The organism is Paracoccus laeviglucosivorans (assembly GCF_900182695.1).
In the GTDB taxonomy this organism is placed as follows: Bacteria; Pseudomonadota; Alphaproteobacteria; order Rhodobacterales; family Rhodobacteraceae; genus Paracoccus; species Paracoccus laeviglucosivorans.
In genome coordinates, this window is record NZ_FXTK01000018.1 from 1 (window position 1) to 56661 (window position 56661).

General features: G+C 64.0%; 54 protein-coding genes and 1 riboswitch (1 of these 55 only partly in view). Of the genes, 30 read left to right on the forward strand and 24 right to left on the reverse strand.

What is annotated here, in order from left to right; genetic code table 11:
- Positions 1-248: 248 nt before the first annotated feature.
- From FN835_RS16065 to FN835_RS16075, 3 genes are read left to right on the forward strand one after another with little or no spacing between them, the layout of a single operon-like run.
- Entirely contained in the window at positions 249-998 is a 750-nt protein-coding gene (locus FN835_RS16065) for an NAD kinase (protein ID WP_142664248.1), read from the forward strand.
- Positions 999-1030: 32 nt separating this feature from the next.
- Entirely contained in the window at positions 1031-2626 is a 1596-nt protein-coding gene (locus FN835_RS16070; RefSeq protein ID WP_142664249.1) for a peptide chain release factor 3, read from the forward strand.
- Complete coding sequence (locus FN835_RS16075) at positions 2623-3225, forward strand: hypothetical protein (RefSeq protein ID WP_142664250.1); 603 nt, start codon at positions 2623-2625, stop codon at positions 3223-3225. Before FN835_RS16070 ends, FN835_RS16075 begins: the two co-directional genes overlap by 4 nt.
- Here FN835_RS16075 and FN835_RS16080 read toward each other — a convergent pair.
- Complete coding sequence (locus FN835_RS16080; RefSeq protein ID WP_142664251.1) at positions 3222-3644, reverse strand: OsmC family protein; 423 nt, start codon at positions 3642-3644, stop codon at positions 3222-3224. The genes FN835_RS16075 and FN835_RS16080 overlap by 4 nt on opposite strands.
- Positions 3645-3747: 103 nt before the next feature.
- Between FN835_RS16080 and FN835_RS16085 the strand changes: the two genes are divergently transcribed.
- Together FN835_RS16085 and copM are read left to right on the forward strand one after the other, a co-directional pair.
- Positions 3748-4641 carry a DMT family transporter gene (locus FN835_RS16085; protein ID WP_142664252.1) on the forward strand — a complete coding sequence of 298 codons (894 nt, stop codon included), beginning with the start codon at positions 3748-3750 and terminating at the stop codon, positions 4639-4641.
- Between the two features lie 67 nt (positions 4642-4708).
- Positions 4709-5062, forward strand: a complete 354-nt coding sequence (gene copM / locus FN835_RS16090; protein WP_142664253.1) for a CopM family metallochaperone — start codon at positions 4709-4711, stop codon at positions 5060-5062.
- A gap of 42 nt (positions 5063-5104) precedes the next feature.
- Here the strand turns inward: copM and FN835_RS16095 are convergent, their stop codons facing one another.
- Together FN835_RS16095 and FN835_RS16100 are read right to left on the reverse strand one after the other, a co-directional pair.
- The gene (locus FN835_RS16095) at positions 5105-5536 is read right to left on the reverse strand and encodes a 6,7-dimethyl-8-ribityllumazine synthase (RefSeq protein WP_142664254.1); all 432 of its coding nucleotides are present in this window, start codon (positions 5534-5536) and stop codon (positions 5105-5107) included.
- Between the two features lie 65 nt (positions 5537-5601).
- Positions 5602-5730: riboswitch (FMN riboswitch) on the reverse strand.
- 32 nt (positions 5731-5762) lie between these two features.
- Positions 5763-6914 carry a deoxyguanosinetriphosphate triphosphohydrolase gene (locus tag FN835_RS16100; RefSeq protein WP_142664255.1) on the reverse strand — a complete coding sequence of 384 codons (1152 nt, stop codon included), beginning with the start codon at positions 6912-6914 and terminating at the stop codon, positions 5763-5765.
- A gap of 74 nt (positions 6915-6988) precedes the next feature.
- On the opposite strand from FN835_RS16100, the gene FN835_RS16105 reads away from it, so the two are divergent.
- Positions 6989-7324, forward strand: a complete 336-nt coding sequence (locus FN835_RS16105; protein ID WP_185958723.1) for a HesB/IscA family protein — start codon at positions 6989-6991, stop codon at positions 7322-7324.
- Positions 7325-7375: 51 nt separating this feature from the next.
- Positions 7376-8161, forward strand: a complete 786-nt coding sequence (xth, locus tag FN835_RS16110; RefSeq protein ID WP_142664256.1) for an exodeoxyribonuclease III — start codon at positions 7376-7378, stop codon at positions 8159-8161.
- Between the two features lie 102 nt (positions 8162-8263).
- Here xth and FN835_RS16115 read toward each other — a convergent pair whose 3' ends face one another.
- The 3 genes from FN835_RS16115 to FN835_RS16125 form a co-directional block, all read right to left on the reverse strand.
- On the reverse strand, positions 8264-8602 hold the full coding sequence (locus tag FN835_RS16115; protein WP_142664257.1) for a hypothetical protein: 339 nt from the start codon (positions 8600-8602) through the stop codon (positions 8264-8266).
- Between the two features lie 133 nt (positions 8603-8735).
- On the reverse strand, positions 8736-10592 hold the full coding sequence (locus FN835_RS16120) for an extracellular solute-binding protein (protein ID WP_142664258.1): 1857 nt from the start codon (positions 10590-10592) through the stop codon (positions 8736-8738).
- A 299-nt stretch (positions 10593-10891) separates the two neighbouring features.
- A complete protein-coding gene (locus FN835_RS16125) occupies positions 10892-11473 on the reverse strand; it encodes an outer membrane protein (RefSeq protein ID WP_142664259.1) in 582 nt (193 codons plus the stop codon).
- Between the two features lie 230 nt (positions 11474-11703).
- On the opposite strand from FN835_RS16125, the gene FN835_RS16130 reads away from it, so the two are divergent.
- The gene (locus FN835_RS16130; RefSeq protein ID WP_142664260.1) at positions 11704-12486 is read left to right on the forward strand and encodes a 3-hydroxybutyrate dehydrogenase; all 783 of its coding nucleotides are present in this window, start codon (positions 11704-11706) and stop codon (positions 12484-12486) included.
- Positions 12487-12489: 3 nt separating this feature from the next.
- Here the strand turns inward: FN835_RS16130 and FN835_RS16135 are convergent, their stop codons facing one another.
- The 3 genes from FN835_RS16135 to FN835_RS16145 form a co-directional block, all read right to left on the reverse strand.
- Complete coding sequence (locus FN835_RS16135; RefSeq protein ID WP_142664261.1) at positions 12490-12966, reverse strand: dihydrofolate reductase; 477 nt, start codon at positions 12964-12966, stop codon at positions 12490-12492.
- Positions 12963-13778 (reverse strand): thymidylate synthase, encoded by an 816-nt coding sequence (locus FN835_RS16140; RefSeq protein WP_142664262.1) that lies wholly within the window; start codon positions 13776-13778, stop codon positions 12963-12965. The genes FN835_RS16135 and FN835_RS16140 overlap by 4 nt, the downstream gene beginning before the upstream one ends.
- Positions 13779-13840: 62 nt before the next feature.
- Positions 13841-14314 carry an Lrp/AsnC family transcriptional regulator gene (locus FN835_RS16145; RefSeq protein WP_142664263.1) on the reverse strand — a complete coding sequence of 158 codons (474 nt, stop codon included), beginning with the start codon at positions 14312-14314 and terminating at the stop codon, positions 13841-13843.
- A gap of 118 nt (positions 14315-14432) precedes the next feature.
- Between FN835_RS16145 and FN835_RS16150 the strand changes: the two genes are divergently transcribed.
- A complete protein-coding gene (locus tag FN835_RS16150; RefSeq protein WP_185958724.1) occupies positions 14433-14720 on the forward strand; it encodes a hypothetical protein in 288 nt (95 codons plus the stop codon).
- A 9-nt stretch (positions 14721-14729) separates the two neighbouring features.
- Here FN835_RS16150 and FN835_RS16155 read toward each other — a convergent pair whose 3' ends face one another.
- The 5 genes from FN835_RS16155 to FN835_RS16175 all read right to left on the reverse strand — a co-directional run bounded on the left by FN835_RS16155 (position 14730) and on the right by FN835_RS16175 (position 20251).
- The gene (locus FN835_RS16155) at positions 14730-15965 is read right to left on the reverse strand and encodes a glycosyltransferase (RefSeq protein WP_142664265.1); all 1236 of its coding nucleotides are present in this window, start codon (positions 15963-15965) and stop codon (positions 14730-14732) included.
- Positions 15962-16858, reverse strand: a complete 897-nt coding sequence (locus tag FN835_RS16160; RefSeq protein WP_142664266.1) for a glycosyltransferase family 2 protein — start codon at positions 16856-16858, stop codon at positions 15962-15964. The genes FN835_RS16155 and FN835_RS16160 overlap by 4 nt, the downstream gene beginning before the upstream one ends.
- Positions 16848-17906 (reverse strand): glycosyltransferase family 2 protein, encoded by a 1059-nt coding sequence (locus tag FN835_RS16165; RefSeq protein WP_142664267.1) that lies wholly within the window; start codon positions 17904-17906, stop codon positions 16848-16850. Before FN835_RS16165 ends, FN835_RS16160 begins: the two co-directional genes overlap by 11 nt.
- The gene (locus FN835_RS16170) at positions 17903-19258 is read right to left on the reverse strand and encodes a lipopolysaccharide biosynthesis protein (RefSeq protein ID WP_142664268.1); all 1356 of its coding nucleotides are present in this window, start codon (positions 19256-19258) and stop codon (positions 17903-17905) included. The genes FN835_RS16165 and FN835_RS16170 overlap by 4 nt, the downstream gene beginning before the upstream one ends.
- 285 nt (positions 19259-19543) lie before the next feature.
- The gene (locus FN835_RS16175) at positions 19544-20251 is read right to left on the reverse strand and encodes a sugar transferase (protein ID WP_246098770.1); all 708 of its coding nucleotides are present in this window, start codon (positions 20249-20251) and stop codon (positions 19544-19546) included.
- A gap of 870 nt (positions 20252-21121) precedes the next feature.
- Here FN835_RS16175 and FN835_RS16180 point away from each other — a divergent pair.
- Both FN835_RS16180 and FN835_RS16185 read left to right on the forward strand, forming a co-directional pair.
- Positions 21122-21367, forward strand: coding sequence for a sulfotransferase (locus tag FN835_RS16180; RefSeq protein ID WP_142664269.1), 246 nt, complete (start codon positions 21122-21124; stop codon positions 21365-21367).
- Between the two features lie 45 nt (positions 21368-21412).
- Positions 21413-22003 carry a sulfotransferase gene (locus FN835_RS16185; RefSeq protein WP_281285418.1) on the forward strand — a complete coding sequence of 197 codons (591 nt, stop codon included), beginning with the start codon at positions 21413-21415 and terminating at the stop codon, positions 22001-22003.
- Between the two features lie 33 nt (positions 22004-22036).
- On the opposite strand, the gene FN835_RS16190 is transcribed toward FN835_RS16185, so the two are convergent.
- The 6 genes from FN835_RS16190 to FN835_RS16215 all read right to left on the reverse strand — a co-directional run bounded on the left by FN835_RS16190 (position 22037) and on the right by FN835_RS16215 (position 28946).
- Complete coding sequence (locus FN835_RS16190) at positions 22037-23536, reverse strand: malonate--CoA ligase (RefSeq protein WP_142664271.1); 1500 nt, start codon at positions 23534-23536, stop codon at positions 22037-22039.
- Between the two features lie 221 nt (positions 23537-23757).
- A complete protein-coding gene (locus tag FN835_RS16195; protein ID WP_142664272.1) occupies positions 23758-24651 on the reverse strand; it encodes an SMP-30/gluconolactonase/LRE family protein in 894 nt (297 codons plus the stop codon).
- A complete protein-coding gene (locus FN835_RS16200) occupies positions 24648-25595 on the reverse strand; it encodes an ABC transporter permease (RefSeq protein WP_142664273.1) in 948 nt (315 codons plus the stop codon). Before FN835_RS16200 ends, FN835_RS16195 begins: the two co-directional genes overlap by 4 nt.
- Entirely contained in the window at positions 25592-26506 is a 915-nt protein-coding gene (locus FN835_RS16205) for an ABC transporter permease (protein WP_142664274.1), read from the reverse strand. Before FN835_RS16205 ends, FN835_RS16200 begins: the two co-directional genes overlap by 4 nt.
- Positions 26503-27948 carry a sugar ABC transporter ATP-binding protein gene (locus FN835_RS16210; RefSeq protein ID WP_142664275.1) on the reverse strand — a complete coding sequence of 482 codons (1446 nt, stop codon included), beginning with the start codon at positions 27946-27948 and terminating at the stop codon, positions 26503-26505. Before FN835_RS16210 ends, FN835_RS16205 begins: the two co-directional genes overlap by 4 nt.
- Entirely contained in the window at positions 27945-28946 is a 1002-nt protein-coding gene (locus tag FN835_RS16215; protein ID WP_142664276.1) for an ABC transporter substrate-binding protein, read from the reverse strand. The genes FN835_RS16210 and FN835_RS16215 overlap by 4 nt, the downstream gene beginning before the upstream one ends.
- A gap of 205 nt (positions 28947-29151) precedes the next feature.
- Here FN835_RS16215 and FN835_RS16220 point away from each other — a divergent pair, with 205 nt between their 5' ends.
- Both FN835_RS16220 and FN835_RS16225 read left to right on the forward strand, forming a co-directional pair.
- On the forward strand, positions 29152-30366 hold the full coding sequence (locus FN835_RS16220; protein WP_246098771.1) for a GAF domain-containing sensor histidine kinase: 1215 nt from the start codon (positions 29152-29154) through the stop codon (positions 30364-30366).
- Positions 30363-31082, forward strand: coding sequence for a response regulator transcription factor (locus FN835_RS16225; RefSeq protein ID WP_142664277.1), 720 nt, complete (start codon positions 30363-30365; stop codon positions 31080-31082). The genes FN835_RS16220 and FN835_RS16225 overlap by 4 nt, the downstream gene beginning before the upstream one ends.
- Here FN835_RS16225 and FN835_RS16230 read toward each other — a convergent pair.
- The gene (locus FN835_RS16230) at positions 31079-32038 is read right to left on the reverse strand and encodes a GntR family transcriptional regulator (RefSeq protein ID WP_142664278.1); all 960 of its coding nucleotides are present in this window, start codon (positions 32036-32038) and stop codon (positions 31079-31081) included. The genes FN835_RS16225 and FN835_RS16230 overlap by 4 nt on opposite strands.
- Before the next feature lie 124 nt (positions 32039-32162).
- On the opposite strand from FN835_RS16230, the gene FN835_RS16235 reads away from it, so the two are divergent.
- The 9 genes from FN835_RS16235 (at position 32163) to FN835_RS16275 (ending at position 41750) form a co-directional block, all read left to right on the forward strand.
- Positions 32163-33218 carry an Ldh family oxidoreductase gene (locus FN835_RS16235; protein ID WP_142664279.1) on the forward strand — a complete coding sequence of 352 codons (1056 nt, stop codon included), beginning with the start codon at positions 32163-32165 and terminating at the stop codon, positions 33216-33218.
- 129 nt (positions 33219-33347) lie between these two features.
- Positions 33348-34040: a FadR/GntR family transcriptional regulator gene (locus FN835_RS16240; protein ID WP_142664280.1), complete on the forward strand. Its 693-nt coding sequence runs from the start codon at positions 33348-33350 to the stop codon at positions 34038-34040.
- A gap of 35 nt (positions 34041-34075) precedes the next feature.
- Positions 34076-35047, forward strand: a complete 972-nt coding sequence (locus FN835_RS16245) for a sialic acid TRAP transporter substrate-binding protein SiaP (protein WP_142664281.1) — start codon at positions 34076-34078, stop codon at positions 35045-35047.
- A gap of 62 nt (positions 35048-35109) precedes the next feature.
- Positions 35110-35682, forward strand: a complete 573-nt coding sequence (locus FN835_RS16250; RefSeq protein WP_142664282.1) for a TRAP transporter small permease — start codon at positions 35110-35112, stop codon at positions 35680-35682.
- Between the two features lie 2 nt (positions 35683-35684).
- Entirely contained in the window at positions 35685-37091 is a 1407-nt protein-coding gene (locus tag FN835_RS16255; RefSeq protein WP_142664283.1) for a TRAP transporter large permease, read from the forward strand.
- 12 nt (positions 37092-37103) lie between these two features.
- Complete coding sequence (locus FN835_RS16260) at positions 37104-38153, forward strand: L-idonate 5-dehydrogenase (RefSeq protein ID WP_142664284.1); 1050 nt, start codon at positions 37104-37106, stop codon at positions 38151-38153.
- Positions 38150-39349, forward strand: a complete 1200-nt coding sequence (uxuA, locus tag FN835_RS16265; RefSeq protein WP_142664285.1) for a mannonate dehydratase — start codon at positions 38150-38152, stop codon at positions 39347-39349. Before FN835_RS16260 ends, uxuA begins: the two co-directional genes overlap by 4 nt.
- Positions 39346-40752 carry a mannitol dehydrogenase family protein gene (locus FN835_RS16270; protein WP_142664286.1) on the forward strand — a complete coding sequence of 469 codons (1407 nt, stop codon included), beginning with the start codon at positions 39346-39348 and terminating at the stop codon, positions 40750-40752. The genes uxuA and FN835_RS16270 overlap by 4 nt, the downstream gene beginning before the upstream one ends.
- Complete coding sequence (locus tag FN835_RS16275) at positions 40749-41750, forward strand: zinc-binding alcohol dehydrogenase family protein (RefSeq protein ID WP_142664287.1); 1002 nt, start codon at positions 40749-40751, stop codon at positions 41748-41750. Before FN835_RS16270 ends, FN835_RS16275 begins: the two co-directional genes overlap by 4 nt.
- Before the next feature lies 1 nt (position 41751).
- Here the strand turns inward: FN835_RS16275 and FN835_RS16280 are convergent, their stop codons facing one another.
- On the reverse strand, positions 41752-42723 hold the full coding sequence (locus FN835_RS16280; protein WP_142664288.1) for a LacI family DNA-binding transcriptional regulator: 972 nt from the start codon (positions 42721-42723) through the stop codon (positions 41752-41754).
- Between the two features lie 168 nt (positions 42724-42891).
- On the opposite strand from FN835_RS16280, the gene ptsP reads away from it, so the two are divergent.
- The 4 genes from ptsP (at position 42892) to FN835_RS16300 (ending at position 48615) form a co-directional block, all read left to right on the forward strand.
- The gene (gene ptsP, locus FN835_RS16285) at positions 42892-45399 is read left to right on the forward strand and encodes a phosphoenolpyruvate--protein phosphotransferase (protein WP_142664289.1); all 2508 of its coding nucleotides are present in this window, start codon (positions 42892-42894) and stop codon (positions 45397-45399) included.
- The gene (gene pfkB / locus FN835_RS16290) at positions 45396-46337 is read left to right on the forward strand and encodes a 1-phosphofructokinase (RefSeq protein WP_142664290.1); all 942 of its coding nucleotides are present in this window, start codon (positions 45396-45398) and stop codon (positions 46335-46337) included. The genes ptsP and pfkB overlap by 4 nt, the downstream gene beginning before the upstream one ends.
- A 43-nt stretch (positions 46338-46380) precedes the next feature.
- Complete coding sequence (locus FN835_RS16295) at positions 46381-48093, forward strand: PTS fructose transporter subunit IIC (protein ID WP_142664291.1); 1713 nt, start codon at positions 46381-46383, stop codon at positions 48091-48093.
- Between the two features lie 141 nt (positions 48094-48234).
- Positions 48235-48615 carry a TonB C-terminal domain-containing protein gene (locus FN835_RS16300; RefSeq protein WP_142664292.1) on the forward strand — a complete coding sequence of 127 codons (381 nt, stop codon included), beginning with the start codon at positions 48235-48237 and terminating at the stop codon, positions 48613-48615.
- 157 nt (positions 48616-48772) lie between these two features.
- Here the strand turns inward: FN835_RS16300 and FN835_RS16305 are convergent, their stop codons facing one another.
- Positions 48773-50140 (reverse strand): dicarboxylate/amino acid:cation symporter, encoded by a 1368-nt coding sequence (locus FN835_RS16305; RefSeq protein WP_142664293.1) that lies wholly within the window; start codon positions 50138-50140, stop codon positions 48773-48775.
- A gap of 208 nt (positions 50141-50348) precedes the next feature.
- On the opposite strand from FN835_RS16305, the gene FN835_RS16310 reads away from it, so the two are divergent.
- From FN835_RS16310 to FN835_RS16320, 3 genes are all read left to right on the forward strand, one after another.
- On the forward strand, positions 50349-52013 hold the full coding sequence (locus tag FN835_RS16310; RefSeq protein WP_246098772.1) for a sensor histidine kinase: 1665 nt from the start codon (positions 50349-50351) through the stop codon (positions 52011-52013).
- The gene (locus tag FN835_RS16315) at positions 52010-53362 is read left to right on the forward strand and encodes a sigma-54-dependent transcriptional regulator (RefSeq protein ID WP_142664295.1); all 1353 of its coding nucleotides are present in this window, start codon (positions 52010-52012) and stop codon (positions 53360-53362) included. The genes FN835_RS16310 and FN835_RS16315 overlap by 4 nt, the downstream gene beginning before the upstream one ends.
- Positions 53363-53471: 109 nt before the next feature.
- A complete protein-coding gene (locus FN835_RS16320) occupies positions 53472-55436 on the forward strand; it encodes a TonB-dependent receptor plug domain-containing protein (protein WP_142664296.1) in 1965 nt (654 codons plus the stop codon).
- An 8-nt stretch (positions 55437-55444) separates the two neighbouring features.
- On the opposite strand, the gene FN835_RS16325 is transcribed toward FN835_RS16320, so the two are convergent.
- On the reverse strand, positions 55445-55924 hold the full coding sequence (locus tag FN835_RS16325; protein ID WP_246098773.1) for a MarR family winged helix-turn-helix transcriptional regulator: 480 nt from the start codon (positions 55922-55924) through the stop codon (positions 55445-55447).
- A 135-nt stretch (positions 55925-56059) separates the two neighbouring features.
- Here FN835_RS16325 and FN835_RS16330 point away from each other — a divergent pair, with 135 nt between their 5' ends.
- Positions 56060-56661, forward strand: partial view of a Tex family protein gene (locus FN835_RS16330; protein WP_142664297.1) — the start only. 1702 nt of this gene lie beyond the right edge of the window; only the first 602 of its 2304 coding nucleotides appear in the window; it begins with the start codon at positions 56060-56062; the stop codon falls past the right edge of the window.

Sequence of the window (56661 nt, forward strand, 5' to 3'; positions counted from 1 at the left end):
CAGCTCGATCTCGTCGCGCTGGCGCCCAAGTTCCTGGCGGATCGCCCCAAAAACGGCCGGGTCCCGGCTGTCCAGCGTCTCGGTGAAGAATCCGGTATTGCTCATGTGGTCCTCATGCAAAAACGGCTTGGCGGGGTTCTAAACGGTTTTGTAACTGCCCGCTAGGATGGATGCGACGCAGGGGCGGTAGATATTCCATGCCATCGCAGGGGCTTGCGTCCGCGCCGCGCCCGGCCATGATGGCGGGCATGAAAATGCATTTCATCGCCAGCACGACCGAAACCGCCGTAGGTGCCGCCGAACGCCTGTCGGAACGCTATGGCCACGTCCCCATCCGCGAGGCCGAGGTGATCGTGGCACTGGGCGGCGACGGGCTGATGCTGTCGGTCATGCATCAGAACCGCGGCCTGCCGGTCTATGGCATGAACCGCGGCACCATCGGTTTCCTGATGAACCATTTTTCCGAAGAACGGCTGGTCGAACGCATCACCGCCGCCGAGGAAACGGTGGTGAACCCCTTGGCCATGACCGCCTGCACGATGGACGGCCATGAACATTGCGCGTTGGCGATCAACGAAGTCAGCCTGCTGCGGGCGGGACCGCAGGCGGCACGGCTGCGCATCAGCGTGAATGGTCGGGTGCGGCTGCAGGAACTGGTCTGCGACGGTGTGCTGCTTTGCACGGCGGCGGGTTCGACGGCCTATAACTATTCCGCGAACGGGCCGATCCTGCCGCTGGATTCCGACGTTCTGGCGCTGACGCCGATTGCAGCCTTTCGTCCCCGGCGCTGGCGCGGGGCGATCCTGCCGAAAGATGCCGTGGTGCGGTTCGACGTGCTGGACCTTGATAAGCGTCCGGTCATGGCCGACGCGGATTCGCGCGGCGTCGATTCCGTGTCATGGGTCGAGATCCGGACCGAAACCTCGATCAAGCATCGGCTGCTGTTCGATCCGGGCCATGGGCTTGATGAAAGGCTGATGCGCGAACAATTCGTTTGAGGCTGCAAGCGGGGCAGGGTAAAGCGCGGAGCATGACAAACATGCCCGTCCTTCCGCCCGAAATCGCCCGCCGCCGGACCTTTGCGATCATTTCGCACCCCGACGCCGGCAAGACCACCCTGACCGAGAAGTTCCTGCTTTTCGGCGGTGCCATCCAGATGGCAGGGCAGGTCCGCGCCAAGGGCGAGGCGCGGCGCACACGTTCCGACTTCATGAAGATGGAACAGGACCGCGGCATCTCGGTTTCCGCCTCGGCCATGTCGTTCGAATTCGGGCAATATCTGTTCAATCTGGTCGATACCCCCGGCCACAGCGATTTTTCGGAAGACACCTACCGGACGCTGACGGCGGTGGATGCGGCGATCATGGTGATCGACGGCGCGAAGGGCGTCGAATCCCAGACCCGCAAGCTGTTTGAGGTTTGCCGCCTGCGCGATCTGCCGATCCTGACCTTTTGCAACAAGATGGACCGCGAAAGCCGCGACACCTTCGAGATCATCGACGAGATTCAGGAAAATCTGGCGATCGACGTGGCCCCGGCATCCTGGCCCATCGGCATGGGGCGCGATTTCATCGGTGCCTATGACCTGCTGCACGACCGGCTGGAAATCATGGACCGCGCCGACCGCAACAAGGTCGCGGAATCGATCAAGATCACCGGCCTTGACGATCCGAAGCTGGCCGACCACATCCCCGCCGAGCAGCTGGAAAAGCTGCGTGAGGAATTGGAGATGGCGCGCGAACTGCTGCCCGCCTTCGACCGGAAGGCGTTTTTGGAAGGCCATCTGACGCCGATCTGGTTCGGCAGCGCGATCAACAGCTTTGGCGTCAAGGAATTGATGTCGGGCATCGGCGAATACGGGCCGCAGCCGCAGCCGCAGAACGCATCCGAACGCCAGATCAGCCCGGATGAAAAGCCGGTGACGGGTTTCGTCTTTAAGGTGCAGGCCAATATGGACCCCAAGCATCGCGACCGGGTGGCGTTTGTGCGGCTGGCAAGCGGACATTTCGAACGCGGCATGAAGCTTTTGCATGTGCGGTCGAAAAAGCCGATGGCAGTGTCGAACCCCGTGCTGTTTCTGGCCGCCGACCGCGAACTGGCCGAAGAGGCATGGGCGGGCGACATCATCGGCATCCCGAACCATGGCCAGCTGCGCATCGGCGATGCACTGACCGAGGGGGAAACCCTGCGTTTCACTGGCATTCCCAGCTTTGCGCCGGAATTGCTGCAGACCGTGCGCGCGGGCGATCCGATGAAGGCCAAGCATCTGGAAAAGGCGCTGATGCAATTCGCCGAGGAAGGCGCGGCCAAGGTCTTCAAGCCCATGATCGGCTCGGGCTTTATCGTCGGCGTTGTGGGCGCGCTGCAATTCGAGGTGCTGGCCAGCCGGATCGAGATCGAATACGGCCTGCCGGTGCGCTTTGAATCGTCGCAATTCACCAGCGCCCGCTGGGTCGCGGGCCCCAAGGATAAGGTCGAAGCCTTTGCCAATGCCAATAAGGGGCATATGGCGCAGGACCATGACGGCGATCTGGTCTATCTGACCCGTCTGCAATGGGACATCGACCGTGTGCAGCGCGACCATCCCGAATTGAAGCTGACCGGCACCAAGGAAATGATGGTGTGACGCTTCAGAACCGCGTGTTTCCCACGGGCGAAATTGTCGCCCGCCCGTTTCGGGGCGAATGGATGGGAAATCGCGGTATTCTGCATGACGACCAGCGACGGCTTGGCGCCGCGCGCTGGCGGCACAAGAACTGGATTTGCTGCGCGCTGGAATTTCGGGGCCGCCACCGTCAGGTGATGCGGCCCCGAAATTATACGGAGCTGTTCTTTCTGGACGATGCGACGGCGCTTGCCGTCGGGCACCGCCCCTGCGCGGAATGCCGGAATGCGGATTACCGCCGGTTCAAGGCGGTCTGGGAAGAATGCTTCGGCCCCGCTTTTGCCACCGAGATCGATCGGGCGCTGCATCTTGCGCGGGTCGGCCGGGACAGAAGGCAGTTGCGGCATCGCGGACAAGCCAGGGATCTGCCCGATGGCGCGATGTTTGTGACGGATCGTGTGTGGCTGGTCTGGGCCGGGCAGGCCCATGAATGGCACGAGCAGGGATATGGCAGCCCGACGGCATTGCCCGCAGCGGATGTGCAGGTGCTGACGCCTGCGCCGATGGTTCGGGTGCTGGCTGCGGGATATCACCCGCAGCCGCATGTTTCGCTGGCTTAGGCCACCGTCACGTCCAGCGTGATCTCGGCGTTCAGCACCTTGCTGATGGGGCAGCCTTTTTCGGCCATTTTCGCGGCTTCCTCGATCACGGCCTTGTCGCCATTGCCGGAAATCGTCGTGGTCAGATGCGCGGTCTTGATGGCAAAGCCGTCGCCATCCTTGTCCAGCCCGATCTTGGAGGTGGTCTGGATTTTCACATCCGTCACGCCCTTGCCTTCAAGGATCATCGACAGCGCCATGCTGAAGCAGGCGGCATGGGCCGCGCCGATCAGTTCTTCGGGGTTGGTGCCCGGCTCGCCCTCGAACCGCTGCTTGAAGCCATAGGGCAGGTCATTCAGCGCACCGGATTTGGTCGAAACCAGACCCTTGCCGTCTTTCAGGCCACCTTCCCATTTCGCCGAACCATGATTGACGATCATTGCCGATCTCCTTTTGGTGAATGAGTTGCGCGGGCACAACGCAGCCCGGCTTGAGCAGGTTCAATTCTGCCCCTATTCCATGACGGTATGGTAGGGGGGACGGATGCCATATTACGAACTTGCGGCCTTTGGCGCGGCGATCTGCTGGTCGGTCACGGGGCTTATCGCCGCCGGTTCGGTCGCGGCACTTGGGCCATTTGCCTTCAACAGATTGCGCTGGACGGTCGTGTTCGCGATCCTGCTGCTGATCGTCTTGCTAAGCGGTCGCATCGCAAGCGTGGCCCAGCCGGGGTATTGGCGCATCGCCGCGTCGGGAATTCTGGGCGTGTTTCTGGGCGACATGATGCTGTTCATGACGATGGTGCGCCTTGGCCCACGCCGCACGGGCGCGCTGTTTGCGCTGAACGCGCCCATCGCCGCGCTGCTGGGTTGGCTGTTTCTGGCCGAGGAGCTGTCGCTGCAGGCCTCTGCCGGGATATGTCTTGCGACGGCGGGGATCGCGCTGGCCGTGCTGGGGCGTACGGGCCGGTCCGGCCAGCATCGCTTCGAGGAGGTGAAGGGGCCGGTCTGGATCGCGGTCGGCATGGGTGTGCTGGCGGCGACGGGGCAGGCCACGGGCTCGCTCATGGCGCGCCCGGTCATGGCGCAGGGGTTCGACCCCTATGTCGCCTCGATGATCCGTATCGGGGTCGCGGCGGTCGCGCAGGTGGCGATGATGACGCTGCCCGTGCCGTTCTTTCGCGCCAAGTCAAAGATTACGCCGCGCATTTTCGTGATGACCGCGCTTTCGGGCATCGTCGCCATGGTCATCGGCATGACGCTGCTGCTGTTTGCCCTGCAAGGCGGCAAGGTCGGCATCGTATCCACACTGTCCGCGCTGTCGCCCGTGCTGATCCTGCCAGTGCTTTGGGTGCTGACCGGCGCGCGCCCATCCGGCACGTCATGGCTGGGCGCGGTGCTGGCCGTCATCGGCATGTCGCTGATTTTCCTGCGCTGACGGGCTTGTCACTTGCCTTCGCGCCCGCCCCCTGCATCCTTGGCGGTGTAATTTAGGGAGAATACCGATGATCCGAACCGCAGCCCTTGCGCTGACCCTGATCCCCGGCCTTGCCATGGCGCAGGACCACAGCGGACATGGCGCGTCCAGCACGACCCCAGACAGCGCCTCGACCGCCGGGTATGAGGCGGCGATGGAGACGATGCACCAAGGGATGATGGTCCAGTATACCGGCGATGCGGATGTCGATTTCATGCGCGGCATGATCCCGCATCATCAGGGGGCCATCGACATGGCCAAGGTCGTTCTGGAACACGGCAAAGACCCCGAGGTCCGCAAACTGGCCGAGGAAGTCATCACCGCGCAGGAAGCGGAAATCAAGATGATGCAGGACTGGCTGACCAAGCATGACGGGCATTAGGACCGGCGTGAAGGGCGGCTGACACGCCGCCCTTATCAGCGTTCAGCCGATCGCGGCGCGGGCCTTGCCGATGGCCAGCGCGGCATTCGCAGCCTCGCGGCCCTTTTGCACGAAATGCTCGCGGAAGATCGCGGTGTGATGCTCGGTCTCCTGATAATGATGCGGCGTCAGCGATACCGACAGCACCGGAACCCCCGTCTCTAATCCGGCCTGCATCAGACCTTGCACGACGGCAGCCGCCACGAAATCGTGGCGATAGATGCCGCCATCCACGACCAGCGCCGCACACGCGACCGAGCCATAGCGCCCGGTCCGCGCCAGATCGCGCGCCATCAGCGGCATTTCGAACGCGCCGGGCACATCGAACACATCGACCTGCTCGCGCGGGATGATCTGGCAGAAACCTTCCAGCGCCTGATCGACAATATCCGCGTGCCAGGCGGCTTTGACAAAGGCGTAACGGGTGTGTGTCATCATGATCCCTTTCCAAAGTGACACGTCACCCAAGGCGATCACGCAGCGATCCCGCGAACGGGGTCACACGCTCTCTTTCATCCGGACTATGACCGTCGGCCCAGGAGTTTCACCTGATCTGCTGACCCCTTCGAAAAGGGCGCTCGCGGGCTGTAACCGCCGGTGGGGAATTTCGCCCCGCCCTGAGAACAGCCGATTGATGCCAAGCTTCCGCGTGACTTGCAAGTCAGCGCAAAAGCCTTTCCGCCTCGGCGATGGCATAGCGATCGGTCATGCCCGCGACGTAATCAAGAACGACGCGCGCGCGTTCGGTGTCACCTTGCGCGGCATCCATCGCCTGCGTCCAATGCGCGGGCATTTTCGACGGATCGTTCAGATATAGCGGGAAAAGTCCGTTCAGCATGTCGGTCGCTCTTTTGCGTTCCACAACAACCGAAGGGGCGCGATACATGCGCTGAAACAGGAAGGACTTGATCGCCTTGAGGTTCTGATAAAGCGGCTTGGAAAAGCGGATGATCGGGCCGTCCATGTCGCGGATTTCATGCACGCTTGTCGGCTGCAGGCTGGTCAGGCGGTTCTGGGCCACCGCGATCACATCCTCAACCATGACGCCAAAGACGCGGCGCAGCGCCTCATGCCGGCGGCGCATGGGGTCAAGGCCGGGATGCAGGCGGTCCACCTCGGCGAATGCCTCGCCGACGACGGGCAGTTCGGCAAGATCTTCCTCGGTGAACAGTTTGGCGCGCAGCCCGTCATGCAGGTCGTGGTGGTTATAGGCCACGTCATCAGCAACGGCGGCCACCTGCGCCTCGGCGCTGGCATTGGTGTGCAGTTCCAGATCCCACTGGGCGTTCACCTCGGCCAGCGCATAGGGCAGGGGGCCGGTGACCGGGCCGTTATGCTTGGCGATACCTTCAAGGCTTTCCCATGTCAGGTTCAGCCCATCGAAATCGGCGTAATGCCGTTCCAGCCGCGTGACGATGCGCAAGGCCTGCGCATTGTGATCGAACCCGCCATAGGGTGCCATCAACTCGGCCAGCGCGTCCTCTCCGGTATGGCCAAAGGGGGGATGGCCCAGATCATGTGCCAGCGCCACCGTTTCGGCCAGATCGGCATTCAGGTGCAGCGCGCCCGCGATGGTGCGGGCAACCTGCGCCACCTCGATCGTGTGGGTCAGGCGGGTGCGGAAATAATCGCCGCGATAGGCCTGACCGTCATGTTCCACAAAGACCTGTGTCTTGTGTTTCAGCCGCCGGAAGGCGCTGGAATGGATGATCCGGTCGCGGTCGCGCTGCCAGGGGCTGCGAAAGGTGGACATGCGCTCGGGCCAGTGGCGGCCCCGGCTGTCTTCGGGCTGGCAGGCATAAGGTGCGGTCATCTTGGCGGCGTTCCTTGCGGGTTGTTGCCCTGAACCCTATATTCCACATCTGAAGACGGAAACGGGAACGCCCCATGAACCTGGACTTGAACCTGCCCCCCAAGGTCACCGAACGCGCATTCGCGCGGCTGGCCGAAATCAACGCGGATGGTCCGGCGCGCCCCCTGCGCATCGCGGTGCTGGGCGGCGGGTGTTCGGGCTTTCAATATGACATCAAGCTGGATGCGCCTGCCGATGACGATCTGGTACTGAACGGTGCCGGCCAAAGCGTCGTGGTCGATCCGGTTTCGCTGCCCTTTCTGACGGGCGCGGTCATCGATTTCACCGATGAACTGATCGGCGCGCGTTTCGTCATCGAAAACCCGAACGCCACATCGTCCTGCGGCTGCGGCACCTCCTTCGCAATCTGATCTGTCTGCCGCCTCTGGTCATGGGCGGGGCGCGCGGCTAGTCTGCGCGCCATGAAGATCGCGACATTCAACATCAACGGCGTTCGCGCCCGTATCGAAACCCTGACCGGCTGGCTGTCCGAAGCCCAGCCCGATGTGGTCGTGCTGCAGGAAATCAAGACGCAGGACGAAGGCTTCCCGGCCGAGCCGATCGCCGATCTGGGCTATAACATCGAAACCCACGGGCAAAAGGGCTTCAATGGCGTCGCGATTCTGTCACGCTACCCGATCGAGGACGTGATGCGCGGCCTGCCGGGCGACGATACGGACGAACAATCCCGCTATATCGAGGCGACGGTGGTGGGCGATCGCGCCATCCGCATCGCTGGGCTCTACCTGCCCAACGGCAACCCGTTTCCGGGCCCGAAATTCGACTACAAGCTGGCATGGATGGAACGGCTTCGCGCGCGCGGCCAGGCATTGCTGGCTGCCGAAACCCCCGCCGTGATGCTGGGCGATTTCAACGTCATTCCCGAACCGCGCGACGCGGCCCATCCCGAACGTTGGCTGGACGATGCGCTGTTTCAACCCGAAAGCCGCGCCAGCCTGCGCCGCATCATCCATGACGGCTGGACCGAGGCCGTGCGCCTGCGCGACCCCGACGCCACGCGCGGCCCCTTTACCTTCTGGGACTATCAGGCGGGCGCCTGGCAAAAGGATAACGGCATCCGCATCGACCATATCCTGCTGTCGCCGCAAGCCGCCGATCTGCTGGTTGATCTGGGGATCGACCGCGACGAACGTGCCAAGGACAAGCCCAGCGATCACGTCCCGGTCTGGGTCACGCTGGACGCCTGAACAAGCAGCCTGACCGCCCGCATCTTCTTGGTTCTGAAAATACCACGGGGGAGTCCCGAAGGGACGGGGGCAGCGCCCCCTTGCTGCGTCCCCGACAGCGGTTCAGTCGCCGTCGTCACGCACCTCGTCGTCATCACCGAAACGTGCGTCGTCGTCGTATTCATCCTCGCCTTCGCCGACATATTTCGACGACAGCGCGATCGAGTGGTTGTCATGGGACGGGTCCATGATGACGTCGGACGGGATTTCGCCGGACAGCCATTCACGGATTTCATCCTTGGTCTCGTCGATTTCCTGGCCAGTCACCTCGGCGATGTAACGGATGAAGGCGCGCTGGTCGCCGTCGATCTCATCCAGTTCCGCCTCATCCGCTTCGGGCCATTTCTCGACAATGGCCTCGAAAAAGGCTGGCCAGTTCTCGCTGACATGGGCCCATTTCATCAGTATCCGCCTCCTCCTCCGACGCCGCCTTGAACCATGCGCGAGGCGCCGGTGATGTCTTCGCCGACACCTGCGACGGTGTTGCATCCGGCCAACGCCAGAAGGGCGATAAGAGTTGCGGTCCTGATCACTTTCACTTCCTTTCTTCTTGCCACCAGGTTTCCGGCATGAATCCGGGCCAATCCCCGTAAAGTGGCGTCTTTTCAGGATAATGCAGGTTTGCCCGGTGCGCCAAGCGTGAAATCCGCGGTGTGCTGACCGGGATCACATATCGTCCGGCGGTCAGCACGCGATCCAGTGCCCGCACGGCTGCATGAAAATCCTCGTCCGAGGTGGCGCGACCCATCTCGGCGATCATCGCCTCGGCTGCGGGCGAATCCATGCCCATCCAGTTCTTGGTTCCGGTGGCCTTGACCCCGGCGGAACCCCAGTAAAGCATCTGCTCATTGCCTGGCGACAGCGACAGGCCGCGTTCATACCACGTCATGTCGAACTGATAGTTGTTTGTGCGTTCGACATATTGCGCGGTATCCAGCATGGTCACCTGCGGGCGGATGCCAAGATTTCGCAGCGACTCGACGAAGATATTGACGATCTGGCGCACTTCGGCACTGGACCGCATGGCGCTGCCCGACTGGTTCAGCAAGATCTCGAAGGCAAAGGGCTGGCCCTGAGCATTGCGCAATTCGCCGTTCTGCACGGTCCAGCCCGCTTCTCGCAGATGTTCCAGTGCGGCGCGGATGCCCTTGCGGTCGATGGCGCGGTCGCCTCCGGGGGGCAGGGTATAGCCGTCCAGCGTGCCGGGCAGCAGATCGCGGGCAAAGGGTGCCAGCAGTTCTGCCTCGCGTCCCGTGGCGGGGCCGGGTTGCATGGCCAGATCAGAGTTCGAGAAATAGCTGGTGATCCGCGCGTCCTTGCCGCCGGTCAGCGTCATATTCATGAACTGGTAGTTGAACGCCTCGATCATGGCTTGCCGCACGCGCCAATCGGCAAAGACCGGATTGCGGGTATTCATCACCAGACCCATGATCCCGGAAGGACGTTCGTTGCCGATCTCGGACTTGACGATCCGGCCCTCGCGCACGGCGGGAAAGTCGAAGTCGCGTTCCCAGCGCGCCGCGACAAGTTCGCGCCACATATCCGTCTCACCGGCCTTGAAGGCTTCGAACATGGCCGAGCTGTCGCCGAAATAGTCATAGCGGATGACGTCGAAATTATGCAGCCCGCGGTTCACCGCCAGATCGCGGCCCCAGTAATCGGGATTGCGGCGAAAGGTGATGGCGCGTCCCGCATCCACCTTGTCGATCACATAGGGCCCGGAACCGATCGGGACCATCAGCCCGGATTTGTCGAAATCCCGGCCCTCCCATTGCGCTTTCTTCAGGATAGGGCGCATCCCCATCAGCATCGCCAATTCACGGTCGGCGGTGTTGAAGGTGAAGCGGACGGAACGCGGGCCGGTCTGCTCCATCTTTTCGACCTTGGCCCAGACCGATGTATAGCGCGGATGCCCCTTGGTCCCCAATGTCTCATAGGACCACATCACGTCGTCGACGGTGACGGGGCTGCCATCGGAAAAGCGGGCATCCGGGCGCAGGGTGAATTCGACCCATGACCTTGCGTCATCCGTCTCGACGCTTTCGGCCAGAAGCCCGTAAAGCGTGAACGGCTCGTCGATTGAACGCATCATCAGGGATTCAGTCAGCAGACCCGGCTGGGTAAAGATCGGCCAGACCGGATTGCCCATCAGGATCCACGGGTTGAGCGAATCGAAAGTGCCCGATTCCGAAAGGCGAATCGTGCCGCCCTTGGGCGCGTCCGGGTTGGTATAGGGAAGATGGGTAAATCCCGGCCCCAGGGCAGGTTCTCCATACATTGCAATGGCATGGCTGGGTTCGGCGGGGCTTGCCAGCGGCATGGATGCAACACACACGCTAAGCGCGAGCGTCCGCCAGAATGCGGAATCGTGGGCAAATCTAAAGAATCGCATGCTCGATGGCCCTGATTTTCGGGTCGCTGGTTTTGTTGAAGATCAGAATAGCTGTCCGTTTGGGCAAGGGCAAACTTACCCATTGGACTCATCTGGGGAAAAGCGTATAGATAACTCACTGCTCGATAGGTTTCTTGCCTGTATGAAACCTGCCTCATGACTTGCGCCCGCCTTGTGCGGGCGTTTTTTTTGTTCTTTGAACACGGCATCCGGCAGCAACGATAATCCCTTCGCTTTACAGCAAAACGCCCCCGGAAAGCCGGGGGCGCTGCATTGGCAGATGATGCGCTATCGCGCGATCAGAAGTGGTAGGAGGCGCGGATCTGCACCAGATCGGTGTCCAGATCGGCATTGTCCACGTCTGCGACGTCTTTGAAGTCGCTGCGCGAGTATTCAGCGCCGACGGTGAATTTTTCGGTGACTTTGAAATCTGCGCCCAGACCATAGGTGATGCCGGTTTCCGACAGGTCGTCGTCGCCCTTGATATGGGCGGCGCCCAGCGTGACGTAGGGCAGGAAGCGGCCCATGTCATAGCCCGCACGTGCGCGCAGACGGATCAGGTCGGCGTCGCCGCCAGCGTCCAGATCGGCCTTGTTATAGTCAAGTTCGCCACCGGCAACGAATTTGCCGAAGTCGCGCTGGTAACCGGCATGTGCGCCGAAACCGTCGAAATCGCTATCGGCCGAAGCGCCCGAATAGTCGAGCTCTGCGTTGCCTTTGCCGTACTGCAGACCGGCGTAGAAACCCGTCCAGTCGCTGGCGTCCACGACGGGCGCGGGAACTGCTTCGATCGGTGCTTCGACGACGGGGGCGACATAGCCACCGGCATTGGCGGCCGAAGCGGCGACGACGGCGAGGGCTGCGTAAGCTGCAATCTTCATGATGTTATCTCGAAAAGTTAAGATTGGGAGGTTTACATAGCACCCTAACGCCTGGGGGACAGGGCAGGTCCGTTCAAGCTATCGAGAGCCTGTCGTGAGGTCGTTACATTCGGCGAAAGTGCGCATGGCAGCCATCGCGCATGCGCAAGGAACCGCTGTCGGGCGGCAGGCTTGTCTCGGCATGAAGAATTTCCCATGCTGCCAGCGCAGCATCAGGTCAGGAGATGGCGATGTTTCAGAAATTCCTTGGCGGCAAGACGGCGATCGTGACCGGATCGAATTCCGGCATCGGGCTGGGCGTTGCGACGGAACTGGCAAAAGCGGGGGCCGATCTGGTTCTGAACAGCTTTACCGACAGCCCCGATGATCACGCGCTGGCCGAAAAGCTGGCATCCGAACATGGCGTTCATGTCCGCTATATTCAGGCGGACATGTCAAAGGCCGAAGATTGCCGCGCGCTGATCGAAATGGCCGGTGCCTGCGATATTCTGGTCAACAATGCAGGCATCCAGCACGTCGCGCCCATTCCCGAATTTCCGGTCGAGAAATGGGATGCGATCATTGCGATCAACCTGAGTTCCGCCTTCCACACCACTGCAGTCGCATTGCCCATCATGCGCAAGGCGGGCTGGGGGCGGGTCATCAATATTGCATCGGCGCATGGTCTGACGGCCAGCCCCTTCAAGGCGGCCTATGTCGCGGCCAAGCATGGCATCGTCGGGCTGACCAAGGTGACGGCGCTGGAGACCGCCCATGAAGCGATCACGGCGAATGCCATCTGTCCCGGCTATGTGCTGACGCCCATCGTCGAAAAGCAGATCCCCGACCAGATGAAGGCCAACAACATGTCGCGCGAAGACGTGATCGCCAAGGTCATGCTGCAGCGTCAGCCTTCGGGGCAATTCGCCACCGTCGAGCAGGTGGGCGGCACGGCGGTATTCCTGTGTTCGCAGGCGGCAGATCAGATCACCGGCACCACGATTTCCGTCGATGGCGGCTGGACCGCGCTTTGACGCTTAACGCCGGATCAATTCGCGCAGGGTGGCGGCGGGGCCGTCACCCGGCAGCACGCGGCGGCTGATTTCCCGCCATTCGCTTTCGTCAAAGGGCGGGAAAAAGGCCTGAGCGTCGTCGATTGTCAGATCCACCTCGGTCAGCAGCAGGCGGTGGCAGATCGGCAGCATCTCATGGAAGATGCTTTCGCCGCCGATGCCCGAGATGCGGGGATAGCCCGCAGCCTGCGCCATGGCGATTGCATCGGTGACGCTGCCGGTGACGTGCTCGGTCAGCCCGGCATCGCGCGACACCACGATGTTCATGCGGTTCTTAAGCGGTTTGAAGGGCAGGCTTTCCCATGTCAGGCGTCCCATGATGACGGCGCTGCCCAGCGTTTCGCGCTGGAACATGCGCAGATCCTCGGGGAGGTGCCACGGGATCTGGTTGTCCTTACCAATGGCCCCGTTCCGGGCGCGCGCGACGACAAGCGAGATCATACGGCCACCGGCGCCTTGATCGCGGGGGCGGGGTCGTAATCCAGAAACTCGAAATCGTCGAAACGGAAATCGAAGATCGAGGCGACGTCCCGCTTGATCCGCAGCCGGGGCAGGGCGCGGGGTTCGCGCGCAAGCTGGGTCTGCACCTGTTCCATATGGTTCAGATAGATATGCGCGTCGCCCATCGTATGGATGAAATCGCCGGGCTCATACCCCGTCACATGTGCCAGCATATGGGTCAGCAGCGCGTAAGACGCGATGTTGAAGGGCACTCCAAGGAACATATCCGCCGAGCGCTGATACAATTGCAGATGCAGCTTGCCGTTCTGCACGCGCACCTGCCACAGCGTATGGCAGGGCGGCAGCGCCATCTGGTCCACCTCGCCGGGGTTCCACGCGGAAACGATCAGGCGGCGGCTGTCGGGCGACGTGCGGATGCGTTCGACCAGCTGGGCAATCTGGTCCACCTCGCCCACGACGACGCGGCCATCCTGTTCGCGGATGGTCGGGAAATGGCGCCACTGGTGGCCGTAGACCGGCCCCAGATCGCCATTCGCATCCGCCCATTCATCCCAGATCGACACGCCGTTTTCCTGAAGATAGCGGATATTCGTGTCGCCCGTCAGGAACCACAGCAGCTCATGCACGATGGAACGCAGATGCAGCTTTTTCGTGGTGACCAGCGGAAACCCTTCGGACAGCGGGTAACGGCACTGCATCCCGAAATATGAGATTGTGCCGGTCCCGGTCCGGTCGGTCGATTCGCTGCCCTGTTCCAATACGGTGCGAAGCGCAGAATGGTATTGGCGCATGGGGTCCCCTTCCAGTCGTCAGATCTAACGACTTAAAGCCAGTGCGCGCCCCTGTCGAGTTCCTAGCGGTTCCTTGTGTCGATCGGGTAGGCGGTCGTGAAGCGGATACGTTCCATCGCGAAATGCGATGTGACGTTCTTGATCGGCACGGCATCGGTCAGCCGCTTATAGAACAGGTCGAACGCCTCCATGCTGGAGATGGCGACACGCAGCAAGTAGTCCATATCACCCGCCATGCGATAGGCTTCCATGATCTCGGGCAGGTTTTCGACGGCGCGGGTGAAATCCTCGCGCCATTCGACGGAATGATTCGGGGCTTCGATCTCGACAAAGACCACGATGCCCAGACCCAGTTGCGACGGGTTCGCCAGGGCCACGCGGCCGGTCAGGACGCCATTCGCCTCAAGCTTTTGAATACGCTTCCAGCATGGGGTTTGGGACAGCCCCACCTTCTCGGCGATTTGCGAGATAGGAAGGGTTGCGTCACGCATCAACTCGGCAACGATCTTACGGTCAATCAGGTCCAGATCAGACATTTTTTCCAATCCTGTCGGCATTGCTTTCGATGAGGAGATTATTCTACCTATAAACGATAAGCAATGTCGTGTATTAATCCGTCATCAGAATTCCACGCAATTCCTGCGAAGGAGCAAGATGATGCTGCAACGATACCCGGTTCACGCCATTTCAACGGCGATGCCTGTCACCGGCGGGCAATTGTTTTCGATCAAGTTGATAGATCGGCGCACGGGCGAGGTGCCCAAGCTGAACGGCAACCCGATCAGCTTTCTGACCAGCACGCCGCGCCAGGCGGTCGAGGAATTGCTGCGCGGCCGCGACCGCGAGAATTGGACTGCGCAGGTCGATCCGGTCGGACCGATGGGCCAGCCGCCCGCGACAGCCGGGCTGGGCAAGGCCAACCCGACGCGTCGGACGATCTGATATTCGGGATCAGCTGGCGGGGCCGCGGCTAATTTGCGGCGACCCGGCCAGCGTTTTTTTGCGGGCCGGACGCGCAGGGGCCAGCACGGGCAGCAATTCTTCGGGCGACTGCACGAAATCCGTGGCTGGGCGGGTCAGCAGCGCCGACTTTGCCGTCCGCACATCGCTGTGTGTCAGGCGGTTCAGCAAAGCGGCAAGTTCAGCCGGATCGGGGCGGGGGATGACGAAGCCCAGCCCGTCCTGCGCGATGCGGCGTCCGGTCTGCGTGTCGGCCAGCCCGATCTGCGGGCAACCGCACCAGCTTGCCTCATAGATGCGGTTGGGCAGCAGCCAGTCGGAATTCGTGCCGCGCTGCCACATGTCCTGCGCCCAGACCAGATCAACCCCTTCATAGGCCTGCGCCAGGCCGTCGGGATAGTGGTATGGGCCGGTCCAGACCGCGTTCGGGCGCTTGGCCAATTCGCTGCGGAAATCCTGCAGGGCATGGTCATGCAGCGCGCCGGAAAAGCGCAGCCGCAGCCGGTCGCCCATCAGGTCCAGCGTCTTGAACAGCAGTTCCGCCGAGGCTTGGCAGCGGATCGAGCCGACAAGCCCCAGCGTGATCGGCGCATCATCCGCGACGGGGGCGGGCATGGTTGGGCGGGCGGGCGCCGCGGTGGGATCAAGGCCCAGCCACAGCTTGTTTTCCACCAGCGCCACGGGGCCGCGATAGCCCTGCATCGGGGCAAAGTAATTCTCGACGAAACCGGGCGAGGACACGACCAGCAACGAGGCATTGGCCAGCACCCGGCGTTCGGCCATCCGCATGACCTGCCCCTTGCGGCCCGGATGGGTCATCAGGTCGTGAATATCCAGACATTCATAGACCAGCGGCGCTGGCGCACGCCCCGCCCGCAGGGCAGCGATGCGGCGTGCGGCCAGCGCGATCATGGCAAGGTCAAGGTTGCGGGCGATGATCAGTTGCGCATCGGCCAGCACGCGCCATTGCGACAGTGCCCGTTTGACCGCGCCGCCCAGTCCCAGCGCGCGGCCCTTGATGTCCTGATGCCGGACCAGCCCCAGATCGATATTCTGCCATTCCGGCGTGAAATCCGGGCTGCCTTCGCGGCGCTGGCAGAATGAGGTGACATGACAGCCAAGCGCCCGCAGCGCCCGGATGCGGCGGATCTGCGACGCCTCGGCCACGTCGAAGCCGAAGACGGCAACGCGCAGCCCTTGGGCCGAAGGAGGGGATGCCTGTTTCATACCGGATCGCTGCCGTAAAGCTGGGCCTGCGGGCGGTTCGTCGTCAGCGCCGCCACGACGCCGCGATGCAATTGGCCGCGCAGATACCAGAAGTTGCGCTTGGTTTCATTATCCGCGTTGCGGCGCTGCTGAAGGCGGCAATAGGCGGCCTTGGCCCCCGCAGTCGCCAACAGCTTGACGCGCGACACGGGCGTGGGTGCGGTGATGATGTGGGTCTGGCCCATGCGGAACCGCCGATTGGCCAGCCATTCCAGCGTCTGCCGGTTCGGCGGCACCACTTCGTTCAGGATACCGCGTGGCGCGGCGACCGTCCGCATCCCCATCCGGGTCAGACGCAGAAAGAATTCTGTATCCTCGCCCCCGGTCGTGCCGCGCTGCAGGTCATAGCGTTCCTTGCACCAGGCCATGCCTTTCCAGCGCATGATCGCATTGCCGCTATTGGCGGTCGGCACGCGCTCCAGTTCCGGGAAGCTGGAGTGGTAGTCGAGTTCGCGCACCCATTTCGGCGTGCCTTGCGGATAATCGGCGACGACCTTGCCGATGGCGCATTCGACGCCTGCGCTGGTCGCGGCGGCCAGCATCTCGGCCAGCCAGTCGGGCGGGGCGATTTCATCATCGTCCAGACTGGCGATCCAGTCGGCATCCGTTACCGCGTCCAGACAGGCATTGCGCGCGATCGAGATATTGCGCGCCGGGGCATGGACGTAAATAAGCGGAAAGGGCAGCGACTTTGCCGCCTGTGTCACGACGGCGCGGGCGCTGTCGGTGTCGTCGTTATCGGCGATGATCAGGCGCAGCTTGTGTTGTTCCAGCCCACGCATCCGTCCGATGGATTCGATCGTCTCGACCACCATCGGGCGCCTGAAGGTGCACATCAGGATGTCAATCCGCATGATGCTGTCTCCGATTGAAAAGAATACCACTTAAAAATCCGGCGCCCCACGGCACATGCATCGCGGCCAGGGCAGGACCGGCCCAAAGCCCGCATGTGCTGGAATGGCGAAATGCCATGGCCAGCGATGCGCCGACCAGCACGGTAAGGTAAAGCATCGGCCAGGCAAGTCCCAATCCGACCAGCCCGCCCAGCCCGAACAGCGCACCCAAGGCCGCCAGCAGCAGCCCGCCCGCGATCAGCACAAGGTTCACCGCTGGCGCGATCTGGCGCATCCGGGGGCGCATGGCGTGTTTGGTGACGGTGCGCGCACGGCCTCTGCCGTAATTCCAGTATTGCCGCGCCAGCTTTTTCATCGTCGGCCGCATCCAGTAATCCAGCCGCAGATCGGCAGCCAGCCAGATGCGCCCGCCCGCTTTGCGCAGACGATGGTCCAGTTCAGCGTCCTCGTTATGGCTGAAGCTGGCATCGTAGCCGCCGACGCGGTGGAACCAGTCCAGCCGCATGGCGGCATGGTGGCCGTGATCGACCTCGCCCGAGGCGCGACCGCCGCGATGGGCCGACCCGCCCGAGCCGACGGGCGTATCCACGATCCATGCAGCGGCGCGCTGGAAGCAGGTCTTGCCGCGCGAATCCATCGGCACCACGACCGAGGCGCAATCATGTTCCACCAGCAGATCCGCCGCCCGCATCGCGTAGCCCGGCGGATATAGCGCATGGGCATCGGCGCGCAGCAGGATGCGGTGTTGCGGTGTGGCGCAAAGCCGGACGGCATGGTTGATGCCCGCCGATTGCAGCCGGGCCGGGTTGTCGATCAGGCGCAGGTTCGGGAATTCGGACGAAAGCCGCGCCACGATTTCGCGCGTGGCATCGCGGCTGCCGCCATCGGCCACAACCACATCGGCCTGCATCAGCCGGGGATCGCCCGCCATCAGCGACCGCAGACAAGGCTCGATCGCTGCGGCTTCGTTCAGGGCGGGGACGACGATCAGCACCTCCTCGCCACGGACGGCGGGGGTCAGGCTGTCGATCTGGGATAGCTGGTTCATGGCGTCACCGTGGCTGAAGGGGTGGCGGGGCTGCGGATCAGGTGGCGCAGGTTTCCAAGGGTAGGGTCGATGCCAAGCCTGCGGCGGCACAGCACGGTCATGGTCGCTTGGCCCAGCAGATGCGCTGCAACCGCGCCCACTGCCGCGCCGACGACGCCGAACAGCGCGCCAAGGCCGCAGATCGCGACCATGCAGCCAAGCGCCCCGGTCAGGTTGCCGGTGAAATCCGACCTGCCATAGCCGCGCGACGACAGCAGCACCGATGCCGGACCAAACAGGATCGAGATGGCGGGGATCAGCAGCATCACCAGCAGCGCGGGATATGCCGCGTCGAACTGGGCCCCGAACCAGCCAAGCGCGGTGCGACCCATCAGCAGAACCAGCGCTGTGCCCAACATCAGCCCGGCCAGCTTGATCGCGCCAGAACTGGCCAGCAGCTTGTCGCGCCGTCCGGGCTGGCCCGCAGCCATTGCCTGCGCGATTCGCGGGCTAAAGGCCACGTCGACCGCGACCACGCCGAAATTGATGATGTTCACGATGGAAAAGGCGACGGCGAACAGGCTGATTTCCGTCCCGGTCAGCACAAGCGCTGCCGTGGCGATCAGGATGGCCTTGCGATATTCGTTCATCACCAGACCCGGCGTCAGCCAAAGGCCAAGCCGCGTCCAGCCCTGCCAGCCCGTGCTGTCGCCGCGCGTTGCGCCCAGAAAGGCGAAGTCGTCGCGCAGCAGGCGGTTCTGGATGACGACCGTGATGCCTTCGGACAGCGCGTAAAGCGCCACGACATGCCACGGCAGCAGCGGGATACGGGCCAGCGCGGCAATGCCCAGCCCCAAGGTCAACACCACGGGGCCGGTCAGCAAGCGCGGCAGCAGCCCCTTGCGCATCACGCCAAGCGCCGTGGCGTGGCGGGCGGTCATGCGTGCCATCGCCACCAGCACGACCGCCAAGGCCATGGCGGCCAATGTCGCGGGCGTCTGGAAAACGGTCAGCCCGCCCAGCCAGACGCCCAGCACCAGCAGCGCAAGGATCGGTGCGGTGATCAGGGCAAGCCGGCGGTTGAAGCGGACGAAGCCTGCCGCCTGATCCCAGCGGTCATTCTGGCGCGCGGGGACGATCGCCCGCATCGATCCCGATTCCACATTCAGCGTGATCAGGATCGACGCGATCTGCGCGATCGAGATGGCTTGCAGTGCGATGCCCGACGCCTCGGGCTGCAGCAGCCGGACCAGCAGCAGCGTCCAAAGCAGGGCCAGCAAATTGGCGCCGACGCGGGCAACGATCAGCAGCATGGAATCGATCAGCCCCGCCGAATGTTCGCGCCCTAGTCGCGGCGTTGCAGCCCTAGTCATGGCACGGACATTTCAACGCGTGAACGCTGGCAATCTGCACGGACGGGGCAGGGCTGGCACTTGGCTGCAATTCGTGTTTTGATTGCAGGATCATGATGGGTATTCTTCTCACAGGGCTTGCCGCAGGTGCCATCGCCGGGTTCATCGCCGCCGGGCTGGCGGGGACGGGCCTGTTGGGCACAGTTTTGGTCATGCTGGCCACCGCGAATCTGGTCGCGCTGGCCGGGTTCGCACTGCGCCTGAGGCGTGAAGACCGAAAGGGCGCCCCGAAAGGCGCCCGCTTGGTCACTTCCCGGTCGCTCCAACAACAACCATCACGGTCCGGGCGAGAATAGAGATATCCATCGGCAGCGAATGGGCCTGCGCGTAATTGCGGTCCATCCGAACACGTTCGTCATAGGAAACATTGTTGCGGCCGCTGACCTGCCACATGCCGGTCAGGCCGGGACGCACCGCGTGATAGGCGTGAACCGAATCACCATAACGCTCCAGCTCGGGCGCGGTGACGGGGCGCGGGCCCACCAGGCTCATGTCGCCGCGGATGATGTTCCACAGCTGAGGCAGTTCATCCAGGCTGGTGCGGCGCAGCGTATGACCCAGCTTGGTGATGCGCGGATCCTTGTCCAGCTTGCGGTTTTCTTCCCATTCGCGACGCGCCTCGGGGTCTTTGTCCAGCAGGTCGTTCAGCCGCTTTTCGGCATCGGGAACCATGGTGCGGAACTTGAGACAGCGGAACTTGCGGCCATCGCGGCCAATGCGTTCATGCCCGAAAATCATGCCCTTACCCTGAAGCCTTACGAAAAAAGCAACAATCAGGATGATGGGCAGAAAGATTGCACCGATCGTCAGGGCGCCACTGACATCAAGCGTTCTTTTACCAACAGTGCTGTACCAATTCTTTTGAAAAATCGGCGCGGGCGACAGCCGCGGTTGCCCCCCCATAGCGTGCCGTTCGAGGGTCTCTGGGATCGGCTTTACGGCGTCAGACAACATAGGTACTCGCTCCTGAAACATGCGCCAAGCATCCGGGTGAATAGAAACTTTCTCTATCGCCCAGATAAATAACAGAACTTCTGTCCTAAACTGTGCTCCGCAGCGGGATTCTGTCAATTGTTCGCGATGATTATTTGCGTTGTTCGGCGGAATTTTGCTGCGCGGCAGAAAACTTCCGACGACTCTGCCTAGAGATTACACCCTGAGATTGAATTACTGCCATATGACGGTCGGAAAGCATTTCCATACTAATTCTCGTGTCACTGAAAACATTAAAATTTTACCGGACAGTAAGGATTGATTCTTTTGGCGTCTAACAACTTTTGGTTGCCAATCTATACATTCCGCAATTGGCGGAATTTCGCTTATACGGTATTTTTGTAAGTCGATGTGCTTAACTATTGCACAGGCATCTATGCCCTTATGGGTAGTATTATCATTTTGGCATCAAGTGGATATAGACAGATTTTGCTGCTTGATCGACACTGTATAGATAGGCGCATCTTTGCCGATTATATGTTCTTAATGAGTTTAAGCGGGTGGCAGGGTTTCCGATCTAACCTGTGCTGGCAGCAGTTCCTATGCCTTTGCCCGGATGTGCTGAAAATTCCCAGCTTCGGGCCGTCGGGCAAGTCGGCGGCCCGAAGTTTCACCACATCTGAAGCCCGCCCAAGCCGGGCGCGAGGTGCATCGTGACGCTACATCTTGGGATAGAAAGTGCAGATTTGCTGCGGTGCAGCACGAAAACCTGCCGGAAGTGCGACATAAGTGTCATTTCGACCGTAGTTTTGGCTATATTACTTGGCAGTATTCGATTGGAAACCGGCGGTCGCCTGTAAACGGGCGGGCCGATGTGGACAGGTCAAGCATATGGAGATGGATGCCCATATCGGACATCTTGCGGCGCCCCTTCCAAAGGGCGACCAAAAGCTGGTCGATTTCATTGTGATCGGCACGATGCGCGCAGGAACCACGTTGCTGCATGACATTCTGGCCCGTCATCCGCAAATCTCGATGGCGCGGATGAAAGAGACGGACTATTTCATCGCCGAGAAAAACTATCCACGCGGGAATGATTGGTATGTCTCGCAATTTGACGTTGAAAAGCCACTTTGAGGCGAGATCAGCCCGAACTATTCCAAGCTTCGCGATTTTCCCGGTGTGCCAAAGCGGATATTCGAAGCCTGCCCCGATGTGCGGCTGATATACCTGCTGCGTGATCCCGTCGCGCGTGCGGTTTCGCAATATACCCATGCTTGGAACATGGGCCGACTGCGCAAAACCCCCGCCGAGCTTGCAGGCCAGCACCAGTTCCAAAGCATCATGGACGCAAGCCACTATGCCCGCCAACTGCGGGCATATCTGGATTATTTCCACCCCGATCAGATCCTTGTTCTGGATTTCGAGACGCTTCTTTCTGCGCCGCAGGGGCATCTGGATGCGATCCTGCGCCATATCGGTGCGGAGCCGATGGGGGTGCCGACACTGTCGGCACATAACGGCAATGACGAATTGGAAAGGGTGCCGAAATCCATGCTGCGGCTGACGCATGGGCGTCTGCGCCCGCTGCTGACGCGGTTGGTGGGTCCGAAGATGCGCGGGCAATTGCGCAGGCTGATGGCGCGCGGACCAAGGCGTGGTGCGCCGGGCTTTCCCGACGCGCTGCTGCAGTCAATGCGCGACGATCTGGCCGAGGACACCCGCCGCTTGCGTCATATGACGGGGCAGGAATTCTCGAAGTGGTCGATATAGAGCGACGGGACCGATAGTGTCCCCGCTTGCCGCTCAGTCATAAAGCCCGCCGAACTGATCGTGCAGCAGGTTCTTCTGGACCTTTCCCATGGTGTTGCGGGGCAGGACGTCCATGAACAGCACGCGCTTGGGCAGCTTGAATTTCGCCAGCCGCCCTTCAAGTGCGGACAGAACCTCGGCCTCGGACGGGGGGGCGGGGCCGACGATCACCGCCGTCACGCCTTCGCCGAAATCGCGATGCGGCAGGCCGATCACGGCGGATTCGGTGACGCCGGGCAGGGCGTCGATCTCGGTCTCGATTTCCTTGGGATAGACGTTGTAGCCGCCGGTGATGATCAGATCCTTGCCGCGCCCGACGATGTGCAGATAGCCCGAATCGTCGATGCGCCCCAGATCGCCGGTGATGAAGAAGCCGTTGTCGCGCAGCTCGGCGGCGGTCTTTTCGGGCATCTGCCAATAGCCCTTGAAGACGTTCGGCCCGCGCACCTCGATCATGCCGATCTCGCCCTGGGGCAGTTCGGCGCCGGTTTCGGGGTCGGTCACGATGATCTCGACGCCGGGCAGGGGCATCCCCACCGTCCCCGCCACCCGGTCGCCGTGATAGGGGTTCGAGGCGTTCATGTTGGTTTCCGTCATGCCGTAACGCTCAAGGATCGCGTGGCCCGTCCGCGCCCGCCATTCGCGATGCGTGTCCGCCAGCAGCGGCGCCGAGCCCGAGATGAACAGCCGCATCCGCGCCGTGGTTTCGGCGTTCAGCATGTCGTCCTGCAAAAGCCGGGTGTAGAATGTCGGCACGCCCATGAGGACGGTCGCGCGGCTCATGTCTTCGAAGATGCGGTCCACGTCGAATTTGGGCAGGAAGATCATCGACGCGCCGGAAAACAGCGTCACATTGGTCGCGACGAACAGGCCATGGGTGTGAAAGATCGGCAAAGCGTGGATCAGCACGTCGCGGGCGGTATATTCCCACGCCTGGATCAGCGCGCGGGTGTTCGACACCAGGTTGCCATGCGTCAGCATCGCGCCCTTGGACCGCCCCGTCGTCCCCGAGGTATATAGCAGCGCCGCCAGATCATCCGCGCCGCGCGGCACGGTCGCGAAATCCTGCGGCTGGCCGTCGGTCGCGTCGGTCAGGCTGCCTTGCCCATCCGCGCCCAGCGTCAGCAGTCGGGCGCTGCCTGCGGCCGATGCCAGCGCCTCGGCCCGCGCCGGATCGCAGACAAAGATCGCCGGGGTGGCGTCGCCGATGAAATAGGCGATCTCGGTGGGCGTATAGCCGGTGTTCAGCGGCAGGAAGACCGCGCCCGCCCGCACCGTCGCCAGATACAGGATGATCGCCTCGACGGATTTTTCCACCTGCGCCGCCACGCGGTCACCGGGCTGCACGCCAAGCGCCACCAGCGCATTCGCCATGCGTCCCGTGCGGGCAGTCAGGTCGGCATAGGTGATGCGCTCGGCGGAAAGCGTCTCGATGGCGGTGGCGGCGGGGTCCGTGATGCCGCGCGCGAGGATGTCGAAAAGATTGTCGCTCATCATGGGTCCTTTCAGGTTGTCGGCGGCAGGGCACGTCAAGTCGGGTCGCATCTGTCACAGCGTCCCGCAGATGCGGCCATTGGGCTGCCATTCGCGATCAAGTGGCAAGCGCCTTATTCACTTGGCATGATGCCGTTTTCGGGCGGCACCAAACGGAGCCGCCCGATCCTGTCGGCTTGCAGGCTGTCGCGATGATCTGGTTGCGGCTAGGCCGTCTGGGCTTAGGCGGCGGCTGCGTCCACCGCCAGCATGTAAAGCCCGGTGGTTGCGGTAATGAACAGCCGATTGCCGCGCGGCCCGCCAAAGCACAGGTTCGACACCACCTGCGGCACCAGAATTTTGCCCAGCAATGTGCCTTCCGGCGCGAATACATGCACGCCGTCCGCCGCCGAGGACCAGATATTCCCCCGATCATCACAGCGAATACCGTCCGGCAGGCCCGCGTCGATGGTGGCGAAATCGCGGCCATTCGCCACGCTGTCGCCCACAACGTCAAAGACCCGGATCACCGGCGGCACGGCGGCATCGTGGCTGGAGCCGGACTCGGCCACGTAAAGCAGCGTCTCGTCGGGGGAAAAACACAGCCCGTTCGGCTGGGTGAAATCGGTTATGACGGCGCGGGCCTCGCCGCCTTCGGGGCCCATGCGCCAGACATGGCTGCCGGGCTGTTCCGGCGTGGCCTTGTAGCCTTCAAGGTCGGACAGGATGCCGTAGGTCGGATCGGTGAACCAGATGCTGCCGTCGCGGCGCACCACCACGTCATTGGGCGAATTCAGCCGTTTGCCGCCCGCATGGCTGGCCAGCGTCGTCAGCGTGCCGTCATGTTCGGTGCGCGTCACGGCGCGAAGTCCGTGGTGACAGGTCACCAGCCGCCCCTGCGGGTCGCGGGTGTTACCGTTGGAATAGCCCGAATCCTCGCGGAAAATGCTGCACCCGGTTTCAGCGGTCCAACGCATCATCCGATGCGCCGGAATGTCGGAGAACAGCAGCATCTGTGCGGCGGGGAACCAGACCGGCCCCTCGGCCCATTCGAAGCCCTCGCCGATCTGGTGCAGCTGGGCATTGGGATGGATCAGCGCCCGGAAACGCGGGTCGCGTTGGTCATAGATGGTCATAGGCGGGCCTTTCTGCCGCTGGCGATGGCGACGATGGCGATGATGATGACGCCCGTGGACAGCAGCCGCACACCGGCGCCCAGCCCATAGGAATTCAGCATCGAGACGATCAGATACATGAACAGCGCGCCGCCCCAGATGCCCGGCACGTTGGAATTGCCCCCGGCGATGGACGACCCGCCGATGACGGTGACGGCAATGGACATCAGCAGGAACTCGGCCCCCATGTTCAGCGCAGCACCGCCGGAAAAGCAGGCCAGCAGGAACCCCGTCAGCCCCGCCATTACGGCGCAGGTGACATAGGTGGCCGCCGTGACGCTGGCGACCGGCACCCCCGCCAGCCTTGCGGCGCGCGGGTTCTGCCCGATGGCCGAGATGCGGCGGCCAAAGCGTGCGCGGTTCAGGATGACCCAGAACACCACGGTGATCGCCAGCGCCAGCCACGCAAGGTTCGGGATGCCCAGCACTGCGCGACCGGTTGTGAAATCAGCCAGCGCCTGCGGCGGCTTGATGCGTAGGCCGCGGTTCGACCAGATGGCCAGCGACTGATAAAGGAAACTGGCCGACAGCGTGGCGATGATCGGCGGGATGCGCAGCAGGCGGATCAGCGCGAAGTTCACGATGCCGACGCCCACGCCGATCAGCAACGCCGTCAAAAGGCCCGCGATGATCCAGACCCCGCCCGCGCCGTTCATCAGCTTCAGCGAAAGCGTGGCGGCCAGCGTCATCGTGGCGGGGATCGACAGGTCGGTGTTGCCCGGACCCATGGTGATGACCAGCATCTGCCCCAGCCCGGTCAGGACCGAAAAACTGCCAAAGGTCAGCGCTGCAACCAGCAGCGCCATGCCGCCGCCCCCGCCCGCGCTAAGCGACCATGTCGCGCCGAAGGCGGCAAAGGCCGCGACCCATGCCCAGAACCAAGGGGCTTTATAGATGTTCATCATGCCCGTTTCTCCGCCTGACGGACCACAAGGCGGGCGGCCAGCACTAGGATCAGGATTGCCCCCTGCGCGCCGATCTGCCAGTCGGGCGACAGCCGCAGAAAGGACAGGAAGCTGCCCGCCAGCGTCAGGGTCAGCGCCCCGATCACCGCCCCGATGGGCGACACGCGACCGCCCGTGAACTCTCCCCCGCCAAGGATCACGCCCGCGATGGACAAAAGCGTATAGCGCAGCGCGATATTGGCATCGCCCGAGGTCGTCAGCCCGACCAGCGCCATGCCTGCCGCGACGGCAAAGACCCCGGCCAGCGCATAGGCCCAGGCCCGCAGCGCGATGGTGGAACGTCCGGCCCGCGACACCGCCCGCGCATTTCCCCCCAGGGCACGCAGCCGCACCCCAAAGGCTGAACGCATGACGACCAGATGCGCCACCGCCGCGATGATGATGCTGGCGATGATCGCCATCGGCACCAGCGGCGGCTTGGCCTTCATCACCGCTGTCAGCCAACCCGGTGCGGTCCCGCCGGGCGATGGCAGGATCAGCACCGCCGCCCCGCCCCAGACAAAGGACATGCCCAGCGTGACGACGATGGCGGGAAGTTGCCGCGCCTCGATCAGTGCGCCCAGGGCGGCATAGGCGGCGATGCAGCCCAGCAGCATCACGGCCCCCAGCGCGGGGTTGCCGGGCAGGATGGCTGCGGTGATGCAGGCGATCAAGCTGACAAATGCGCCCATCGACAGATCGATGTCGCCGACCATGATAATGACCATCTGCGCCACGGTCGCCAAGGCGATCGGCACCGCCAGATTGAACAGCAGGTTCAGGCCCACATAGCTCATGGCGCGGGGTTGCAGCCAAAAGACGGCGCAGATCAGCACCACAAGCGAGATCACGGGAAGCGCCAGCCGGATCATGCGGCGCTATCCCCGAATTCGAAGCTGGCGGCAAGGATGGCTTCCTCGGTGATCTGGACGCCCTCAAGCTCGGCCGAGATGGCGCCGTCGCGGAACACGAAAACGCGGTCGCAGTTGCGGATCTCGTCCATCTCGGTCGAATACCACAGGAAGGTGCGGCCATTCGCGGCCTCGTGGCGGATCATGTCGTAAACCTCGGTTTTGGTGCCGATGTCCACGCCGCGCATCGGGTCGTCCATGACGACGACCGGCGCTTGCGTGGCCAGCGCGCGGGCGAACAGCGCCTTTTGCTGGTTGCCGCCCGACAGCGACAGGATGGGGTTGCCCATGTCGGGCGTGCGGATGCCGATGCGTTTTTGCCATTCCGAGCCGATGCGGGCTTCCGCGGCGTGATCGATCAGCCCCCAGCGGGTCAGCCGGTCCAGCGCGGCCAGCGTCAGGTTGCGGCGGATCGACCAGACCGGCATCACGCCGTCGCGCTTGCGGTCACCCGCGACGAAAACGGCCTGCGGATCGGATGCGCCACGCCAGTCGCTGCTGCGCGACAAATAGAAGCGGGCCAGCGCCTCGGCCTGACCGTGCCCTGCCAGACCGGCAAGGCCAACGATTTCGCCGCGCCGCGCCTCGACCCCTTCAGGGGTGCGCAGGATATGGCTTGATTTGTCGCCCAGTGCGCGGGCCAAGGCCGCTGGGCTGGGCTGGTGGTCATCGTCCGCGACATGGCCCATGGCATCGACCAGGCCTTGCCGCGTGAAATCGCCCGCCGGACGGTCAGCGATCGAACGCCCGTCGCGCATGACGACGATGCGGGTCGCCACGTCGAAGATCTCGCCCAGCATATGCGAAATGAAGATGACCGCGCCGCCGCCCGCGCAGAAGCGCCGGATATGCGTCATCAGCTGCGCCGCGATGGATGCATCCAGCGAGGATGTGGGCTCATCCAGCACCACCAGTCGGGCAGGGGTCGCGCCTTCGGCAAAACCGATGGCGATTTCGACCATCTGCTGTTCGGCCAGCGTCATGTCGATGACCAGCGTATGCGCGCGGATGCGGTGGCCGGGAAATATCGCGTCCAAGGCTGCCATGACGCGGCCCGCCGCAGCCCCACGCCAGCCCCAGCCGGTCAGATCGCGCTGGGTGACTTGCAGGTTCTCCAGCACGGTCAGGTTGGGGCAAAGCGTCCCTTCCTGCGAGATGGAGCGAATGCCCGCCGCCCGGTGATCTGCGGCGCCGGGATAGCTCACGCCGCCCTCGGTCGGCGCGAAAAGCCCGGTGATCAGGTTCACCAGCGTTGATTTCCCGGCACCGTTATGGCCGACCAGCCCCAGACATTCGCCGGGGCCGACCGACAGGTCCACGCGGTCCAGCGCCTTCAGCGCGCCGAAACTTTTCGACGCGCCGTCCAGCACCACGACCGCCGCGCGGTCATTGCCTGTTGTCACCCGCCGATCACCTTCTTGGCGTCGTCAAGCGTATAGTCCACGCTGGTCACGCCGCCTTCGGGCGTGTCCTTCAGGGCTTGATCCAGCGTGTCCTGCGTCACCGACAGGAAGGGTACGGTCAGATCCTTTGGCACCTCCTGCCCATCCAGGATCTGCTGCGCCACCCAGAAGGCCAGCGTCGAGACACCCGGCGCGATCGAGGTGGACATCGTTTCATATTGCGCCGCATCGCGCTGCTCGGCCCACCATTTCAGCTCGTCCTGCCGGTTACCCATGACGATGATCGGCATTGGGCGACCGACGGCGGCAAAGGCCTGTGCCGCGCCATAGCCGTCGCCGCCCTGCGTCACCACGCCGACGATTTCCGGCAACGAGGGCAAGATGCCCGCCACCGCCTTTTGCGCCACGTCCTGCGCCCAGTCGCCGTTCACGGAACCCACAACCTTGAAATTCGGATGTGCGGCCAGACCTTCGCCGATGCCGGCGTGGATTTCATCGTCCACCGACACCCCGGCCAGCCCGCGGATTTCCAGCAGATTGCCGCCTTCGGGCAGGCGGGTGGCCAGATATTCGATCTCGCCCTTGCCCATGGCCTTGAAATCCACGGCGACGCGCCAGGCGCAGGGCTCGGTCACGATGCCGTCGAAGCTGACCACGGTGATGCCCGCATCGCAGGCTTCTTTCACAGCGCCGTTCAGCGCGGTGGGCGAGGCGGCGTTGATGACGATGGCGTCATAGCCCTGCAGGATCATGTTCTGGATCTGCGCCGCCTGCTCGGTCGCCTGGTTCTCGGCGGTGGTAAAGGCGTCGGCGCTGGCCACGACGCCATCGGCCACGGCCTTTTCAGTCACGCGCTGCCAGCTTTCCAGCATCGCCTGACGCCAGCTGTTACCGGCATAGTTGTTGGAAAGCGCAATCTTCTTGTCGGCGGTATCGGCCATTGCGGCCGTGCCTGCCAGCATGACGGCAGCCGTCAGCATCAATCCCTTGCGGGTCATGGTTTTCCCCTCCCTATGGCGCTCTCTCCCCAGCGCCTTGTGCGGTCAAGGATAGGCGAGGGCAGATTTCTGCATAGCGGGGAATGCGCGGCTTTCTGCATCTGGCCGCGTTGCGATTGCGGGAACCCGCAACTGGTGCGGCAGGCGCTTGGCGAAGCCGCAGGCTTTGTGGCAACCTCATGACGCCGAGGGGAGGCGGCGCAACATGCAGGATATGCGCCCGGTTTCCACCGACCCCGAGATTGATCCCGGCCCACTGCTGCCGCATCTGTTCCGCATATCCCGCGCGTTGGCCGGGCGGCTGGATTTCCTGTCCGCCATCCAGTCCGTCGCGCAAGAGATCGAGCGTTTCCTGCCCTATGATCATCTGGATCTGTGCCTGCTGCGCCATGACGGCAATGTCTCGGCCGCCTATGAGACGGGGATCGAAACCGCATGGGGCCGCCACGGCACGGGCGACGTCCATCGCAGCCCGATCCGCGAATTGCTGCTGGGCCGGGTGGGGCACATGCTGACGGCCGACGCCACACGCGATCCGCGCTTCGCCTTTCCGGGCGCCTTCAAAGAACCGATCCACGACCACAACCTGCGCGCCCGCGTGCATGTGCCGCTGGAAGTGGGCGGAGAGATCATCGGCGGCCTCAGCATCAGTTCGTTCCGCGCGGGCGTCTATGGCCCGCATGATGTGGCGGCGGCGCGCTATGTGGCGGACCTGATTTCCCCCTATGTGTTCGCGCTGCGCGAGGCCGAGCGTTCGCGGCAGGCGGCCATCGTCGAGGCCGAGGCGCGGGCGCGCGAGGAAGGCTTGCGGCTGGGTGCGCGCGATCTGACGCAGGCGCTGGAACAGGAACGCCAGCGCATCGGCATGGACCTGCACGACCAGACGCTGGCCGATCTTAGCCGCCTGATGCGCGATCTGTCGCGTCCCGATGCGCCTGCGGCGGATGCGGTGCTGGCGCGGCTGGATGGCTGCGTGGCCGATCTGCGGCGGATCATCGACACGGCGGTGCCATCGATCCTTGAGATGTTCGGATTTGCCCATGCCGTCCGGGTGCATCTGGAACGCGCCACCCGCGACGGGACGCTGATCCATGTGCAGGACGACAGCGACGGCGCGCCAGACCGGCTGGACCCGGTGGCGCGGATCGCCCTTTACCGCATCGTGCAGGAAGCGATCAACAATGCGGGCCGTCATGCCCGCGCCAGCCGGATCGACGTGCGCATTGCCCGCCAGCCACGCTTGCGCGTCACCGTGGCGGACGATGGCTGCGGCCTTTCCGAAGACATCCGCCGCAGCCGCAAAAAGGGTGGCCTGTCCCATATGCGAACCCGTGCGCAACTGATCGGCGCACGGCTGTCGGTCCGCTCGGGGCGCACCGGGACCAGCGTCAGCGTCAGCTTGCCCACGGAGCAGCCATGAAGATCCTGCTGGTCGAGGACGACCCCCTGCACGCCGCCTTTCTGCGCGATGCCGTGGCGCAGGCGCTGCCCGAGGTCAGCCAGATTCTGACCGCCGAAAACGGCCGCGAGGGCGAGGCGATGGCGCGCCGTGACGTGCAGGCCGTTGTCATGGACTTGCAGATGAAGGAACGAAACGGCATCGACGCGGCCCGCACCATCTGGTCCGAACGCCCCGACACGCGCATCCTGTTCTGGTCGAATTACGCGGATGAGGCATATCTGCGGGGGCTGACGCGGATCGTGCCCTCGGGCTCGCCCTATGGCTATGTGCTGAAGACCGCGCCGGTGCAGCGTCTGCATCTGGCCATGCGCGCCGTGCTGGTCGAAGGGCAGGTGCTGGTGGATCGCGAAATCCACCGCCTGCAACAGCGGCAGGCCCGCCCGACGCAGGGGCTGTCGGAAAGCGAATATTCCGTGCTGCTGGATATGGCGCTGGGCCTGCCCGACCGCGAAATCGCGCGGCGTCGGGGCATGTCGGAACGCACCGTGCAAAACCGCCTGCTGGCGCTTTACGACAAGCTGGCGGTGGACCTGCCGGGTGACGCGCCCGCCATGAACAAGCGGGTGCGTGCCGTGGCCTGCGCCCTGGCCAGCGGCGCACTGAATGTCGAGGCGCTGCGGATCGCCGAACGCGAGATGCTGGACTGGCTGAAACGTCTGCCGGAACTGGGCTAAAGCCGCTCCAGATAGGGCAGAGGTTCGGGCTGGATCATGTCCTGCACCGCCTCGATCCGCAGCATGGCCCGCCTGCGCGAGATGCGCAGATGCGCGACCAGCGCGGCTTTGGCGCCCGCCACGTCGCCTGCCTGCAGGCGATGCACGATTTCCAGATGTTCGCCCAGAAACGGCTCGGTCCCGAACAGTTCCAGCGTCCATTGATACAGGAAATGATGCGCGACCAGCAAAGCCTGCGGCAGGCTGATCGCCCGCATCAGGGCGTCATTGCCGCAATGGCCCAGCAGATCCACATGCAACTGCTGTTCCAGCCGGTCCAGCACGGCGCCGTCGGTCGCCGCGTCCTTGGCCATCGCCGCCTCAAGCGCGGCCTGCATGTCGTCCAGCAGGCCGGGGGGCAGGTTGGGCGCGGCTTTCTCCATCGCCACGGGCTCAAGCAGCCAGCGCAGTTCGAACAGCTCATCGACATTGGTGGCGGTCAGGGCGGGGGCGAACCAGCGGCTGCTGTCATCCTTGCGGATGATGCCGCGTTGCTGCAGGCGTCCCATCACGTCGCGGGCGACCGTGCGGCTGACGCCGTGATGGCGGGCCATCTCGGCCTCGTTCACGCGCCAGCTTGCCAATGAGGTGCGTGCGACGATGGCCAACTCGATCTCGGGATACAGCAATTCCCAGCTTGTGCGCGGGGTCAGGCGGGTTTCCGGCAATGCAGGTGCGGGGCAGACATCGGGCGTGCCCGCCACCTTGTAGCGCGCGCCGATGCGTTCGATCAGGCCCGAATGGGTCAGTTCGTTCAGCGCCATGCGGGCGGGGGCGCGGCTGATGCCGAACCGCTCGGCCACGCCAAGCTGGGTCAGTGGGGCGCCCTTTGGCAGCGCGCCTTGGGCGATTTCATCGGCCAGCGCATCGCGGGCCTGCTGGTAAAGGCGGGGCGCAAGGCGTTTTTCGGCGGGCATCGGGCTTCCTTCGATCGTCGCGGCGACAAAGCCCCATGGGGCGGGATTTTGCAATTCCAAACCGCCTTGCCGCAGGTGTTTGGTTGTGTCTAGTGTGTGCAAACTGCATGGCATCGGAGGGACCATGACCGAAGACCACCTTGTATCGCTGGGCGAATTGGACCGCTTTTGCCGTGAGGCGTTTCTGGCCGTTGGCGCGAATGCGGAAACCGCCGATTCCGCGACGCGGGCGATGATGCACGGCACAACTTTGGGTGTGGACAGCCATGGCGTGCGCCTGTTGCCGCATTACCTGACCGCGCTTGAGGGGGGGCGGCTGAACAAGAACCCGCAGCCGAAAAAGGCCGGTGGTTTTGGTGCGGTCGAGGTGTGGGACGCCGATCACGCGCAGGGTGCGGTCGGCACCTATCGCGGCATGGCCCGCGCCATCGAACTGGCGGGCAGCTTCGGCATCGGCGCGGTGGGCGTGCGCAACGGGTCGCATTTCGGCCCCGCTGGTGCCTATGCGATCAAGGCGGCACGGGCCGGGATGATCGGGATAACATTCTGCAATTCGGATAGTTTCGTGCGTTTGCATGATGGAGCGATGCGGTTTCACGGCACCAATCCCATCGCAGTTGCCGCGCCTGCGCCGGGTCAGCCGTGGTTGCTGGATATGGCCACCAGCGCAATTCCCTATAACCGGGTCCAGCTTTATCAAAGCCTTGGCGTGACCCTGCCGGAAAGCGTGGCCTCGGACGCGCAGGGCATCGACACGCGCGATGCGCATCTGGCCGACATGCTGGCGCCCGTCGGGGCCGAGTTCGGCTTTAAGGGTGCGGCACTTGCGGGCGTGGTCGAGATTTTCAGCGCGGTTCTTACAGGGATGCGGCTTAGCTTCGACATCCTGCCCATGGGCGGTCCCGATATGGAAACGCCGCGCGAAATGGGAAGCTTTGTGCTGGCCGTCAACCCGGACGCCTTTACCCCGCGCAGCACCTTCGATGCGGGCATGGCGCGCTATATGAATACACTGCGCAATTCGCCCATGCGCGAAGGCTGCCGGGTCATGGCGCCGGGGGATCGCGAATGGCTGGTGGCCGATGAGCGTCGGCAAAATGGCGTAAGACTGGACCCGGTGACCATTGCCGGTTTCACCGATTGGGCGGACAAGCTGGGTCTGTCGCTGCCGGGCGCATAAGGAAAGTATAAAGATTCCGCGCGGACGCATGAAAATTGCCTTGACCAGATCAGAAAACCGCCCCTATCTTCGCAATTGGTCAAACCAGTTTGGCCGCGCGGTGTGGAGGCCGCGCATCGCGGAGGGGACATGCTGAACGACGCAAGGCCGCGCCGGTTATACCGGCAGGTGGCCGATCAGATCCTTGAACTTGCGACGGCGCAGGGCATTGGCCCCGGTGCGCGTCTGCCCTCGGAGCGTGACCTGGCCGAGCAGCTGGGCGTGTCGCGCCCGTCGCTGCGCGAGGCGCTGATCGCGCTTGAGGTCGAGGGGCGTGTCGAAATCCGCATGGGCTCGGGCGTTTATCTGGGTGCCCGCCCGCCAGAAACCCGCGCCGATCTGGACGGCGAAGGCCCGCTGGAGATCTTGCAGGCCCGCTGCATCATCGAAAGCGCCATCGCCGAGGAAGCGGCGCGGCAATCCACGCCCCTGCTGGTCACGCGTCTGGATCAATGCCTGACCGATCTGGGCGCAGCGGTGCATGACACGCCGCTGGCGATCCGGCTGGACGGGGATTTCCATATCGCCGTGGCATCCGGGACCGGCAACGCCGTTCTTGGGAACCTGACCGAGAATATCTATGCGCAGCGCCTGTCGCCGATCTTTGCGCAGTTTTCGACCCATTTCGAGGGGCCGCGCACCTGGCGGCTGGCTTTGGCCGAACATGGTGCGATCCGTGACGCCATTGCCGATGCCGACCCGGCTGCAGCGCGTGAAGCGATGCGCCACCACCTGACGGAATCACAGCGCCGCTTTACCGAAGGGCGCCTGTTTGAACGCTGATTGATGACGAACTCAACGCTATTGGGAGGATATGCATGAAGTTCACGATGAAAGCCCTGCTGGGCGCCGCCGCCGTTCTGGCCAGCGCCGCCGTGGCGCAGGCCCAGACCACGCTGAAATGGGCGCATGCCTATGAAACCTCGGAACCGTTCCACACCGAATCCGTCTGGGCGGCCGAGGAAATCGCCAAGCGCACCGATGGCCGCTACAAGATCGACGTTTACCCGGCCTCGCAGCTGGGCAAGGAAGCCGACATCAACCAGGGCCTGAAGCTGGGCACGGTGGACATCATCATCTCGGGCTCCAGCTTTGCGGCGCGGGAATTCAAGCCGATCGGCGTGACCTATTACCCCTATATCTTCCGCGATCCGGCGCATCTGATCGCCTATACGAAAAGCGACGTCTTCAAGCAGCTGGCAGCAGGATACGAGGAAGCCTCGGGCAACCATATCACCGCCGTGACCTATTACGGCACGCGCCACACCACGGCGAACAAGGAAATCAAGACCTGCGCCGACATGCAGGGCCTGAAGATCCGCGTGCCGGACGTGCCCGCCTATCTGGCGATGCCGCGTGCCTGCGGGGCGAACACCACCCCCATCGCCTTTGCCGAGGTCTATCTGGCACTGCAGAACGGCACGGTCGAGGCGCAGGAAAACCCCCTGACCGCCATCGAGGCCAAGAAGTTCTTCGAAGTTCAGAAGAACATCATCCTGACCGGCCATATCGTCGACCACCTGAACACCGTCGTGTCCAAGACCACCTGGGCCAGCCTGTCGGATGAGGATAAGGCGATCTTTTCCGAGGTGATGCTGGAAGCCGCCGAACGCGGCACCAAGATCGTCGAAGAGCGCGAGGCCGCGCTGGTCGAAAAGTTCAAGGCCGATGGCCTGACCGTCAGCGAGGTGGACAAAGAGGACTTCCTGAAGAACGTCCTCGAGAAATCGCCGCTGGAAGATTACGGCTATCGCAAGGAAGACTGGGAAGCCATTCGCGCCGTCCAGTGATCCTGCCGCCCGATGCGGTCCTGCGCATCGGGCATTCCCCTTGACAATTCGGAGCTGTTCCAATGGCTGACCAACATGACACGCTGATCAGCGTGGAGGAAATGGCACATGCCTTCGAGGACGAAACGACCGAGGTCGATCTGTCCAACTACGCCCCCGAGGACTGGCTGACGCTGGCGCTGTTCTGGGGCATGGCGCTGTGCGTCTTCCTGCAGTTCTTCACGCGCTACGTGCTGAACAACAGCCTTGCCTGGACCGAAGAGATGGCGGCGAACTGCCTTGTCGTGATCGTGTTCCTTGGCTCGGTCATGTGCGTGCGGACCGCCCGCCATATCGTCGTCGATCTGCTTTACAATTTCCTGTCGCGTCCGGTCGGGCGTGTCCTGGAGATTTTTGTCGATGTGCTGTGCATCGCGTTCTTCGCCTATATGTCCTGGCTGATGTGGCGCTATGTCGCCATCGTCGGGTCCGAACGGATGGTGACGGTCGATCTGCCGCGCGGCGCCGTCTTCTATACCGTTCTCGTGGCCTTCGTCCTGATGCTGCTGCGCAGTGCGCAGAATTTCGTCAAGGATCTGACCAGCCCGAAAACCGTCCGTGAACAAGCTGCCGAAAGCGGCACGACCGGAGTCTGAACATGCTATTGCTTATTGGTGGCTTCCTGATCCTGATGATCATCGGCGTGCCGGTCGCGGTGTCGATGGCCGTTTCCTCGCTGGCCTATCTGCTGGTCTATAACGTCGCGCCCGACATCGTGGCGGCGCAGCGCATGATCGCGGGCGTCGAAAGCTTTCCGCTGATCGCCGTGCCGTTCTTTATTCTGGCTGGCAACCTGATGAACATCGCGGGCGTTACGGGCCGCATCTATCACTTTGCCCTGTCGCTGGTCGGCTGGATGAAGGGTGGACTGGCGCAGGTCAACATCATCGGCTCGGTGGTGTTTTCGGGCATGTCCGGCACCGCGCTGGCCGACGCCGCAGGCATCGGCACGATCGAGATCAAGGCGATGAAGGATCACGGCTACCCGGTCGAGGCCGCGGTGGGCGTCACCGCTGCATCGGCCACGCTGGGCCCGATCTTTCCGCCGTCGCTGCCCTTCGTGATCTACGGCATGATGGCCAACGCATCCATCGGGGCGCTGTTCATGGCGGGCATCGTGCCGGGCGTGGTGATGACCGTGCTGATGATGCTGACCGTCTATATCTTTGCCAAACGCAAGGGCTGGGGCAGCGATACGCCCTTCCAGTTGCGCCAGCTGATGGGCGCAGGTCTGGAGGTCGTGATCGTGTTGTGCTTCCCGCTGGCGGTCTATCTGATGATCATGGCGGGCCTGTCGATCAACATCGCGGTCCTGATCGCGCTGGCCGTGCTGATCGCCGCCGACTGGTATTTCGACTGGCACGCGGTCATGGCGCTGATGGCGCCGGTGCTGCTGATCGGCGGCATGACCATGGGTTGGTTCACGCCCACCGAGGCTGCGGTCGCCGCAGTGCTGTGGTCGCTGTTCCTTGGGCTGGTGCGTTACCGGACCATGACATTCCGCACGCTGGCCAAGGCGTCTTTCGACACCATCGAAACCACGGCCTCGGTTCTGTTCATCGTCACTGCCGCCTCGATCTTTGCGTGGCTTTTGACGGTCAGTCAGGCAGCGGCGGTGTTTGCGGACTTCATGTTCTCGTTGACGGACAACTGGTGGACCTTCCTGATCATCGTCAACATCATCCTGCTGATCGTCGGCGCGTTTCTGGACACCATCGCCGCCATCTCGATTCTTGTGCCGATCCTGATGCCGGTCGCCGCGCGTTACGGCATCGACCCGGTGCATCTGGGTCTGATCGTGACGCTGAACCTGATGATCGGGCTGCTGACGCCGCCGGTGGGGATGGTGCTGTTCGTGCTGGCCCGAATATCGAAGATGTCGGTGGAACGAACGGCAATGGCGATCCTGCCATGGATGATCCCGCTGTTCGTGGCGCTGCTGCTGATCACCTTTATCCCCGCGATCACGCTTTGGCTGCCGACGCAGCTTGGCCTGATCCGATAAGGAGAAAGACCCATGAAAACCCGAGTGGCGCGCCTTTACGGCGCGCACGACCTGCGGGTCGAAGAACAGGACGTGCCCACGCCCGGCCCCGGTCAGGTGCTGCTGGCGATGGCGGCGGGCGGGATCTGCGGATCGGACCTGCATTATTACCACGATGGCGGCTTCGGTCCGGTACGGGTGCGTGAACCCATCATCTCGGGGCACGAAGCGTCGGGGCGGGTGGTGTCGGGCGGCGATCTGCCCCCCGGCACGCTGGTCGCGGTCAGCCCGTCCCAGCCCTGCGGCGCTTGCGAATATTGCGCCAAGGGTTTGCCGATCCACTGTCTGGACATGCATTTCATCGGCAGCGCCATGCGGATGCCACATGAACAGGGCATGTTCCGCGACCGCTTCGTGGTGAATGCCGCGCAAATCCACGCCTTCCCCGAAGGCGTGACGGCGGGCGAGGCGGCTTGCTCCGAACCCTTGGCCGTCTGCCTGCACGCCGTCGCGCAGGCGCAAGACCTGCTGCCCGATCTGTCCGCGCTGCGTGTGATGGTGACGGGCGCCGGGCCGATCGGTCTGCTGGTGCTGGCGGCCTTGCGTCATGCGGGGGCGCGGGATGTGATCGTCACCGACCTGACCGATGCCGCGCTGGAGCGCGCGCGCCAGATGGGCGCGGGGGCCACGATCAACGTCGCGACCGATCCGGCGGCGCTGGAACCGCTAAGCGCGGAAAAGGGCCAGATCGACCTGATCTTCGATTGCTCGGCTGCAGCACCTGCGCTGCGCAACGCCTTTGCCGCGATCCGCCCGCGCGGCACGATCATTCAGGTCGGCGTCACTGGCGATATCACCATCCCGATGAACGCGCTGGTGGGTAAGGAAGTGACGTGGCGCGGCTCGCAGCGGTTCCATGACGAATTCCCGCTGGCCGTTGACCTGATCGGCAGCCGCGCCATCGACCTGCGCCCGATCATCAGCCACAGCCTGCCGCTTGAACAGGCGGTGCAGGCGTTCGAGCTGGCATCCGACCGCAGCATCGCCTGCAAAGTCCAACTGACCTTCGGAGACGAGCAATGAGACATACTTGGCGCTGGTTCGGCCCGGTGGACAAGGTGACGGTGACCGACGCCCTGCAGGCGGGCGTCCACGGCATCGTTAGCGCATTGCATCACGTCCCCACCGGGCAGGCGTGGACGGTCGAGGGCATCCGCCAGCGGCAGGACGAAATCCGCGCTGGTGGTCTGGAATGGGAAGTCGTTGAAAGCGTCCCGGTGTCGGAAGACATCAAGACCCAATCCGGCGACTGGCGCGACCATGTGGCGAACTGGCAGGAAAGCCTGCGTCGCCTGTCGCAATGCGGCATCCGGACGGTGTGCTACAACTTCATGCCGATCCTTGACTGGACGCGCACCGATCTGCGCTGGGAAACCCGCCAACAGGCCCGCGCCATGCGGTTCGAGCTGACCGATTTCGTGGCTTTCGACATCCATATCCTGAAACGCCCCGGTGCTGCGGAGGATTATCCCGAAGCCCTGCGGTCTGAGGCCGCGCGGCGCTTTGCCGACATGCCTGATGCCCGCATCGCGGAACTGGGCCGCAATATCGGTGCGGGCCTGCCGGGGTCTGCCGATGGCTATTCGCTGGACCAGTTGCTGGCGAAACTGCGCAGCTATCAGGGCATCGACCCCGCCCGCCTGCGCGGCAATCTGGTCGATTTCCTGTCGGAAGTGACGCCGGTGGCCGAAGAAGTCGGCATCAACATCTGCGCCCATCCCGACGATCCGCCATGGCCGCTGCTGGGTCTGCCGCGCATCCTGTCCACGCGCGACGATTACGCCCATATGCTGGGGCAGGTGGACAGCCGCGCCAATGGCATGACGCTGTGTTCAGGCTCGCTTGGGGCGCGGCATGACAACGATCTGCCCGCCATCGCCCGCGAATTCGCCGACCGCATCCATTTCGTGCATCTGCGCAACGTCACCCGCGACACCGACACCGTGCCCTGTTCCTTCTTTGAAGACGAACATCTGGCAGGCGGCACGGATATGGTCGAGGTGATCGCCGCCCTGCTGGCCGAAGAAAAGCGCCGCCGCGACGAAGGCCGCACTGACCACGAAATCCCCATGCGTCCCGATCACGGGCAGGAAATCCTTGATGACCTGACACGCGGGGCGCAACCGGGTTATCCTGCCATCGGTCGGCTAAAGGGGTTGGCCGAACTGCGCGGCATCGAGGCCGCTCTGACCCATCCCGCAAGGGGGCTATTCGCATGAGACTGAATGCCGCAACGGCTTTGCCCGATGGCGTGGACCGGCCACGCTACGACCGCGACGGCCTGCGCCCCGGCATCCTGCATTTCGGTCTGGGCGCGTTTCATCGCGCCCATCAGGCCGTCTATACCGAAGCGGTGCTGAATGCCGAAGCGGGGCCTTGGGGCATTGTCGCTGTGAACCTGCGCAGTCCCGCTCCGGTTCAGGATTTGCAGGCGCAGGACGGGCTTTACTCGGTCATCACCCGCAGCGCCGAAGGGGATCGGGCGCAGGTCGTGGGTGCGACATGCGACTGGATCTGTGCCGCCGAAGACCCCGAGGCGGTGCTGGCCTATCTGGCCGATGCCCGCATCCGGGTGGTGACGCTGACGGTGACGGAAAAAGCCTATGGTCTCGACCCCGAAACCGGCGCGCTGGATCGCAGCCACCCGTCCGTTGCGGCCGACATCTCGACCCCCGAACGGCCCAGCGGCCCGATCGGTTGGCTGGTCGAAGGCTTGCGACTGCGGCATGAGGCGGGGACGCTGCCCTTTACGGTGCTGTGCTGTGACAACCTGCCCTCGAACGGTCGGGTGGTGCGGCGGCTGGTTCTTGAACTTGCCGAGGCCCGCGATCCGGCGCTTTCGGAATGGATCGCGGAACACGTGGCCTTTCCGTGCAGCATGGTGGATCGCATCGTGCCCGCCGCGACCGACGCCACCCGCGCCCGCGCGAACGCGCTGCTGGGGGCCGAGGACGCGATGGCGATTGAAACCGAGCCCTTTATCCAATGGGTGATCGAAGATCATTTCCCCGCAGGCCGCCCCGACTGGCAGCTGGGCGGCGCGGTTTTCGCCGAACATGTCGAACCCTATGAGAAGATGAAGCTGCGGCTGCTGAACGGCAGCCATACGCTGATCGCGCATCTGGGTGTGCTGCACGGGCTAGAACATGTCCGCGATGTCATGGCGGTTCCCGAACTGGCCGCGCTGGCCCGCAGCCATATGCAGGCGGCGGTCCAGACGCTGGATCCGGTGCCGGGGATTGATCTGGACGCCTATATGGATGACCTGATCGCGCGGTTTGCCAACCCCGCCATCGCGCATCGCAATATCCAGATTGCCATGGATACCACGCAGAAACTGCCGCAGCGCCTGCTGTCGCCCGCGGTCGATGCGCTGGCGGCGGGCAGCGATGCCAACGCCTTTGCCCGTGCCATCGGCATCTGGATCGCCGCGCTTGCCCTGACGGGCGAGGCGAACGATCCGCGCCGCGACGAGCTGATCTCGGCGGTGAAGTTCATGCCGCCCGATGATCCCTCGGCCTCGTTCTTTGCGATGCAGGGGCTGTTTCCCCAAGCCCTGACCAACAACCGTGCATGGCGCGACCGCGTGAACGCGGCCATTGCCGAATGGAGAGCCGCATGAAGGCGCTGATCTGTAACGAACCGGGTAGCCTTGCCCTGATCGACCGCCCGGCACCCCTGCGTGGCGACGCCGAGGTGCTGGTCCGCATCCGGCATGTCGGCATCTGTGGTACGGATTTCCACATCTTTGGCGGCAAGCATCCGTTTCTGGAATATCCCCGCGTCATGGGCCACGAACTGTCCGGCACGGTTCAGGAAGCGCCCGAGGGCAGCGATCTGAAACCCGGCGATCCGGTCTATATCGTGCCCTATCTGTCCTGCGGCGATTGTCAGGCTTGCCGGATCGGGCTGACCAATGCCTGCCGCAATATCCGCGTCCTGGGCGTTCACACCGATGGCGGCATGGCCGAGCTGATCTCGGTGCCTGCGCAGAACGTCATCCCGACCGGCGGGATCGATCTGCGTGATGCCGCGATGATCGAGTTTCTGGCCATCGGCGCGCATGGCGTGGCGCGCGGCCATATCGGCGCCCGCGACCGGGTGCTGGTGACAGGTGCGGGACCGATCGGGATGTCGGCCATCATATTCGCCAAGGCGCGGGGCGCGCATGTGACGGTGATGGACACGCGCGAGGATCGGCTGGCCTTTGCCACGGACGGGCTGGGCGCGGATGCCAGCGTCATCGCCACCAGCGACGATGCTGCGCGGCTTGCGGAAGGCGACGGTTTTGACGTGGTGATCGACGCCACCGGCGCTGCGCCGCCCATCGAACGTGGCTTTGCCTTCCTTGCCCATGGTGCGCGCTATGTGCTGTTGTCGGTGGTGCGGCAGGATATTTCCTTCTCGGACCCCGAATTCCACAAGCGCGAGGCCACGCTGATCGCCAGCCGCAATGCGCTGCCCGCCGATTTCGCCGAGGTGGTGGCCCAGATGCAGGCGGGCCGCGTGCCCACGCAGGCGCTGAACACCCATCGCGGCCCCTTGGCCGATGGCGTGGCGCTGTTCCAAGACTGGTCACGTCCGCAGGCAGGGGTGATCAAGGCCATTCTGGACCTGTGATCTAGGCGGTTGACCCCCGTGCGACCAGCTCACCCGACAGCACGACGCTGCGGGTGGGCAGATCGGGATTGGCGATGCGGGCCAGCAGCATCTGCATCGCCTCGCGCCCGAAAGCCTCGACCGGCTGGCGGATCACGGTGATCCCCGGCTCGACCAGTGATGTCCATGGCTCGTCGTCGAAACCCGCCAGCGCGATGTCGCGCGGGACGGAAAGCCCGGTTTCGCGGGCATGGCGCAGCGCCGCACCGACGAACAGCCCGTTGGACAGGATCATTGCCTGCGGGTCCGCCCCGGCCATCAGATCGGCCAGCGCCGCGCGCCCCGCGTCAAGGCTGGGCGGGGCCATCGCGATGACCGGCGCAAGCCCATGTGCCTGCATCTGGGCCTGAAAGGCGTCCCGCCGCTCGATCCCCGTGGCCGAGGTGGCGCCGAACAGCCCCGCGATCCGGCTGCGCCCGCTGGCCACCAGATGATCGACCAGCATTGCCGTCGCGCCGCGATTGTCCAGAACCACCGCATCGCGCCGCCCGCCGGGTAGGGGGCGGTCCACCAGCACCACGGGCACCTGAAACCCCGCCAGCGCCTGCGACTTGAGCGCGCGCGTCGGCGCAAGGATCAGCCCCGAGACGCGCTCATCCGCCATCAGATCCAGATACATCGCCTCTCGGGTCGGGTCTTCGTCGGTATTGCACAGGAAAACCCGCATCCCGGCGCGATAGGCCGCATCTTCGACGGCGCGCGACAACTGGGTAAAGAACGGGTTGCGGATGTCGGCCACCACCAGTCCCACTGTCATCGAACGCTGCGAACGCAGCCGTCGCGCCGACATATTGGGACGATAGCCCGTCGCAGCGACGGCTTCCTGTACGCGGCGGCGCACATCGGCGCTGACCGGCCCGGTGCCCAATGCCCGCGACACGGTCGAGGGCGCAACCCCGGCGGCGCGCGCCACATCCTTGATCCCGATGGCCATGATTTCGTGGAAACGTTGTTAGCCCTATCTGTCATAAAACCATGACCCAACGGGGCTAGCTTTGCAAGCATCCCAACACCTGCTGGATAGTTTCGCTGCAAAACAGGGTGGAAACGTTTCCACCTTTCCGCTACGAATCGGAAAATTTCCAGTGATTGGGAGGAGCCCATGTCCCTGATTCCCGATGGCGGCCTGTTGCCGCGCGAATTGGTCCGGCTGGATGCCAAGGTCACGGACAAGGCGGATGCGATCCGTCAGGCCACCGCATTGCTGGTTGCCGCAGGATGTGTTCGCGCAGGCTTCGATGCCAGCATGGAGCGGCGCGAGGCCGCGTCGAACACCTATCTGGGCCGTGGCATTGCCATTCCGCATGGCATGGTCGAGGACCGCGACATGATCCTGCGCGACGGCATCGCGGTTCTGCAGGTCCGCGATGGTGTGGCATGGAATGACGGTCAGCGCGCGCAGCTTGTCGTGGCGATTGCCGCGCGTTCGGATGCGCATATCGGCATCCTGCGCCGCCTGACGCGCCTGATGCAGGACCAGCCGCGGGTGGCCATGCTGGCCGCGACCGACGATCCGCAGGCGATCATCGCAGCCCTTGAGGACGCGCCCGAGGTTCTGGCTGCCGAGCCTGCGACCGATTTCGCGCAAGGCTTCGAATGGGTCTGCGACTATCCCAACGGTCTGCACGCCCGTCCTGCGACGGAATGGGCGGAAACCGCGCGCCGCTTTGCCGCCCGCATCCGCGTCCGCAGTGGGACCGAGATCGCCGATGCGCGCAACATGATCTCGCTTTTGCAGCTTGGGCTGGCGGCGGGGCAGCCGGTCGTCATCTCGGCTGACGGTGCGGATGCGGCGGATGCGCTGTCCACGCTGCGCGTCGTGATCACAGGGCTTTCCGCCCGCGAAAAGGCCGATGCGCTGAAGGCCGAGGAAAAGCGCAATGCCACCGCAACGGCGGGCGGCTGGACCCCGGCAGGTCCGGCGGATGTGGTCGAAGGGGTCGCGGCATCACCCGGTCTGGCGATCGGCGTCCTGCATCACCTTGAGGCGGGGCCGATGGTCGTGCCGGACCAGCCGACCGATCTGGGGCAGGCGGCGGATCAGTTGCATAACGCATTGGCCCGCGCCCGCGAACAGCTTCGCGCGCTGGCCGACGATACCGCGCGCCGTCTGGGTGCGGCGGATGCAGGTATTTTCCGCGCGCAGTCCGAATTGCTGAACGATCCGCAACTGATCACCACCGCCTCGCAGAAATTGGTCGAAGGGCACGGTCTGGCATGGTCTTGGCATCAGGCGGTGCAGGACACGGCGGGGCAACTGACCGCGCTGGGGAACCCGGTTCTGGCGGCGCGCGCCGTGGACCTGCGCGATGTCGGCCAGCGCGTGCTGGCGCTGATCGACCCGGCATTGGCCAAGCCCGCGCCCGCCCGGATGCCCAAGGGCGCGATCCTGATTGCCGATGATCTGACGCCCACCGATACGGCCGGGCTTGACGGCGATGTGGTCGCGGGGCTGGTGACGGCGCAGGGCGGCCCGACCTCGCATACCGCGATCCTTGCGCGGACGCTGGGCCTGCCCGCCGTCGTGGGGGCGGGGGCTGCGCTGGCGCGTCTGGCCACCGGGGCGCAGGCGATCATCGACGGCAGCGGCGGCAGGCTTTACCTGAACCCGTCCGAGGCGGACCTGACCTCGGCCCGCGCCTGGATCGCGGCCGAGGAGGAAAAGCGCATCCGCGCCGCCGAAAGCCGCGCCCAGCCCGCCACCACCCGCGACGGCCACCAGATCGCCATCGGGGCGAATATCAATCTGGCCGAACAGGCCGCCTTTGCCATCGAACAGGGGGCCGAGGGCGTCGGCCTGATGCGGACCGAATTCCTGTTCCTTGAACGCGGCGACAGCCCGACCGAGGAAGACCAGTATCGCGCCTATTCCGACATGGCCCGCGCGATGGGCGACCGCCCGTTGATCATTCGTGCGCTGGATATCGGCGGTGACAAGCAGGTCAGCTATCTTGACCTCCCGCGTGAGGAGAACCCGTTTCTGGGCGTGCGCGGGGCGCGGTTGCTGCTGCGCCGCCCGGAACTGCTGGTGCCGCAGGTGCGCGCGCTTTACCGCGCCGCAAGGGACGGGGCCCGGATTCAGGTGATGTTCCCGATGATCACCTCGGTCGCTGAATTGATCCGGCTGCGCGAAACCTGCGAACAGATCCGCGCCGAACTGGACGCGCCCGCCATCCCCTTGGGTATCATGATCGAGGTGCCTTCGGCGGCGCTTCTGGCAGACCGACTGGCAGAACATGCGGATTTCTTTTCCATCGGGACGAACGATCTGACGCAATACGCGCTGGCGATCGACCGGCAGAACCCCGTTCTGGCCCCCGAGGCGGACAGCCTGCATCCCGCCGTTCTGGGGCTGATCGACCTGACGGTGCGCGGCGCCCATGCCAAGGGCCGCTGGGTCGGCGTCTGCGGCGGCATCGCGGGCGACGCTTTTGGCGCGGCGCTGCTGACCGGGCTGGGCGTCGATGAATTGTCGATGACCCCGCGCGACATTCCGGCGGTCAAGGAACGGATTCGCAACGCGGATCTGTCGGAACTTCAGGCCCTCGCACAGCGCGCGCTGATGGCGCAGGATGCGGCATCCGTCCGCGCCCTGGAGACCACGACATGATGATCCGCACCGTCTGCCTGAACCCTGCCATCGACCAGACCATTGCCCTGAACACCCTGACGCCCGGAGAGGTGCTGCGCGCCGATGCCAGCCGCCACGATCCGGGCGGCAAGGCGGTAAACGTGGCGTCCTGCCTTGCCGATTGGGGTCGCATGGTGGTCGTCACTGGGCTTTTGGGGCGCGACAACGCGGCCAGCTTTGAACAGCTTTTCGCGCAAAAGGGCATCGTGGATTACATGATCCGCGTGGGCGGTGCGACGCGGACGAATATCAAGATCCTAGAACAGGGCGGGCGCACGACCGATGTGAACCTGCCGGGTTTTGTCGCCGCGCCCGATGACGTCAAGGGCGTGTTCAACCAGCTTGCCAAAGTGGTGGCGGGCGATCTGGTGGTGATCTCGGGCAGTCAGCCGCAGGGTTTGCCCGAGGACACGACCGCGCGTCTGGTCGCCGATCTGGCCGGGCGCGGTGCGCGCGTGGTGCTGGATGTCAGCGGCGCGCCGCTGGCGCAGGCTTTGGCCGGCCCGGCGCTGCCCTTTGCCGTCAAGCCCAACCGGCACGAGCTTGAAGCGCTGCTGGGCCGCGACCTGTCCGATGCCGCCGATCTGGTCGCTGCGGGCCGCGAATTGCTGGCGCGGGGCGTCAAGTTGGTCGTCGTCTCGATGGGGACCGATGGCGCGCTGTTTCTGACCGATCAGGGCGGGGTCACGGCCCATCCGGTGCAGATTGCGACCGGCAGCTCGGTCGGGGCGGGCGATGCGATGGTGGCGGGCATTGCCGCCGGATTGGCCGAGGGGCTGGATCTGGGGGCGCTGGCACGTCAGGCCACGGCATTCGCCGCGGGCAAGTTGCAGAACGCCGGACCGCATCTGCCGCCGGTCGCACAGGTGCGCGCGCTCGCCGCGCAGGTGCGGCTGACCGGCTTGCAGAATATTTGATGCGTCACGGGCAGGGCGCCCCGACACGCGACAGGAGGAAGTCATGACCGACATCATCGCCATCGTCGGCGCCGGAGCGTTGGATACCCATGCCGTTCTGGCCCGCGCCGCGCTGCGCAAGGCGGCGGCAGATCAGGGCAAGACCATCGCGGTCGAATTGCGCAATGCCGATGGCCGCCTGGACCCGATCCCTGCCGATGAACTGGCGGGTGCGACATCGCTGTTGCTGGTCGGAGAGGTCGCGGACGCACCACAGCATCCCGCGACCGTCACCGCCACGCTGGCCGAGGTGCTGGCCGATGCCAGCGGCGTCCTGAAACGCAAGGGGGCCGCCGCTGCGCCTGCGCCGCAGGGCGCGCTGAAGATCGTGGCGATCACCTCTTGTCCGACCGGCATCGCGCATACCTTCATGGCCGCCGAAGGGCTGGCCGAGGGGGCCAAATCGCTGGGCCATTCGATCCGCGTCGAAACTCAGGGCTCGGTCGGGTCGCAGGACGCATTGATGCCCGAGGAGATCGCCGCTGCCGATCTGGTCGTCATCGCCGCCGACAAGCAGGTCGAGATGTCGCGCTTTGCGGGCAAGCGGGTGTTCCAGTCGCCGACCAAGCCCGCGATCAATGATGGTGCGGCGCTGATCCGCAAGGCTGCGGCCGAAGCCAAGCTGCAAAGTGGCAGCGCCGGTGCCCCGGAAGCCGCCGCCCCCGCCGCCCATAAGGTCGGGGTCTATAAGCACGTGATGACGGGCGTCAGCTTCATGCTGCCCTTTGTCGTCGCGGGCGGGTTGCTGATCGCCATCGCCTTCGCCATCGGTGGCATCTATGTCTTCAACGAAGAAAACGCCGGAACGCTGGGCTATACGCTGTTCCAGATCGGGGCCAAGGGCGCATTCACGCTGATGGTTCCGGCGCTGGCCGGATATATCGCCTATTCCATCGCGGACAGGCCGGGCATTGCGCCGGGCATGACTGGCGGCGTAATCGCAGGCACGATCGGCGCGGGCTTTCTTGGCGGCATCGTCGCGGGCTTCATCGCCGGTTACACGATCATGCTGCTGAACCGCTGGATCAAGCTGCCGCGCACGCTGCAGGGGCTGATGCCGATCCTGATCCTGCCCTTGCTGGGCACCGCGGTGACAGGCCTGCTGATGTATTACGTCGTGGGCCAGCCCACCGCGCAGATATTGGCCGCGCTGACGGCATGGCTGCAGGGGATGCAGGGCAGTTCGGCGCTGATCCTTGGCCTGATCCTTGGCGGCATGATGGCCGTCGATATGGGCGGGCCGATCAACAAGGCGGCCTATGTCTTTGGCACCACGCTGATAGCTTCGAACGTGACGCAGCCGATGGCTGCCGTGATGTGCGCGGGCATGACGCCGCCTTTGGCGCTGGCGATTGCCACCCGCATCTTTGCCAACCGCTTCACCGCCGAGGAGCGTGAGGCAGGGAACGCGGCCTTCGTCCTGGGCCTGGCCTTCGTGACCGAGGGCGCGATCCCGTTTGCCGCGCGCGACCCGCTGCGGGTCATCCCGTCGCTGATCGCGGGTTCGGCGGTTGCGGGCGCGATCTGCATGGTGCTGGGGGTCGAATTGAAGGTGCCGCATGGCGGTATTTTCGTGCTGCCCATTCCTAACGCAGTCGTGAACCTGCCGGGCTTTGCCATCGCCCTTGTGGCGGGAACCGCGGTTTCTGTGATCGCGTTGGGACTGGCCAAGCGTCGCATTGCGGCGGCTGGTTCGGTGCAGGCTCAGCCCGCCTGATATTCGTATCTGTGAACAAGTGTCACCGCCTGCCCCGAACGGGGCGGGCGGTTTACCTATGTCTTGTATGCGACATGCAATGCGAGCAGTCTTTGCGCGGGTTTTCATCCACTTGTGCCAACTGGCCGCAGAGGGTCGCGCGTGCTTGATATCCTGCTTGTTGCTGCCGCGCTTTACGTTCAACCCTTTGCCATCGGGATCGGCTTCATTCTGGCACCGTTGATGCTGATCGACACGGCGGCCGCATCCCGGCCCGTGCCCCAACCGCAAAATCGGCAGGAATGGATCGCGGTGGTGCGGGCCGAAATCTACGGACGGCTCCGGCCCATCGGGCAAACCGCTGCGGCCCATCTGGACAGCCCCAAATCGGTTAGCATCCGCCTGAGCGTCCTGCGTGATGGCCGGATCGAAGGCGCGCAGATCGTCACCAGTTCCGGCGTGCCACAGATAGATGCAGAGCTGTTGGGTCTGCTGCATCGGCGCCGGATGCTGACGCCCATGCCCGCAAAGTGGCCGCGATAGGGGCCTATCCCCGCCCGATAGGACGGGCGAAACGGTCGCTGACAGCCTGACCCGTCAAGATCGACTGACGAAAAAAGCCGCGCCCCCTTTCGCAGGGGGCGCGGCCTTCCGGGTCGGGCAGCGGGGAGGAGCTGCCCGAAGGGGCGATGGCCGGTGATCAGTCGGCGCTCGCCTCGCCCAGACGCAGGCCCGCAGGGGCCGGTTCAAGATCGCTGACCGGGCGCACATTGCCATGGCTATTGCCCGACAGCGCCGCGTCCAGCTTTTCACGGTCAAGCGCGCCTTCCCATTTGCTGACGACGATGGTGGCGACCGCGTTGCCGATGAAGTTGGTGATCGAACGGCATTCCGACATGAAGCGGTCAACGCCAAGGATCAGCGCCATACCGGCGACCGGCACCGTCGGAACGACCGACAGGGTTGCCGCCAGCGTGATGAAGCCCGCGCCGGTGACGCCCGCCGCGCCCTTGGACGACAGCATCGCGACCAGCAGCAGCAGCACCTGCTGTTGCAGCGACAGATCGGTATTCGTCGCCTGCGCGATGAACAGAGCCGCCAGCGTCATGTAGATGTTCGTGCCGTCAAGGTTGAACGAATAACCCGTTGGGACGACCAGACCGACGACCGAACGCTTGCAGCCCGCCTTCTCCATCTTTTCCATCAGCGAGGGCAGCGCGGATTCCGAGGACGAGGTGCCCAGAACCAGCAGCAGCTCGGCCTTGAGATAGGAAATCAGACGGAAGATCGAGAAGCCGTTATACATGCAGACGGCGCCCAGGATAACGATGATGAACAGGGCCGAGGTCAGATAGAACGTGCCGACCAGTGCTGCCAGGTTCACGACCGAGGCGATGCCGTATTTGCCGATCGTGAAGGCAAAGGCACCGAAGGCACCGATGGGCGCGGCCTTCATCAGAATGTCCACGACGCGGAAGACGGCATGGCTGAGCGTTTCGAACAGGTTGACGACGGGCTTGGCCTTGTCACCGATCAGGATCAGGCTGATGCCGAACAGGATTGCGACGAACAGCACCTGCAGGATGTTGCCTTCGACAAAGGCCGAAACCAGCGTCGTCGGGATGATGTCCATGACAAAGCCGATCAGCGAGGTCTCATGCGCCTTTTCGGCATAGCCCGAGACTTTGCTGGCATCCAGCGTGGCCGGGTCGATGTTCATGCCCGAACCGGGATGAACGACATTCGCGACGATCAGCCCGACAATCAGCGCCAGCGTCGAGAAGGTGAAGAAATAGGCGAAGGCTTTGCCGACGACCGAACCCACGCCTTTCAGCGTGCCCATGCCTGCAAGGCCGGTCACGATGGTCAGGAAGATGACGGGGGCGATGATCATCTTGACCAGCTTGATGAAGGCGTCGCCCAAGGGCTTCAGCGCCTCGCCGGTCTGGGGAAAGAAATGGCCGATCAGCGCACCGGCCACGATGGCGCAAAGGACTTGAAAATACAGATGCCGATAGAACGGACGATCTGCGTGGGGGGTCGGCTGCGCCGACGTATCGAGTTGCATTGAGGCCTCCTCCAACCTGCGGTGACAATTTTGTATCCGCCATGTTATGCGCTTCGCCGGTGCTGCCCAAAAAAGGCGCGCATAGCAGCAATGCGCTGATTTCATAGGAAATCGCGCTGCTCGGGCTGATATGTGTGTGTGGTTTCCCGCACAGTCGAAAGCTGCTAGTGTGGAAATCCGCACAGCGCATCCGAAGGGGGTTCCGCCCTTGCAGACAAGACCTCGTGTTGATTCGCGCCTGCTTTGGGGGGCGCTGACTGCAATCCTGCTGATTGCGGCGCTGAGCGTCAGTTTTCTGATCAGCTATCGCGGGGCCTTGAATGAACGCGAAAGGGCACAATCGGTCCAGATCGCGTCGCGCGTGCAGGCGCTGGAAAGCGTGCTGATGCGGCAGCGGGCGGTGGCGACGGTCCTGTCTGACGACAGCACGATCCGCGAGGGGCTGCTGAACCCCGATCCCGATCATCGCCGCGCCATTTCGCAAAAGCTGGACCGCCTGCGGGCCGAGACGGACAGTGCGGTGATCTATCTGCTGGACCGTGCGGGCGTGGCCGTCGCTGCCTCGAACTGGAACGAGGCGCGCAGCTTTGTCGGTCAGGATTACAGTTTTCGCGATTATTTCACCGAAGCCCTGCTGCGCGGAGAGGCGACGCAATTCGCGCTTGGCACGATCAGCCATCGCGCGGGCCTGTATCTGTCGCATGACGTGATCGCGGCGGATCGGACGCCTTTGGGCGTGATCGTGGTCAAGGTCGAGTTCGACCATCTTGAGGCGAGCTGGCGACAAGCGAATGCCTTGACCTATGTGGCGGATGCGGCGGGACAGATCATCCTGTCCAGCGACCCGGCGCTGCGCTTTGGCACGCCGCCTTTGCCCAGACGGGCGACGGTCAGCACGCAGGCGATGGTGCCCGGCGCCGATTGGCGCATGGTGGTGACCGAGCCCGCAGCGCCTGCCTTCTATGCCGCGGCGCTGACGACGGGCAGCGTGGGGTTCGGGCTGACGCTTTTGGGTGTCGCTGCGGGGTTCCGTCTGCGCGCCCGCCGCCAGGCAGCCCGCCGCGCCGAGGAGGAGCGCCGCTATCGTGCGGATCTTGAACTGGCGGTGGATGAACGCACGCGTGCGCTATCCGACGAGATGCGCGAACGCCGCGAGACCGAGGCGCGACTGCATCAGTTGCAGGCCGACATGGTTCAGGCCAACAAGCTGGCCGCGCTTGGCCAGATCACCGCAGGCGTCGCGCATGAAGTGAACCAGCCGCTTGCCACCATCCGGCTGCTGGCCGAAACCGGCAGCACGCTTCTGCCCGTCGGCCAGTCGCCCGAGGTGGCCGAAAACCTGTCCACCATCATGCGCATGACCGAACGCATCACACGCATCACCCAGCAATTGCGCGGCTTTGCCCGCAAGGCGACCGGCCATGTCGGTCCGGTCGAGCTGGCCCCCGCGCTGGATGCCGCGCTGATGCTGACCGCCACCCGCCGCGAGACGCAGGGGATCGCGCTGGATTTGCCGGTCCTGCCGCCGGGACTTTGCGTCATGGCCGAAACCGTGCGGCTTGAGCAGGTCTTGGTCAATCTGCTGCAAAACGCGCAAGAGGCGCTGTCGGACACGCCTGCGCCCCGCATATGGCTGACGCTTGAAGCGGGCGATCTGGTGCGCCTGACCGTCAGCGACAACGGCCCCGGCCTGTCGCCCGAGGTCGAGGCGCAGCTGTTCATGCCCTTTGCCACCACCAAGCCGCAGGGGCTTGGGCTGGGGCTGGTCATCTCGCAGGAAATCGCGCGCGATTTCGGCGGCAGCCTGCGGGCCGCGCCGCAGGTCGCGGGGCAGGGCGCGACCTTCATTCTTGAACTGCCGAGGGCTGCATGAACGACGATCCCGACACTGTCCGGCTGGTGCGTCTGGTCGATGACGACACCGATCTGCTGGCTGCCCAGACGCAGGCGCTGCGGGTCGCGGGGTTCGTGGCGCAGCCCTATGCCTCGGCAGAAGCGGCGCTGGACGGGCTGACCCCCGACTGGCCCGGCGTGGTGCTAAGCGATGTGCGGATGCCGGGGATGGACGGTTTCGCCTTTTTCCAGCGGCTGCATCAGATGGACCCCGAACTGCCGGTGATCCTGCTGACGGGTCACGCCGATGTGCCTATGGCCGTCACGGCGCTGAAGCAGGGGGCCTATGATTTCCTGTCAAAGCCCTTGGGCGCAGACCAGCTTGCCGCCGCGCTGAACCGCGCTTGCCAGTCCCGCGCGTTGGTGATGGAAAACCGCACGCTGCGCCGCGAACGTCAGGAAAGCTTTGCCGAGGAGACCCGGCTGGTCGGTCAAAGCGCCGTGATGCAGCATCTGCGCGACTCTATCGCCAGACTGGCCGAGGCGGGGGGCGATCTGCTGATCGTGGGGCCGGGCGGCTCGGGCAAGGAAACGGTGGCGCGGGCGATCCACCGTCAAAGCCCGCGCCGGGTGCGGGGCTTTGTCCATATTGCCTGCGAAACGCTGGACGATGCGCGGTTCGAGGCCGAGTTTCTGGGGCAGGAACCGGGCGGGCGGCAGGCCCGCATCGCGGGTCGCCTGGAAAAGGCGCATCGCGGCACGCTGTATCTGGACGGCATCGACCGGTTGGCCCCGGCGCTGCAGGCGCGGCTGGTCGCGCTGATCGAGGCGGGGGAGTTCTGGCCCATGGGCGCCGCCGCGCCGCGCCCGCTGGATTTGCGCGTCATCGCCTCGGTCGGGGCCGAGCCGGAACGGCTGGTGCGCGACGGTGGCTTGCGGGCCGATCTGTATTACCGCCTGTCGGGTGTCGTGCTGCAATTGCCCGCGCTGGCCGACCGACGCGAAGATATGCTGGACCTGTTTCGCCATTTCATGCTTGAGGCGGGCGCGCGGCTGAAATTGCACGCTCCGCCGATGTCGCCAGCGGTCAGGGCGCGGTTGTCCAGCCATGACTGGCCCGGCAACCTGCGCGAATTGCGCCAATTCGCCGAAGCCCATGTTCTGGGTCTGCCCGCCTTTGACGCGCCCGAGCCCGACACGCCGCAACAGGGGCTGGCCGATATGGTGCAGGATTACGAATCCGGCCTGATCCGAGAGGCGCTGCGTCTGGCGGGCGGCAATGCGACCCGCGCCATGGAGCGGCTGCAGCTGCCCCGCAAGACCTTTTACGACAAGCTGACGCGGCACGGCATCAAGCCCGCCGATTACCGCAGCCCAGAGGAAGGCTGACACCGCCAGATCATGCAATTGCATGTTAAGTATTTACGTGCTAGGCGCGACTATCAGCCATGGGTCTATGCACCCCAAGCCATTCCATCTGCCGCCCCGGAGTGAAGACATGGCGCTTGAACGTATTCCGATGACCCTTGCCCTGCTGGCGGTGACGCTGCCGCTGCCCGCACTGGCCCAATCACAGGACGGCGTGGCCGCCACGGTCCTGCTGGACCCTGTGGTGGTTCGTGCCCGCGACGATGACGGCAACGCCGCCGATCGCGGCACCAGCGAATATGTCGCTGATGCGGAGCTGGAACGCGCGCGCATGGGCGATCTGAAAGACCTGTTCAGCGGCATCGCCTCGGTTTCCGTGGGCGGGGCGATTCCGGTCGCGCAAAAGATCTATGTCAACGGCATCGACATGCTGAACCTTGCGGTCACGGTCGATGGCGTGGCGCAGAACAACCGCATCTTTCACCACGTTTCTGCCAATGCCTTTGATCCGGGACTGATGAAATTCGTGCGCGTCGATGCAGGTGTTGCTGCCGCCGATGCCGGGCCGAACGCCATGGCGGGCGCTGTGGTGATGGAAACGGTGGATGCCGCCGACATCATCAAGGACGGGCGCAATATCGGCGGCAATGCGCGGCTGTCCTATGCCGATAACGGCAATACCTTCGGGCGCTCGGCGACCTTGGCGGGACGGCATAGCGGTTTCGAATGGCTGGGCTATCTGAAAACCGCCACCGGCGACGATTATGAGACCGGCGCGGGCGACAAGGTGCAGGGCAGCGCCGCCGATCTGCAGACCTATCTTGCCAAGCTGGCCTATGAGACTGAGGACGGCCACCGGGTCGAATTCTCCGGCCAGCGGATGCAGGACGATGCGCTGCGGCCTTACCGCGCGAACTTCGTCGGCGACGGACGGCCTTTCCCGCTGCGCCGCTATGATACCGACCGCACCACCTATGCGCTGTCTTACGAAAACACGCAGGCCAACGGGATGTGGGATCCCCGCGTGACGCTGGGCTGGTCCAAGGTCGATATTGGCGTGGCCCAGCCGCTTGAGCCGGGTCTGGGCACCAGCCGGGGCCTGAACAAGACCTTCTCGGCCAAGGTCGAAAACCGCTTCCATCTGTCCGGCACGGACAATGTGACGGTGGGCATCGATTACTATGACCGCGACAGCAGCTACCGGGATGGTTCGCTGACAGGTGACGTGACCGAAAGCGCGCAGAATGTCGGGCTTTACGCGCAGGCCCGGCTGGAGCCGAGCGACCGGCTGGCCCTGTCATTCGGCGCGCGCTGGGACCATCAGGACTTTACCGGCACGACCGGATGGGATGACACGTTTTCGGGTTTCAGCGGGAATGCCTCGGTTTCCTATGCGGTGACGGACAGCCTGAAGCTGCGGGGCGGGGTTTCCTCGGTCTTTGGCGGCGTCACGCTTGAGGACAATTTTATCTTCAACCCGGCATGGGACTATACCGGCCTCAAGGCTGCGCGCGCCGACAACTATACGCTGGGCTTTGACTATGAGGCGGGCGACCTGCGGCTGGATGGCGAGGTGTTCCTGACCAAGATCGCCGATGCCCGTTTCAGCACCTTCCGCGCCAATGACAATGCCGACGCCGAAAGCCGCGGCTTCAACATCGGGCTTGGCTATGGCTGGGCGGACGGGTTCATGCGCGCAAGCTATGCCTATAGCAAGATCAAGGTGAACGGCGAGGGCACGGATACCTATTCCGCCGTCGATCTTGGCGCGCCGCTGGGCGGGGTCTTTGCGCTTGAAGTGCAGCACACGCTGCCCGGCAGCGCCTTTACCCTTGGCGGCAGCATCGAGGCCGCGCAGGCTTATGACGACAAATCCGTTGACGCCGATCGTGGCATTCCGGGCTATGCGGTGCTGAACCTGTTCACCGAATACACGCCGCCCGCCGCGCCCGATCTGGTGATCCGGGCCGAGATCGCGAACCTGTTCGACAAGGAATATGCAGACCGCGCCACTTATGGGCAGGACTATTCTTCGGTCGAGCCGCTTTACGAACCCGGTCGCACCGTCATGGTCACCGCCGCATTGAAGTTCTGATTTCAGGGTCAGGGGTAAAGCTTGTTCAGCGAACGGACGAGGTCATAGGCCTCGTCCGTTGACATATGCGGGCCGATGGCGGCCTGAATGCGGGCCACGTAAACCTGCCATATGCGGTCGTGCAGCCCTTGGGATTTGGCGGTCAGGTGCAGGTTCTGGCCGCGTCCCACGCCGGCTGCTGCCTGCCGCCGGATCAGCCCGGCCTTCTCCATCCGCGTGACATGGCGCGACAGGGCGTATTGCGGCACCGCAAGGCGTTTTTGCAGGGCCAGCATCTGCACGCCATTGGCACCGGATTGTTCGACGGCATACAGGATTTCATACCAGATCGGGTCGGCAATCCCCAAGACACGCAGGCTTTTTTCGATCTCTGGCATCAGACTGCGCTGGATGCGCAGCAGAGCGAAAAACACGCGGTTATAGGCGATCTTCGGATCGTCATCACCAAATTGCGACTGGCCTTGGGCTGGCGTTAAGGTGGCGTGCAAAATCTTGTCCTGCGTGGCATGCCAACAGGATACGTCACTTGCGTTCAGGTTGCGAGCGGCGTCGGCAGGAAACCGCGCTTGGCGCGGCAAAGCGGGCGCGCTAAGACATGCATCCGCCTTGAAGGAGCCGCAAGCATGGATGCCAACGACCGCATTGCCCGCAAGATCGCCGCCGAGATCAGCGCGACCCCCGCGCAGGTCATCGCAGCGACCGGGCTTTTGGACGGGGGCGCGACGGTGCCCTTTGTCGCCCGCTATCGCAAAGAGGTGACGGGCGGTCTGGACGACACGCAATTGCGCAACCTGTCCGAGCGTCTGGCCTATCTGCGTGAACTGGAATCGCGTCGCGCCGCAATCGTCGAATCGATCAAGGCGCAGGGCAAGCTGACCGAGGATCTGGCCCGCGCCATCGCCGGGGCCGAAACCAAGGCGACGCTTGAGGATATTTACCTGCCCTATAAGCCCAAGCGCCGCACCAAGGCGATGATCGCCCGCGAAAACGGGCTTGAGCCGCTGCTGCGTGCCATTCAGGACAACCGCGCCGCCGACCCCGAAACGCTGGCTGCGGGCTATCTGACCGAAGCCGTGGCCGATGTGAAAGCTGCGCTTGACGGCGCACGCGACATTCTGGTCGAGGAATTGTCCGAAAACGCGGTGCTGCTGGGCCGGCTGCGCGACTTCATGCAGGCCGAGGCGGTCATCCACGCCAAGCTGGTCGAGGGCAAGGAACAGGTTGG

Excerpts from the sequence above, each read along its gene's own strand:
- FN835_RS16160 (WP_142664266.1), bottom strand. The coding sequence starts at position 16,858 with ATGCGGATTGACATCCTGATGTGCACCTTCAGGCGCCCGATGGTGGTC.
- ptsP (WP_142664289.1), top strand. The coding sequence starts at position 42,892 with ATGTCCCTGATTCCCGATGGCGGCCTGTTGCCGCGCGAATTGGTCCGG.
- FN835_RS16195 (WP_142664272.1), bottom strand. The coding sequence starts at position 24,651 with ATGACCATCTATGACCAACGCGACCCGCGTTTCCGGGCGCTGATCCAT.
- FN835_RS16140 (WP_142664262.1), bottom strand. The coding sequence starts at position 13,778 with ATGCGCCAATACCATTCTGCGCTTCGCACCGTATTGGAACAGGGCAGC.
- FN835_RS16260 (WP_142664284.1), top strand. The coding sequence starts at position 37,104 with ATGAAAACCCGAGTGGCGCGCCTTTACGGCGCGCACGACCTGCGGGTC.
- FN835_RS16085 (WP_142664252.1), top strand. The coding sequence starts at position 3,748 with ATGCCATATTACGAACTTGCGGCCTTTGGCGCGGCGATCTGCTGGTCG.
- FN835_RS16245 (WP_142664281.1), top strand. The coding sequence starts at position 34,076 with ATGAAGTTCACGATGAAAGCCCTGCTGGGCGCCGCCGCCGTTCTGGCC.
- FN835_RS16230 (WP_142664278.1), bottom strand. The coding sequence starts at position 32,038 with ATGCCCGCCGAAAAACGCCTTGCGCCCCGCCTTTACCAGCAGGCCCGC.
- xth (WP_142664256.1), top strand. The coding sequence starts at position 7,376 with ATGAAGATCGCGACATTCAACATCAACGGCGTTCGCGCCCGTATCGAA.
- FN835_RS16200 (WP_142664273.1), bottom strand. The coding sequence starts at position 25,595 with ATGATGAACATCTATAAAGCCCCTTGGTTCTGGGCATGGGTCGCGGCC.
- FN835_RS16215 (WP_142664276.1), bottom strand. The coding sequence starts at position 28,946 with ATGACCCGCAAGGGATTGATGCTGACGGCTGCCGTCATGCTGGCAGGC.
- FN835_RS16275 (WP_142664287.1), top strand. The coding sequence starts at position 40,749 with ATGAAGGCGCTGATCTGTAACGAACCGGGTAGCCTTGCCCTGATCGAC.
- pfkB (WP_142664290.1), top strand. The coding sequence starts at position 45,396 with ATGATGATCCGCACCGTCTGCCTGAACCCTGCCATCGACCAGACCATT.
- FN835_RS16320 (WP_142664296.1), top strand. The coding sequence starts at position 53,472 with ATGGCGCTTGAACGTATTCCGATGACCCTTGCCCTGCTGGCGGTGACG.
- FN835_RS16135 (WP_142664261.1), bottom strand. The coding sequence starts at position 12,966 with ATGATCTCGCTTGTCGTCGCGCGCGCCCGGAACGGGGCCATTGGTAAG.
- FN835_RS16250 (WP_142664282.1), top strand. The coding sequence starts at position 35,110 with ATGGCTGACCAACATGACACGCTGATCAGCGTGGAGGAAATGGCACAT.
- FN835_RS16175 (WP_246098770.1), bottom strand. The coding sequence starts at position 20,251 with ATGTTGTCTGACGCCGTAAAGCCGATCCCAGAGACCCTCGAACGGCAC.
- FN835_RS16180 (WP_142664269.1), top strand. The coding sequence starts at position 21,122 with ATGGAGATGGATGCCCATATCGGACATCTTGCGGCGCCCCTTCCAAAG.
- FN835_RS16145 (WP_142664263.1), bottom strand. The coding sequence starts at position 14,314 with ATGTCTGATCTGGACCTGATTGACCGTAAGATCGTTGCCGAGTTGATG.
- FN835_RS16170 (WP_142664268.1), bottom strand. The coding sequence starts at position 19,258 with ATGACTAGGGCTGCAACGCCGCGACTAGGGCGCGAACATTCGGCGGGG.
- FN835_RS16190 (WP_142664271.1), bottom strand. The coding sequence starts at position 23,536 with ATGAGCGACAATCTTTTCGACATCCTCGCGCGCGGCATCACGGACCCC.
- FN835_RS16305 (WP_142664293.1), bottom strand. The coding sequence starts at position 50,140 with ATGCAACTCGATACGTCGGCGCAGCCGACCCCCCACGCAGATCGTCCG.
- FN835_RS16115 (WP_142664257.1), bottom strand. The coding sequence starts at position 8,602 with ATGAAATGGGCCCATGTCAGCGAGAACTGGCCAGCCTTTTTCGAGGCC.
- FN835_RS16235 (WP_142664279.1), top strand. The coding sequence starts at position 32,163 with ATGACCGAAGACCACCTTGTATCGCTGGGCGAATTGGACCGCTTTTGC.
- FN835_RS16295 (WP_142664291.1), top strand. The coding sequence starts at position 46,381 with ATGACCGACATCATCGCCATCGTCGGCGCCGGAGCGTTGGATACCCAT.
- FN835_RS16205 (WP_142664274.1), bottom strand. The coding sequence starts at position 26,506 with ATGATCCGGCTGGCGCTTCCCGTGATCTCGCTTGTGGTGCTGATCTGC.
- uxuA (WP_142664285.1), top strand. The coding sequence starts at position 38,150 with ATGAGACATACTTGGCGCTGGTTCGGCCCGGTGGACAAGGTGACGGTG.
- FN835_RS16165 (WP_142664267.1), bottom strand. The coding sequence starts at position 17,906 with ATGAACCAGCTATCCCAGATCGACAGCCTGACCCCCGCCGTCCGTGGC.
- FN835_RS16065 (WP_142664248.1), top strand. The coding sequence starts at position 249 with ATGAAAATGCATTTCATCGCCAGCACGACCGAAACCGCCGTAGGTGCC.
- FN835_RS16120 (WP_142664258.1), bottom strand. The coding sequence starts at position 10,592 with ATGCGATTCTTTAGATTTGCCCACGATTCCGCATTCTGGCGGACGCTC.
- FN835_RS16070 (WP_142664249.1), top strand. The coding sequence starts at position 1,031 with ATGACAAACATGCCCGTCCTTCCGCCCGAAATCGCCCGCCGCCGGACC.
- FN835_RS16225 (WP_142664277.1), top strand. The coding sequence starts at position 30,363 with ATGAAGATCCTGCTGGTCGAGGACGACCCCCTGCACGCCGCCTTTCTG.
- FN835_RS16095 (WP_142664254.1), bottom strand. The coding sequence starts at position 5,536 with ATGACACACACCCGTTACGCCTTTGTCAAAGCCGCCTGGCACGCGGAT.
- FN835_RS16315 (WP_142664295.1), top strand. The coding sequence starts at position 52,010 with ATGAACGACGATCCCGACACTGTCCGGCTGGTGCGTCTGGTCGATGAC.
- FN835_RS16270 (WP_142664286.1), top strand. The coding sequence starts at position 39,346 with ATGAGACTGAATGCCGCAACGGCTTTGCCCGATGGCGTGGACCGGCCA.
- FN835_RS16125 (WP_142664259.1), bottom strand. The coding sequence starts at position 11,473 with ATGAAGATTGCAGCTTACGCAGCCCTCGCCGTCGTCGCCGCTTCGGCC.
- FN835_RS16240 (WP_142664280.1), top strand. The coding sequence starts at position 33,348 with ATGCTGAACGACGCAAGGCCGCGCCGGTTATACCGGCAGGTGGCCGAT.
- FN835_RS16080 (WP_142664251.1), bottom strand. The coding sequence starts at position 3,644 with ATGATCGTCAATCATGGTTCGGCGAAATGGGAAGGTGGCCTGAAAGAC.
- FN835_RS16130 (WP_142664260.1), top strand. The coding sequence starts at position 11,704 with ATGTTTCAGAAATTCCTTGGCGGCAAGACGGCGATCGTGACCGGATCG.
- FN835_RS16155 (WP_142664265.1), bottom strand. The coding sequence starts at position 15,965 with ATGAAACAGGCATCCCCTCCTTCGGCCCAAGGGCTGCGCGTTGCCGTC.
- copM (WP_142664253.1), top strand. The coding sequence starts at position 4,709 with ATGATCCGAACCGCAGCCCTTGCGCTGACCCTGATCCCCGGCCTTGCC.
- FN835_RS16220 (WP_246098771.1), top strand. The coding sequence starts at position 29,152 with ATGCAGGATATGCGCCCGGTTTCCACCGACCCCGAGATTGATCCCGGC.
- FN835_RS16100 (WP_142664255.1), bottom strand. The coding sequence starts at position 6,914 with ATGACCGCACCTTATGCCTGCCAGCCCGAAGACAGCCGGGGCCGCCAC.
- FN835_RS16255 (WP_142664283.1), top strand. The coding sequence starts at position 35,685 with ATGCTATTGCTTATTGGTGGCTTCCTGATCCTGATGATCATCGGCGTG.
- FN835_RS16105 (WP_185958723.1), top strand. The coding sequence starts at position 6,989 with ATGAACCTGGACTTGAACCTGCCCCCCAAGGTCACCGAACGCGCATTC.
- FN835_RS16150 (WP_185958724.1), top strand. The coding sequence starts at position 14,433 with ATGATGCTGCAACGATACCCGGTTCACGCCATTTCAACGGCGATGCCT.
- FN835_RS16280 (WP_142664288.1), bottom strand. The coding sequence starts at position 42,723 with ATGGCCATCGGGATCAAGGATGTGGCGCGCGCCGCCGGGGTTGCGCCC.